Source organism: Shewanella marisflavi (assembly GCF_023283925.1).
GTDB classification, from domain to species: domain Bacteria; phylum Pseudomonadota; class Gammaproteobacteria; order Enterobacterales; family Shewanellaceae; genus Shewanella; species Shewanella marisflavi.
Window position 1 is genome coordinate 115,344 of the sequence record NZ_JAKIKX010000006.1, and the last position, 57,321, is coordinate 172,664.

The 57,321-nt window shown below is 51.7% G+C and carries 54 protein-coding genes (1 of these 54 cut by a window edge); 17 read left to right on the forward strand and 37 right to left on the reverse strand.

What is annotated here, in order from left to right; translation table 11 throughout:
• Positions 1-871 precede the first annotated feature (871 nt).
• The 6 genes from L2712_RS13320 to L2712_RS13345 form a co-directional block, all read right to left on the reverse strand.
• The gene (locus L2712_RS13320; protein ID WP_248978055.1) at positions 872-2,341 is read right to left on the reverse strand and encodes a phospholipase D-like domain-containing protein; all 1,470 of its coding nucleotides are present in this window, start codon (positions 2,339-2,341) and stop codon (positions 872-874) included.
• Positions 2,342-2,418: 77 nt separating this feature from the next.
• Complete coding sequence (locus L2712_RS13325; protein WP_248978056.1) at positions 2,419-4,509, reverse strand: carboxylesterase family protein; 2,091 nt, start codon at positions 4,507-4,509, stop codon at positions 2,419-2,421.
• Positions 4,510-4,803: 294 nt separating this feature from the next.
• Positions 4,804-6,492 carry a porin family protein gene (locus L2712_RS13330; protein WP_248978057.1) on the reverse strand — a complete coding sequence of 563 codons (1,689 nt, stop codon included), beginning with the start codon at positions 6,490-6,492 and terminating at the stop codon, positions 4,804-4,806.
• A 450-nt stretch (positions 6,493-6,942) separates the two neighbouring features.
• Positions 6,943-8,382: an FUSC family protein gene (locus L2712_RS13335; RefSeq protein ID WP_248978058.1), complete on the reverse strand. Its 1,440-nt coding sequence runs from the start codon at positions 8,380-8,382 to the stop codon at positions 6,943-6,945.
• 12 nt (positions 8,383-8,394) lie between these two features.
• The gene (locus L2712_RS13340; protein ID WP_088905630.1) at positions 8,395-9,258 is read right to left on the reverse strand and encodes an HlyD family secretion protein; all 864 of its coding nucleotides are present in this window, start codon (positions 9,256-9,258) and stop codon (positions 8,395-8,397) included.
• 12 nt (positions 9,259-9,270) lie between these two features.
• Positions 9,271-9,483 (reverse strand): DUF1656 domain-containing protein, encoded by a 213-nt coding sequence (locus L2712_RS13345; protein ID WP_033539287.1) that lies wholly within the window; start codon positions 9,481-9,483, stop codon positions 9,271-9,273.
• A gap of 238 nt (positions 9,484-9,721) precedes the next feature.
• Here L2712_RS13345 and L2712_RS13350 point away from each other — a divergent pair, with 238 nt between their 5' ends.
• The 3 genes from L2712_RS13350 (at position 9,722) to L2712_RS13360 (ending at position 13,878) form a co-directional block, all read left to right on the forward strand.
• Positions 9,722-10,627: a LysR family transcriptional regulator gene (locus L2712_RS13350; RefSeq protein WP_248978059.1), complete on the forward strand. Its 906-nt coding sequence runs from the start codon at positions 9,722-9,724 to the stop codon at positions 10,625-10,627.
• Positions 10,628-10,945: 318 nt separating this feature from the next.
• Positions 10,946-12,634 (forward strand): aspartate-alanine antiporter-like transporter, encoded by a 1,689-nt coding sequence (locus L2712_RS13355; RefSeq protein WP_248978060.1) that lies wholly within the window; start codon positions 10,946-10,948, stop codon positions 12,632-12,634.
• Between the two features lie 74 nt (positions 12,635-12,708).
• A complete protein-coding gene (locus L2712_RS13360) occupies positions 12,709-13,878 on the forward strand; it encodes a BamA/TamA family outer membrane protein (protein ID WP_088905627.1) in 1,170 nt (389 codons plus the stop codon).
• On the opposite strand, the gene L2712_RS13365 is transcribed toward L2712_RS13360, so the two are convergent.
• Entirely contained in the window at positions 13,847-14,998 is a 1,152-nt protein-coding gene (locus L2712_RS13365) for an MFS transporter (protein WP_248978061.1), read from the reverse strand. The two genes, L2712_RS13360 and L2712_RS13365, sit on opposite strands and share 32 nt — an antisense overlap.
• 99 nt (positions 14,999-15,097) lie before the next feature.
• Here L2712_RS13365 and L2712_RS13370 point away from each other — a divergent pair, with 99 nt between their 5' ends.
• Positions 15,098-15,874 (forward strand): AraC family transcriptional regulator, encoded by a 777-nt coding sequence (locus L2712_RS13370; RefSeq protein ID WP_248978062.1) that lies wholly within the window; start codon positions 15,098-15,100, stop codon positions 15,872-15,874.
• Positions 15,875-17,139: 1,265 nt separating this feature from the next.
• Here L2712_RS13370 and L2712_RS13375 read toward each other — a convergent pair.
• From L2712_RS13375 to L2712_RS13385, 3 genes are all read right to left on the reverse strand, one after another.
• On the reverse strand, positions 17,140-18,354 hold the full coding sequence (locus L2712_RS13375; protein ID WP_248978063.1) for a 4Fe-4S binding protein: 1,215 nt from the start codon (positions 18,352-18,354) through the stop codon (positions 17,140-17,142).
• Positions 18,355-18,537: 183 nt separating this feature from the next.
• Positions 18,538-19,188, reverse strand: coding sequence for a DUF2959 domain-containing protein (locus L2712_RS13380; RefSeq protein WP_033539293.1), 651 nt, complete (start codon positions 19,186-19,188; stop codon positions 18,538-18,540).
• Between the two features lie 13 nt (positions 19,189-19,201).
• Entirely contained in the window at positions 19,202-19,432 is a 231-nt protein-coding gene (locus L2712_RS13385; protein WP_088905623.1) for a hypothetical protein, read from the reverse strand.
• Positions 19,433-19,587: 155 nt separating this feature from the next.
• On the opposite strand from L2712_RS13385, the gene L2712_RS13390 reads away from it, so the two are divergent.
• From L2712_RS13390 to L2712_RS13410, 5 genes are all read left to right on the forward strand, one after another.
• A complete protein-coding gene (locus L2712_RS13390; protein ID WP_052125620.1) occupies positions 19,588-20,442 on the forward strand; it encodes a virulence factor BrkB family protein in 855 nt (284 codons plus the stop codon).
• A complete protein-coding gene (locus L2712_RS13395; protein WP_033539295.1) occupies positions 20,439-21,389 on the forward strand; it encodes an alpha/beta fold hydrolase in 951 nt (316 codons plus the stop codon). Before L2712_RS13390 ends, L2712_RS13395 begins: the two co-directional genes overlap by 4 nt.
• Before the next feature lie 62 nt (positions 21,390-21,451).
• Positions 21,452-21,991, forward strand: coding sequence for a type III secretion system chaperone family protein (locus L2712_RS13400; RefSeq protein ID WP_248978065.1), 540 nt, complete (start codon positions 21,452-21,454; stop codon positions 21,989-21,991).
• A 30-nt stretch (positions 21,992-22,021) separates the two neighbouring features.
• Complete coding sequence (gene dtd / locus L2712_RS13405; protein WP_033539297.1) at positions 22,022-22,459, forward strand: D-aminoacyl-tRNA deacylase; 438 nt, start codon at positions 22,022-22,024, stop codon at positions 22,457-22,459.
• A 14-nt stretch (positions 22,460-22,473) separates the two neighbouring features.
• A complete protein-coding gene (locus tag L2712_RS13410) occupies positions 22,474-22,914 on the forward strand; it encodes a thioesterase domain-containing protein (RefSeq protein ID WP_248978066.1) in 441 nt (146 codons plus the stop codon).
• A 473-nt stretch (positions 22,915-23,387) separates the two neighbouring features.
• Here the strand turns inward: L2712_RS13410 and L2712_RS13415 are convergent, their stop codons facing one another.
• Positions 23,388-23,951 carry a NapC/NirT family cytochrome c gene (locus L2712_RS13415; RefSeq protein WP_248978067.1) on the reverse strand — a complete coding sequence of 188 codons (564 nt, stop codon included), beginning with the start codon at positions 23,949-23,951 and terminating at the stop codon, positions 23,388-23,390.
• Positions 23,952-24,305: 354 nt separating this feature from the next.
• On the opposite strand from L2712_RS13415, the gene L2712_RS13420 reads away from it, so the two are divergent.
• From L2712_RS13420 to L2712_RS13445, 6 genes are all read left to right on the forward strand, one after another.
• A complete protein-coding gene (locus L2712_RS13420; protein WP_248978068.1) occupies positions 24,306-24,761 on the forward strand; it encodes a hypothetical protein in 456 nt (151 codons plus the stop codon).
• Between the two features lie 117 nt (positions 24,762-24,878).
• Complete coding sequence (locus tag L2712_RS13425; RefSeq protein ID WP_248978069.1) at positions 24,879-25,316, forward strand: DUF2057 family protein; 438 nt, start codon at positions 24,879-24,881, stop codon at positions 25,314-25,316.
• 105 nt (positions 25,317-25,421) lie between these two features.
• Positions 25,422-25,829, forward strand: coding sequence for a hypothetical protein (locus L2712_RS13430; protein WP_248978070.1), 408 nt, complete (start codon positions 25,422-25,424; stop codon positions 25,827-25,829).
• A 261-nt stretch (positions 25,830-26,090) separates the two neighbouring features.
• On the forward strand, positions 26,091-26,624 hold the full coding sequence (locus tag L2712_RS13435) for a heavy metal-binding domain-containing protein (RefSeq protein WP_248978071.1): 534 nt from the start codon (positions 26,091-26,093) through the stop codon (positions 26,622-26,624).
• A 23-nt stretch (positions 26,625-26,647) separates the two neighbouring features.
• Positions 26,648-28,348, forward strand: coding sequence for an efflux RND transporter periplasmic adaptor subunit (locus tag L2712_RS13440; RefSeq protein ID WP_248978072.1), 1,701 nt, complete (start codon positions 26,648-26,650; stop codon positions 28,346-28,348).
• Positions 28,349-28,356: 8 nt separating this feature from the next.
• Entirely contained in the window at positions 28,357-31,500 is a 3,144-nt protein-coding gene (locus L2712_RS13445; RefSeq protein WP_088905615.1) for an efflux RND transporter permease subunit, read from the forward strand.
• Positions 31,501-31,570: 70 nt separating this feature from the next.
• Here L2712_RS13445 and L2712_RS13450 read toward each other — a convergent pair whose 3' ends face one another.
• Positions 31,571-31,741 (reverse strand): hypothetical protein, encoded by a 171-nt coding sequence (locus L2712_RS13450; protein WP_181404194.1) that lies wholly within the window; start codon positions 31,739-31,741, stop codon positions 31,571-31,573.
• A gap of 136 nt (positions 31,742-31,877) precedes the next feature.
• Positions 31,878-32,657, reverse strand: a complete 780-nt coding sequence (locus tag L2712_RS13455) for a VOC family protein (RefSeq protein ID WP_248978073.1) — start codon at positions 32,655-32,657, stop codon at positions 31,878-31,880.
• A 106-nt stretch (positions 32,658-32,763) separates the two neighbouring features.
• Here L2712_RS13455 and L2712_RS13460 point away from each other — a divergent pair, with 106 nt between their 5' ends.
• Complete coding sequence (locus L2712_RS13460; RefSeq protein WP_248978074.1) at positions 32,764-33,177, forward strand: globin family protein; 414 nt, start codon at positions 32,764-32,766, stop codon at positions 33,175-33,177.
• Positions 33,178-33,265: 88 nt separating this feature from the next.
• On the opposite strand, the gene mtr is transcribed toward L2712_RS13460, so the two are convergent.
• The 3 genes from mtr to L2712_RS13475 form a co-directional block, all read right to left on the reverse strand.
• The gene (gene mtr / locus L2712_RS13465; RefSeq protein ID WP_248978075.1) at positions 33,266-34,525 is read right to left on the reverse strand and encodes a tryptophan permease; all 1,260 of its coding nucleotides are present in this window, start codon (positions 34,523-34,525) and stop codon (positions 33,266-33,268) included.
• Positions 34,525-36,948: a glycerol-3-phosphate 1-O-acyltransferase PlsB gene (gene plsB / locus L2712_RS13470; protein WP_248978076.1), complete on the reverse strand. Its 2,424-nt coding sequence runs from the start codon at positions 36,946-36,948 to the stop codon at positions 34,525-34,527. Before plsB ends, mtr begins: the two co-directional genes overlap by 1 nt.
• Positions 36,949-37,137: 189 nt before the next feature.
• Complete coding sequence (locus L2712_RS13475; protein ID WP_248978077.1) at positions 37,138-38,511, reverse strand: DUF4397 domain-containing protein; 1,374 nt, start codon at positions 38,509-38,511, stop codon at positions 37,138-37,140.
• 305 nt (positions 38,512-38,816) lie between these two features.
• On the opposite strand from L2712_RS13475, the gene L2712_RS13480 reads away from it, so the two are divergent.
• Positions 38,817-39,410 carry an FMN-dependent NADH-azoreductase gene (locus tag L2712_RS13480; protein WP_248978078.1) on the forward strand — a complete coding sequence of 198 codons (594 nt, stop codon included), beginning with the start codon at positions 38,817-38,819 and terminating at the stop codon, positions 39,408-39,410.
• A 106-nt stretch (positions 39,411-39,516) separates the two neighbouring features.
• On the opposite strand, the gene L2712_RS13485 is transcribed toward L2712_RS13480, so the two are convergent.
• From L2712_RS13485 to L2712_RS13585, 21 genes are all read right to left on the reverse strand, one after another.
• Positions 39,517-39,687, reverse strand: a complete 171-nt coding sequence (locus L2712_RS13485) for a hypothetical protein (protein WP_157705016.1) — start codon at positions 39,685-39,687, stop codon at positions 39,517-39,519.
• Positions 39,688-39,695: 8 nt separating this feature from the next.
• Entirely contained in the window at positions 39,696-40,034 is a 339-nt protein-coding gene (locus L2712_RS13490) for a rhodanese-like domain-containing protein (protein ID WP_033539309.1), read from the reverse strand.
• Positions 40,035-40,141: 107 nt separating this feature from the next.
• Positions 40,142-40,600 (reverse strand): GNAT family N-acetyltransferase, encoded by a 459-nt coding sequence (locus L2712_RS13495; protein WP_088905610.1) that lies wholly within the window; start codon positions 40,598-40,600, stop codon positions 40,142-40,144.
• Positions 40,601-40,705: 105 nt separating this feature from the next.
• Entirely contained in the window at positions 40,706-41,947 is a 1,242-nt protein-coding gene (locus L2712_RS13500; protein ID WP_088905609.1) for a beta-ketoacyl-ACP synthase, read from the reverse strand.
• Positions 41,947-42,672, reverse strand: coding sequence for a 3-ketoacyl-ACP reductase FabG2 (locus L2712_RS13505; protein WP_033539312.1), 726 nt, complete (start codon positions 42,670-42,672; stop codon positions 41,947-41,949). The genes L2712_RS13500 and L2712_RS13505 overlap by 1 nt, the downstream gene beginning before the upstream one ends.
• Positions 42,669-43,169, reverse strand: coding sequence for a hotdog family protein (locus L2712_RS13510; RefSeq protein ID WP_033539313.1), 501 nt, complete (start codon positions 43,167-43,169; stop codon positions 42,669-42,671). The genes L2712_RS13505 and L2712_RS13510 overlap by 4 nt, the downstream gene beginning before the upstream one ends.
• 3 nt (positions 43,170-43,172) lie before the next feature.
• On the reverse strand, positions 43,173-44,360 hold the full coding sequence (locus L2712_RS13515) for a beta-ketoacyl-[acyl-carrier-protein] synthase family protein (protein WP_248978079.1): 1,188 nt from the start codon (positions 44,358-44,360) through the stop codon (positions 43,173-43,175).
• A gap of 32 nt (positions 44,361-44,392) precedes the next feature.
• Complete coding sequence (locus L2712_RS13520; protein ID WP_248978080.1) at positions 44,393-44,965, reverse strand: DUF3261 domain-containing protein; 573 nt, start codon at positions 44,963-44,965, stop codon at positions 44,393-44,395.
• Complete coding sequence (locus L2712_RS13525; protein WP_248978081.1) at positions 44,956-46,212, reverse strand: NAD(P)/FAD-dependent oxidoreductase; 1,257 nt, start codon at positions 46,210-46,212, stop codon at positions 44,956-44,958. The genes L2712_RS13520 and L2712_RS13525 overlap by 10 nt, the downstream gene beginning before the upstream one ends.
• The gene (locus tag L2712_RS13530) at positions 46,212-48,620 is read right to left on the reverse strand and encodes an MMPL family transporter (RefSeq protein WP_248978082.1); all 2,409 of its coding nucleotides are present in this window, start codon (positions 48,618-48,620) and stop codon (positions 46,212-46,214) included. Before L2712_RS13530 ends, L2712_RS13525 begins: the two co-directional genes overlap by 1 nt.
• The gene (locus tag L2712_RS13535) at positions 48,617-49,345 is read right to left on the reverse strand and encodes an outer membrane lipoprotein carrier protein LolA (RefSeq protein ID WP_248978083.1); all 729 of its coding nucleotides are present in this window, start codon (positions 49,343-49,345) and stop codon (positions 48,617-48,619) included. Before L2712_RS13535 ends, L2712_RS13530 begins: the two co-directional genes overlap by 4 nt.
• The gene (locus L2712_RS13540; RefSeq protein WP_248978084.1) at positions 49,342-49,782 is read right to left on the reverse strand and encodes an acyl-CoA thioesterase; all 441 of its coding nucleotides are present in this window, start codon (positions 49,780-49,782) and stop codon (positions 49,342-49,344) included. The genes L2712_RS13535 and L2712_RS13540 overlap by 4 nt, the downstream gene beginning before the upstream one ends.
• A 10-nt stretch (positions 49,783-49,792) precedes the next feature.
• Entirely contained in the window at positions 49,793-51,355 is a 1,563-nt protein-coding gene (locus L2712_RS13545) for an HAL/PAL/TAL family ammonia-lyase (protein WP_248978085.1), read from the reverse strand.
• Positions 51,356-53,074 (reverse strand): glycosyltransferase family 2 protein, encoded by a 1,719-nt coding sequence (locus L2712_RS13550; RefSeq protein WP_248978086.1) that lies wholly within the window; start codon positions 53,072-53,074, stop codon positions 51,356-51,358.
• The gene (locus L2712_RS13555) at positions 53,074-53,448 is read right to left on the reverse strand and encodes a 3-hydroxyacyl-ACP dehydratase FabZ family protein (RefSeq protein WP_033539321.1); all 375 of its coding nucleotides are present in this window, start codon (positions 53,446-53,448) and stop codon (positions 53,074-53,076) included. Before L2712_RS13555 ends, L2712_RS13550 begins: the two co-directional genes overlap by 1 nt.
• Positions 53,441-54,802: an AMP-binding protein gene (locus L2712_RS13560; RefSeq protein ID WP_248978087.1), complete on the reverse strand. Its 1,362-nt coding sequence runs from the start codon at positions 54,800-54,802 to the stop codon at positions 53,441-53,443. Before L2712_RS13560 ends, L2712_RS13555 begins: the two co-directional genes overlap by 8 nt.
• Positions 54,799-55,347 carry a COG4648 family protein gene (locus L2712_RS13565; RefSeq protein WP_033539323.1) on the reverse strand — a complete coding sequence of 183 codons (549 nt, stop codon included), beginning with the start codon at positions 55,345-55,347 and terminating at the stop codon, positions 54,799-54,801. Before L2712_RS13565 ends, L2712_RS13560 begins: the two co-directional genes overlap by 4 nt.
• On the reverse strand, positions 55,347-55,595 hold the full coding sequence (locus L2712_RS13570; protein ID WP_033539324.1) for an acyl carrier protein: 249 nt from the start codon (positions 55,593-55,595) through the stop codon (positions 55,347-55,349). The genes L2712_RS13565 and L2712_RS13570 overlap by 1 nt, the downstream gene beginning before the upstream one ends.
• An 8-nt stretch (positions 55,596-55,603) precedes the next feature.
• A complete protein-coding gene (locus tag L2712_RS13575; RefSeq protein WP_033539325.1) occupies positions 55,604-55,858 on the reverse strand; it encodes a phosphopantetheine-binding protein in 255 nt (84 codons plus the stop codon).
• Positions 55,836-56,657 carry a lysophospholipid acyltransferase family protein gene (locus tag L2712_RS13580; RefSeq protein WP_033539326.1) on the reverse strand — a complete coding sequence of 274 codons (822 nt, stop codon included), beginning with the start codon at positions 56,655-56,657 and terminating at the stop codon, positions 55,836-55,838. Before L2712_RS13580 ends, L2712_RS13575 begins: the two co-directional genes overlap by 23 nt.
• On the reverse strand, positions 56,650-57,321 hold the 3' portion of the coding sequence (locus L2712_RS13585; RefSeq protein WP_248978088.1) for a beta-ketoacyl synthase chain length factor. 63 nt of this gene lie beyond the right edge of the window; 672 of the gene's 735 nt are visible here — the last part of the coding sequence; its start codon lies off the right edge, out of view; its stop codon occupies positions 56,650-56,652. Before L2712_RS13585 ends, L2712_RS13580 begins: the two co-directional genes overlap by 8 nt.

Sequence of the window (57,321 nt, forward strand, 5' to 3'; positions counted from 1 at the left end):
CACCAAAAGGCTATACGCACTGCCAACCAGGCTATGGCGCCTCGTGGACAAGGTGACCAGGCTTTGCCTGGGGTAATGACTAGCAGGTTACAGACCTAGCCTTTACCCGCTTTGCCGTGCTGGACGTTTCTTGGGAAGGGGGGTCTTTAATTAGCGGCATTACTCATTGGGCGCCTCACTTGGAGGTGGCAGGCCTTGATTGTCACCGACTTGCCTGTTGGCGATCCCGAGTGAGTTGTTTGGCGTTAGCTTACTAGAATTTGCTGTGGGGAATGAGTTAGTTGGCATTAGCTGTTTGAATTAGCCATATGGAGTGGGTGACTTAGCCCGTTAGAGCCGTTACTGGCGGTCATAGTTGCACTGCTGTGGTTAGCTTACTTCTCATCTTGGGTGATGCTGATGGTCATATGCCCAGGCTTATTGAGAGTCATCAAGATGATCATCAGTATAGCCATCAAGATGATCATCAACACAGCCATTAACATAGCCATCAACATAGTCGTGGCCAAGCCTGAATTTTAGGTTTCAACCTTGATATAGCATCACAGGAGTGAGGGCCAAAAGAGCGCGTTAGGTGAGGCATGACAGAGTCACCTGTTTTAGTACGGTGCTATGCATTTTTAGACAATAGTGTGCCAATGGTAGGAGAGGGAACCTGGCTCTCGAATCCCTTTTAGGGACCAGTGTAAGACGTTTGGAAATCAAGGGCATTCACAGCAGAGTGTGGACGACTAGCAGAAAAGCCAGATTATGGATAAGCGAGCGGTTTGAAGAGGCGAGCAGACGGTGTTTAAGGCGCTAAGGTTGGCATTTTCCGGGCAACGACCTGTATTCAGTCGTCACCCGGCACGGCGATTAATGATGAATAGGCTTATAGCTCGAATTCGGTATCGAGCAGCCTGATAAACCAATCAGGCAGCTTGTGCCAGTCACCATAGTTTGGTGAGGCATCGTGAACCTCTTCACCCGAATGCCAACGTATGGTGCCGTCTTCGGCTTGAGATACGTGCCAATAGAGCTGTTCCTTCTTGCCCAGCAGATAGTCTGTCAACTTGGCTGCAAAGGCTGGGCTATCGATCACCACGCCAAACTCAATATTAAGAAAGTCTGAGCGTGGGTCGAAATTTGACGAACCTATATAAGAGAGTTTGTCGTCAAATATAAATGTCTTATTGTGATAGTAGGTTGCACCATGATAGAGATGATCATCATTGATGGCGCTATCCTTAAATTCATACAGCTCTACCCCCATCTCCAATAATTGGGGACGATATTGCTCAAAGTAGGCAGGGACGAAAGCTGAGTCGTTCGATGCCGACGAGTTGGTGATGAGAGTCACCGCCGCGTTATGTTGAGTCAGACTCTCAATAATTTTGAACTTAGTTTGAGTCGGCAGCAAATAAGGTGTTGAGATAACGGCTTTATTTGCATTGTTTATAGGTTCTTCCATCAGGCGTTCAACCCGAGTTCTAAAATAAGGCTTATTGTCTTTTACTTTCTCTAGCGAGTCGAAGACAGGCGTGACCTTGGCATCAATAAAGCTCATGGCAGGTAGTGAGGTTAGCGAGCTAGCAATCGCCTCAACGACTTGAGTATCTTCTGCTTGAGCATGTTCCAATGCCTGATTAAATTGGTGGTAGCTGCCAGCTTCTTTGGTCTTAATCAGCATCGTAACAGGGGTCACAAGATCACTATTCCACAGTTGTTTGTAGTTAGCCATAAATGGCTGAATAATATCGCCTTTAAAGACTACATCTAAATCGAAAAAGTTAGCGTCCTGGCTGTAACCAAAATAGTCATCACCGATATTGCGCCCGCCCAAGATCATCAGCTGACCATCGACATTGAAATATTTTTCATGCAGTCGATTATCCAGCTGCCCCCTATGGCGTTGAAAGTCGATGCTACGACCTAACCAACCCGCCTTACGAGAATTGAAGTGGTTAAAGATGCGGATCTCCATCTGTTCATGATGGCCCAGCTCTGCCAACCAAGTTTCATTGAACACCAGTAGATCATCTAAGACGATGCGAACCTTTACTCCCCTATCAGCCGCCTGCTTCAACTCGCTGAGTAGCGACAGACCTGAGAGATCCTTGTTCCAGGAAAAATAGGTGATATCGATACTGTGCTGTGCATGGCGAATCGCCTCTATGCGTCGCGCAAGCGCTTCACTTGCCTTAGGGATCAGATACACCTGTGCCTGATGGGGCTGAGACTGCCAATCTGACTCGAATGTGGGCTCCACCTCTGGGAAGGAGCTGGCGCATCCCGTGAGTACCAGGGCGCATAATGACAGCAAAAGTGTGCTTGCTGTGCGGTATAAAGATTTGTTTATCATCGGCTTTCTAGTCCTAATTCGGCTTTTAAGGCTAACTGGCGATTTGCCAGTCAGCCTTAAGAAAGGGGAGTTAAGGCTTACTTGTCGAAATAGCTCATGATTAGACCGAGCTGCTCTAGACCGGTTAGGCGGCCTTTTCTAAGCTCTGGATCTACGCCAACATTTTGTTGGGCATCCCAGTCGGTGATCGTTGAGATCTCACCGTCCTTATTGATGCTGAGCACATTGTCAGTCGCAGTATCATATTGATAGTCGGCGAATAGCTCGTCACTAAACCAGATACGTGACATCTTGTTCATCAGTAGCGTGTCTTTAACACTTGGCTTCACCTGGCTACCGGCCAAGTTGTAAGGCTTATTAAAGGTGAACGGCAGCTCTGCACCCGTACATATTTTGCCTAAGCAGCTAGTTGATCTGAACATATCACCTGGGTGAATGGCTTCCCCTTCGTTATATACAGTCCAGCTATTGAAGCTTGGCTTATAGTCAAATTGATACAAGCTAGTGGCCACCTGTCCCTTGTCGCTGCTCTGCTTTGCCTTAATGCGAGCCGGGCCACTGAAGAGTAAGTCGTTAGTCAGTTGACCAAACTGTGCCATGTTTGCCACAGCGCCCGAGAGGTTACTCTCGTTGTTAGGGGCGTAATCGGTTAATGCAAACAACTGGTTAGCCAACTCACCATTGCCCAGGCCAAAGAAGAATTTCACTATGGCCTCGTAGGCGCTGCCTGGCAGGATATCGCCAAGCTCTACCTGCGTGGCAACCTGCTCTGGTGTTAGCTGCATCAAGCGCTGCTCCAGTTGGTCAAGGTTGTCTTGAGAAGCAAGCCAGGTTTGAATGGCCTGCGCCGATGGCTCTGTGCCCTCAGGGGCATTATTCATCTCTTTGATCAACTCAATGAGCGTTGGGATCAACGAGGTTAGGCTTGGCAAAAAGCTGGTTGTTGCGCCATCGTTACTGTTAAAACCAACCACAGTAGGTACTGTATATTCGGTTTGTGCCGGCTGAGTGGTGAGGTGGTGGCCGCTGATTTCAGGCTTCAAGAACCCCTTAGCACGATACTCTACGTAGGGCGCAAATGGCTTCAAATGATGCTGAGGTGTCATTTCGCTGTCTAGCTTACCGGCGAAACATAGGCCGCTGCCAACCAGATCGTCAGTATCAATACAGTCGATGCCAGACCAGGCGCCAACTGTGTGTAACAGTCCAGTGGCTTTGGTTTGAACCTGCATCAGCTGCTCCAGAGTCAGCTCTGCCAACTCGGTATCATTTTGATGCAGCGCTTCGCTATATTGTGCTAGCTTCTGGCTAAATGTTTGTGCCTGACCATAGGATTTGTAATCAAATCCATAGGCGTTACTTTGCATAATGGCGCGTTGAAAGTAGGTGCCTGCAATGTTTTCTTGGGTCTGGCTTTGCTGCAAAATGCCCACAGACATAGCGCCCGCTTCCTGACCGATAAGTGTGACGTTATCAGGATCGCCGCCAAATAGGTCGATGTTTTCGTTCACCCACTGCAGTGCTCGCTTCTGATCGCCTAAGCCAAAGTTTCCGCCTTCTGGCATTTTGGTACCATCAAGCCAGTAGCTACCTAGAATACCGAGACGATAGTTGATGGTCACAGCAATAAAAGGTTTGCCATCGAGTGCGCCTTGGGCAACGACATTGTCAGCCTGAACCAGAGGATCGGCACCTGAGCCGACTTCAAAATCACCGCCGTGAATGAAGACATAGACAGGTAGAGCAGCAGATGCATCGGTATCTTCAGGACGCCAGATGTTGAGGTTTAAGCAATCCTCTGACTGAGCCTGGATGGTGTCGCGGTTTTGCGGGCAGGCGTTGCCGAACTCAGTGGCATCCGTCACTGTGTCTAGGGCATTGAGCTGACTGTGTTCAAATCGAGCAGCATTGGCATAAGGGATGCCTTTAAAGGCTTCAAGCTCGACCCGTGCAGCTTCGCCTTCGATATCGTCGACGACAACAGATTCTTTCATGGCAGTAAGGCTGTGATCGCCAATCTGTACAGTGATCTGCTGAGGTGGCAGCGGCTCGACAGCTGGCACTTCAGGAACTGGCTGGTTGCCACCTGATTTATCATCATCGCCACCACAAGCGGCTAACGATAGCGAAATAAGTACGGCTAAGGCTGAGCGTGAAAACATTGTCATTTTTGACTCCAAATATCTGCATAGGATGAGCAGTGGCTCATTTGATGGGGCTATAGTAGTACGCTTTATGACCAGGCAATAATCGTGTATGAAGGATTGAACCCTCTCTAAATTGATTGTGATAAGTACTAGCAGGTGAGAGGTTTACGCGACCTTGTCACTTAGCAAATCGCTGGTTCTTGTGGATCACGAGCGAAGTAGAGGGTTAGCTTCGCGAGAGTTGCAAAGTGTGGACAACAAATAAAAAAAACGACTCAACCGGATAGATTGAGTCGTTGATAGTTTGTTGACTGTTTAGAAGCGGTAGCCCAGGTTTAGGGTGAAGGCGCTTCTGGTTTCACCTTTGTTGTATAGGGCGGTAAAATTTAAGTTTTTACCAATCTGCTTGTTAAAACCGATTAAGTAGGCCCACTTATCTATCTCAACACCTACGTTGTAGTTAAACTCCTGGCCGCCAATATCGATGCCTAAAGTGCCTTCCATGTTAGGCTTGAGACCTTGATATTCGGCGCCGACGAAGACCTGCGCGCGGTAGTCAAGGAACTGATAACCCAGCATAGGTTGAACGGTTAAGATGCCATCGCCCCATTTGCCTGTACCTTGCATACGCGTCTTACTATAGCTCGCGGTGACCGAGGCAAAGAACTCTTTGTAACCTACCGACAAGGTAGTACCCACGCCGACCAAGTCATATTCAAGATGCAGCGGGACGTTCAACTCACCAGGTGAGCAGATATCTACCCCTTGACTCTCGACAGCGGCACAAGCCAGCTTGCCACCGACGACGCCCAGTTTGTCTTCGAACACATCCTTCATCTTGCCTGTATAGTGGGCATCCACCACGGCATCAACATTCACCTTGCCGATATAGCCGAACACGTTCCAGAAGGGCAGAATGTTGATGTCAGCTCGTAATGAGTAGCTTTCAGCATTTACTGTACCGATTGAGCTTTCTGGGTCGAAGAACTCATCTAGGTTAACGCCCATGATGTCAAAACTGTTGAAGCCGACATCCATATCCTGGTTGCGGTAGGCTACCGAGACACCGAATGGCAGCGGTACATCTATGCCGCGTTGACGTACGAAGTCACCCAAGATTGGGAAGAGTCTGTCCAGATCTACCTTCTCTTCGCGGATGCGGGGATCCGAGACGATTGACAGGAGATCCTGGTCCATGACCATTACACCCAGCACATCATCATAAAAGGCGACAGGCTCGAGTTTTGCCTCGTAGTTAACTGGCTTCTTACCTTTTTGCCCCTTGGCCTTAATGTTTTTCTCCTTCACGATGATCTTGCCATTAGGCAGAGTATCGAAGGCAATTTCCTGTGCATACTCGGTCACACGATAGTCGTCATACTCGAAAGACCTACCGTTGTTAGTGATCTCCATAGTGCTAGCCTTGCCGTCGAGCACAGTCAGTTTGACCTGCATAAAACGGAAGTAGGCAATATCTTGCGGCAAACCATACTTAGAGTAGTTGAAGTGAATTTCAACATGGTCTGGGCCGATCTCATTGACGACTAATGAAGACTTGTCATAGCTCTCCATGTAATCTTTTAAGCGGTATTCCAGTTTAGTGATCTCTTCAATTTTAGTGATCACATCTTCATCGGCATCGAGCTTGCTTTGGTCATACTTGATGCGCAGATCTATGTTGCCGCGGTTGTCTGTGCTTTGTACTAAAAACACATCTGACTCATGCTTCTCGCCAGCAATTTCAATTGTGCGTTTAACGTGCTCAACTTGCTGGTCGCCATAGCTCAGTGAGCTTAGGCCCAGTTTCAGTAGCTCATCGGTAATGCCGTAACGCTCTAGCACAGATTCTTCTGCACTTTTTACTGCAGCAGGTGCCCCTTGCAGTGCATCGTCACCTGCATAGGCTAAGTTGCCAAAAGATAAGGCTAGCGCCAAAGGAATCGCTTTAAGCATGGCTACTTTACCCGAAGTCATTTTGATAGTGCGAAATTGAAGCTTTTGCATGTAGGTTACCCTTTCCGTTTGCCTAGTCTTTTACTGGCCGAACCCAGAATCTGGATTCACTGTTTATTGTTGAAGCGTTGCGAAACTGCCTGACACCTGATTTGAAGTAGTCACTCGGTTTCGATTTCTTCATTCGATGAGGGTATTTTATGAGCAGGTGTGACAATTAAGTAATCGCCTATGAAGGATGAAACCCTTCAATTGCAGTAGGATGGTAAAATCGGTTATTCTCTATCTAGTTTGTTGTTTTTAAATGGCTTTTATGTGTGATGGGGTTCGTTGAGTGTTAACGGGGAGCGATGTTTTACTCTGTGTAGGGCTTTAAACAGACCCATTGGGAGTTATTTTTTTTGTTAAAAGTGAAAAAATATTTTGGGTTGTCGCCCGAATAAGGCTGCAACCCAAAATAGTAAATATATCCACAATGATCTAAGCCGAGTTGGCGGCGTTCTACAATGGCTCGGCCTTAAATAAGCGAATGTAAAATCGCGCCACAGTTAAAGAAAGCAACATTATGATCAGCATTAGCAGTGGTGTGATGATCTCGTATTTTGGCGTGCCATGTAGCGCATTCATGGTCATGATCAGTAGCATGTTACCGCCCAGGATTCGAATGACAACATGGGATGGCTTATTGAAAACAGTGAAAATCAATAGCGTGTTCAAGCTATAGAAGGCCACAAGCTGCCACAATTCAGTGATGTTAGTTAACACCAGGCAATACTCAACCAGAAACAGTGCGCCCCAGGCGAGACATGCCAATTTGGCTTGTCTTATCAGGCTCACAGGCATATGCACACTGGCGTTAGCCAAGGCCGCGCCCAGAAGCGGAAAAATGGGACCACCCGGTATGGCAAAGTAGATCCATAGGGCGAAGCAGGTTAACGAGCTGGCGACCGCAGTGATGGCGTTGGTTAAACGCTGTCGCTGCAACCTACGCTTTGCTCCTACTCCTGCAACAGCTCTTGCTTCTGCGGCATCAATCTTGGCATCGACTTTAGCATCAAGCTTGCTATCGCGCTTCGTCCAGTGCTGAATCAACTCGGCGTCTTTGGATTGTTCATTGGTGATGGTTGCATTAAGTAGCCTGAGCTCATGACCAAGTTGGGTGAGGCCATTGTCGAGATCGTTAGGATCCATCTCATGCTGTATCCCTTTAGCGAGCTTCAGTAGGTGCGCCTGTATGCCATCGCAAGCCAGGGCAACGCTCTGCCACTTGGCTTTTTCATAGCGCAATCGGTAGGTGCTGGCCAAAGGAAGTGCCAACAGTTCCATGAGCTTATCGATATGTTGCTGATTGGCAAAGAGATCAGATTTAGCATCTAGTATGTGCTTATCCGTCTTGGCTTCAACCAGAGCTTTTCTGGCTAAGGTAAACTGTTTAGTCACTGTCTTAAGGGTATCGAAAAACAGTGACTCTGTTGTGACAGGCCATATAAAGCGATAGACAGCAGAGTACACCACCACACCTAGCATGGTTTCTTGAATTCTTAAGATCGCGATATCAAATGAGGCGGTACCATTGGTGCCGCCAAGCATGGCGATAATAGCAAAGGCAGTAAATGCCATGGTGAAGGCATAACCGTTGCGCTTATGGCTGCTAAAGAAGACACACACACCTAAAAATAGGTGGAAACATGCGATGAACATCATGCGGTCCTGGCTAAACAGGCTGATCAGCACTAGCGCAAAGAAAATACCTGTGAGGGTACCCACGATGCGCAGCTTGCCCTGCAATATGCCGTGACCGAAGGATTCATTAGCTGAAATCGCAATCACTGTGATGGCGGCCCAATAGGGTTTGTCCCATTGAAAAAATAGCGCCAATGCTATGGTGAGCCCGACAGCGAGTGAGATCTTAATCGCTTCTTTTAATGATGAACTGAGCATGTGAGTCTCACTTTAGTGCTTCAGAATTTTAACCGATGCCGTCATGCCTATTCTTAGTTGCATATCTTCAGGCAGATGATCGAGCTTAATTTTTACTGGAATACGCTGAGCCAGACGTATCCATTGAAAGCTAGGGTTAACATTGGGGAGCAGGGCATTGCCTGTACTGCCGTCAGATTTGGCAATACCATAGCCAATACTCTGAACCTGACCCTTAAGCATTGCATGGTCGCGCATCATCAGGGTGACCTGTGCTTTATCCTGGACATCGACATCCATAAGATCAGTCTCTTTGAAGAAGCCTTCAATCCAAAAACTTGAGGCGTCGATCAAGGCAACCACAGGGTTGTTGGCAATCACTTGAGAGCCGACTCGGTAGTTGAGGTTGGTGATATAACCGTCCGTAGGGGCCGTTACCTTGGTGTACTGCAGGTTTAATCTGGCTTCCTCGACCTGTGCTTTGGCCATCAATAGGTTGGCCTCTGCCGTATCAATGGCATTTTGCAGGTTATTAAGGGTTAATTCTGATTGTGCACCTGGTGTCAGTTTTTCAAGGTTCACCGCGCGATGGGCCTCGTTTTTTGCCTTATCCACTAGTGTGGCCGCCTGTTTCTCATTGGCGATCGCCTTATTCAGGCTGGCCTGGTAAATACTTGGATCGATTTCAAACAAGAGATCACCGCGTTTAACTTGTGAGTTGTCTTCGATCTGCATATTGATGATCTGGCCAGTGACTCTTGGCGTGATTTGAATAATATGGGCACGCACCTGGCCATCTCTGGTCCAAGGGTTTTCAAGGTAAGTCTGATACTGGCTGTATAGGGTCGCAATGGCCGCTATAGCGATTATCGCCGTGATAAAATATTTTCTTAACATCTTGTTACCTAATTAGAAAATTGAAATAAACTGACTAATCACACCAACGAAGATGATGGTGATTGAGAGCTCTGCTATAGCTGGTACTGCAATATACCTGTGCCAGCCAAGTCGGGTTCCGATAGCGGTAACCATGGCCGCGAGAAGGTAAGCCAGTATTCCAACAAGCAATAAGGGGGGGAAATAGACATCACCTAATGCTATTTCATGGGGCATGATGTTCATCTGTATTTAACCTTATGTATGTGAAAATGGCGCATCTCGAGGTTTGATGGCACCGTATTTTTGATAGGGTAGCGATGTTAGTGGCTTGGCAAATAAAGTCACAATCACATATGACGGATCAAACCCATCAAAACAGATAAACAAACACTTACGAATATGCTAGTTTAGGGCTTCAACATATCCTTTCGAATGGCTGGCGAATTAGTGCGGCATGTAAGATTTTTCAGGGAGTGGAATAATGAACTTTAGCTTAGAACAACTGCTTGCTTTTGTTACTGTTTATGATCTTAAGTCTTTCAGTAAGGCAGCCGTCAAGCTAGATAAGCATCGCACGACGATTGGCCAGGTGATCACTAACTTAGAAGATCAGTTGGCTATCACCTTGTTTGAGCGTATTGGCCGCTCTGTTGAGCCTACTCAAGATGCCGATTTACTCTATCACTACGCTAAGCAAGCCATAGAACAAACCCGTACCTTCGATCGCGTCGCGTTAAGTCTGTCTTATGGCACGTTAGAGTCGGTGACGATTGCCTATCCGAGTTTTATTCCCCAGCATGTGCTCACTGTGATACGTCATGCACTCATAGAAGAATTTCCCTATATGAGGGTTAATCTATTGGTGCGTTCGAAAGCCGAAATTAAGAAGGGGATTCAAGACGGGTCTATTCATTTTGGCCTGGTCAACGTGTTCGAAAGTAAGGTGATAAGTAGTATCGATGCGGTGTTGATGCGTAGCATCGCCTTTGTACCTTTTACCAGCGAAAATAGTGAGCTGGCGCGAATGCCGTCGAATGAAACTTACACCGCAATGAAATCGACCCGCCAATTTGTACTCAAATCTATGCTTGACGATGATATGGAAAGTCGGGTGATCCTCTCCTCTCAGTATGAAGTGGTGGACCAGCAGACACTTATTATCAGAATGGTACAAGAGGGATTGGGCTGGGCATTGCTGCCACGAACCATAGTCCAATCTGAATATTATTCAGACGATATTGTTGAGATTGAGCTCGATCAGCTTAAAGAAGCCGTCCATGTCCCCGTGTCACTCTGGTGTCAGCATTCAAAGCAGGTGATGATTGTTAAGAAAGTCATTTACAAGAGTATTATGGATTACCTTAAGGTGCTCGATTCACCAAGTTAACAATACATTGGTTGGCCTCTGCAACGTCAGAGGCCTATCCTCATACCTTACTTTTTCTAAAGTAATTCAAATTCTTACCTATTCTTCTAGCATGACTTAAGTCATGTGTCGGCTTTTATGAAGGGTTTCATCCTTCATAGACGATTATCTAAGTTTCATTGTCGCGCATAAAATTCATCTGAAATCGAGGTCTATACGCTTAGCTTTTGCACTACTTGAGTGGTTCGCAAAAGGGGATTGCGATGGCCACGATAAATAGAATTTAACTAGACATGACTGAACACCAAGGCATGTCTATAACATTCAAGTGGTCAGGCGATGGAAACACTACAAAATATTTTCAATTTTTCTCCTTACTTCCCCATTTTGATCACTTTGGTCTTGGGGTTCTTGGTCGGAAAGATCTCGGTAGGGCGTTTTAGCTTAGGCAGCATAGTGGGCACCTTATTGGTGGGCATGCTGGTTGGTTTAAATGGTGTCGAAATCACGCCAAGCGTTAGGTGGGTATTCTTTGGCTTTTTCATGTATGTGGTGGGCTACCAAGGGGGCTATCACCTTATTAGCACACTGAAATTGCGCAAGAAGTCTATACTTCTAGCGAGTGTATTGATGAGTCTCGTTGCCGTGTCGACCCTTGCTATTGCTAGCTGGCTATTCGAGCTGGATCTCTATATGGCAATTGGCATGACGGCTGGCAGCTTTGTTCATCCTGAAATCATTAGTGCCGCCATTGACGCTATTGGTGATTTTTCTGGTGTGAGTGAAGCCGCTAAAAATCTGGCCCAAAGTGAAATTATCTTAGGCTATATGCTCACGGTTATTTTTGGTGTGCTAGGCCCGGTGATCATGATGTCTTGGTTTTTCCCCAAGGTTATGCCAAAGGTGATGGGGTTTCAGACGGAGAGCAGCGATCTGCTCGATGCCACACCATCGGCCATGCGTAAGCCTATCAACAGCGCGCATAGCATAGTCAGGCGTGTTTTTGAGGTGAACCAGGAGAGCACTGTGGTGGGTAAGACCCTGCAGCAGCTGACGGCACCATCTATCGATATTATTTTTGAGTTATCACGTGCCAGTAATAGTGACCAGGGGCTTAAGGATGGGGATCCAATCGCGATAGGCGATATCATCACCATTACAGGTCGCCACAATGCCTTGTTTTACTTCGACGATAATTTGTTAGGAACAGAGCTTCCCTGTGATAGCCAGACCAATGTTAGCGAAGAGAGCTATCTGATGCAGGTCAACACGCCTGAACTCGTGGGTCAGTCATTGCAGCAGGTAAAAACCGCTTTAAATCAGAGTACACACAGAGGTGTTTGTATCACCGAGTTACTTCGAGATGAGCAGGCACTGGAGATCACTCCCGATTTGGTGGTGAAACGCCATGACATATTGCAGATCACCGGCAGTTCTTGCGATGTGCAGCTGGTTAAAAATGACTTTAGTCAGCGCTCGCCAAACAGCGGTGTGAATCAGGCCTTATTTGGCGCTGGTTTGGTACTGGCTTATATGATCAGCATGTGGCATCTCAATATAGGCGGTATTTACCTCTATTTCAGTATGGGTCTGAGCAGCTTGGTTTCGGGCATTGCAGTGGGCTGGGCATGTCACAAGATCAACCCGCTAGATATGCTGCCTGTAGATACCAGTAATGCTGTACGCAACGTGTCACTGCTGGTGTTTACCGCGATCACGGGGTTGTATTTTGGCCCTAAGATGTTTTATGCCATGAATGCCAGTGGAATTAAGGTCGCCTTAGTTGGTAGTGCTGTGGTGCTGATATCACAGCTGCTTTCATTTGCTATCGCTTATCGGATTTTCAAGATTAAGAGTCCGAGCGACTTAATCGGCTGCGTCAGTGGTAGTCAGCATTCAGGTCTCGGCATGCCTGCCATTTATAAGCAGGATGGATTTAAAAGCACCATTCATGCCTTGGCGGTTTCATATATTACATCAAGCTTCTTGATGTTGATTGTCGTCTCAATTGTTTTAAATTTGATGTGACCTGAGTGTCACATCAAATAGTTAGACTCATTAGCTAATTTTATTTTTAAAACAGATTTACAGGTGATTAAGCAATGATTAAAAAAACTCTCTTGTGCGCCTTGCTCATGGCTTCATCACAGGCCCTCGCAGATGCATCTGATTTTTTCGATGAGCAAGATGGCCAGTTAGATCTGGGTCATTATTTAGCTGAAAACGCCTACGGTTTTCTGCCGATCCCCATGTTAATCACCGAACCCGCTGTCGGCGTAGGTGGGGGCTTGGTGGGCCTGTTTCTGCATGAAACCGAAGAGGAAAAAGTTCGTCGTATGCAAAAGGCCCGTGAATCTATCGACGGTGGTGCCCAGCTTATGCCTGCGGCCATGACCTTAGTGGGTGCGGCGGGTACCGAAAATGGTACCTGGCTTGCGTTTGCTGGTCATCGTCATTCCTGGCTGCAAGATACTATTCGGTATACGGGCATTGCCGGTGTCGCCAATGCGAACCTGGATATCTACTCTCGCCTGGGTGGCCTGTTGCCCCCCGAGCATGCGATTCAATTTGATACTGAGACCCAAGCCGTGTTTGCCTTGCAAAAGGCGCAGTTTAGGGTAGCCAAAACACCCTTGATGTTAGGGGTTAAACAGATCTGGAGCCAGTCGAGCGTTTCCTCTTCTGATGCCTTAGTGGATTGGATTCTAAAAAATCGCTTAGGTGATAGCAGTACAACTTCGGGTCTGGGACTTGTCGCCGAGTATGATACTCGCGACAACATGTTCTTCCCCAAGAAGGGTTTCACCGTATCGAGTGAATATATGGTGTTCGATGAGGCTATCGGCTCTGACATTAATTACCAAACCTTGAATGTCAGTGGTGAGGTTTACGTGCCGATCACTGAGCATTGGACCTTCGCCGCCGCGGCCAGCTATGACGCCATCTACGGTGATGACAATGAGCTGACACCAACGGCGAAACCCTTTGTGAACCTACGTGGTGTGTCGGCGTTTCGTTACCAAGGCGATCAGGTCGCCACTGTGCAGTCTCAGTTGATGTATCACTTTGACCACAGATGGACGGTCTCTGGCTTCTACGGTTATGGCCAAACGGCTAATGACAGCAATTATGAAAACCAAGACTCGGTAAATGCCTATGGCGTGGGTTTCCGTTATCAGATTGCCCGTCGTTATGGTATCCACATGGGTGTCGATTTGGCGAGAAGCGGCGACGACAACGCTATCTACTTCCAAGTGGGATCAGGCTTCTAAGCTTTCCCAACAAAGTGGCCAGGGTAAGCAGCGGGGCGGTGATCACTAACGAGCCGCCCAATTGCCCAGTTAGGCTCACTAACGCGAGTCCCAAGGCGATTAGCAGATAGTAGAGCAGACCAAACAGGGCTCCTGCGGTGCCAGCCTGGTCGCGATAGTCGACTAAGGCTTGGCTAAGCAGGTTAGGAATTGCGATGCCAAAGGCGGCCACTATGATGGCCATGGGCAACAAAAAGCCCAGGTGCGTCTCGGTGAAATACACCCCAATGGCACCCATAAGGGCCAGCAGGCAAGCCAGTTGCAGCAAGCGCTGTGACATCATGCCTCGCTGTAATAGGCCTTTGTTGACGGCACTGCCAATCAGCGTACCTAGCGCCAACACCACGCCGCTATAACCAAATGCCTGCATACTCAGCCCTAGGCGCTCAAACAGGAAGGGCCCCTGCAGGTAGTAGCTAAACAGCAATACATTAAAACCCGCCACCAATGTCGCATAGTGCCAAATATGGCCATCTTTAGCCATACGCTTGCTCAGTGACCAGATTGACCCGGGCAGCTGCCCAGCCGGGCGTGTCTCAGGCAGGCGTTGCAGGCAGATACCAAAAAGCAGCACGGCCAAGAGGCACAGGGTGAGAAATATCGCCCGGTATCCGCCCAAGTCAGCCAGCAAGCCACCAACGGACATGCCGATGACCGGACCAATGGCAATCCCTATCCCCATGTAAGCGAACACCTTAGCCAGGGCGATGCCGTCGAAACTGTCTCTGAGCATGGTCTGAGTGACCACAGAACCCACGGCCGCGCCGAAGGCGCTGAGGGCTCGCATTGTCAGTAGCCAGTCAAAGCTGGGCACCCAAAGGGCGGCAAACGCCGCGATACCATAGAGCAACAGACCGAGTAACAGAGTGGTACGCCTGCCCAGATGGTCACACAATATGCCCCAACACACTACGCCTAGGGCGAAGGCCAGGAAATAGATAGACAGGGTCTGGCCCGCCATGGCCTGTGGCACCTCAAAACCTGCGGCAATGTGAGGCAGCGCCGGGCTGTAGAGGGTTTCCACTATCTGGGGAAACATCATCAGGATCACCATCAAGGGGATCGAAGGAGTCGCTTTCATGGTTAATGATTCGCCGTTGTCAAAAGAGTGTGCAGTCTAACGGCCTTTGCTATAGTCCAAATAATATGATTGAGACAAAAAATATCGAAATAAGGACTTATGGCATTTATCGATGAGTCGAGCCTAATAAACCTTGAAGCGCTGGAAGCCGAGGTGGTGGGTATCGCCGCCCGTCTCGGTCAGCACGATTCAGGTATGCATAGCCACACCAAGGCGCAGCTGCTCTATGCTCCTCAGGGGTGTATGACCATCACGCTGGAGGGCCTTCATTGTGTATTGCCGCCCACCCGTGCCGCCTGGATCCCGCCTGAGTGCCGCCACAGTGTGGTGATGGAACGGGTGGTCGATTACCGCTCTGTCTACTTTGCCCCGCATCTGACCCAGACTATTGCTAATCGTATTCAAATTCTTGAGGTGACCCCCTTGTTAAAGGCGCTGGTGGAGCGCATGGCCTTTTGGCCCTGGGACAAACCGGCGGCAGCTATGGTGAACACCTATCAGCTATTCTTTGAGGAGTTGGCACAGGCCAAGGAGAGTTACCAGGCGTTACCTTTGCCAAGCGACAGACGCCTGCAAGCCTGGCTGGAAGATTTGCAGCGTGCCCCTTGTGATGTGCCGACCCTTAAGGATCTGGGGCAGCAGTTAGGCGCCAGTAGCAAGACCATAAGTCGCATTTTTACCCGGCAGACGGGCATGGCGTATCAGAGCTGGCGCCAGCAGTGGCGGCTACAACAGGCGATCGCCTTGCTGGCCACCGACCATCAGGTCAATGATGTCGCCTATCGTCTGGGCTTCTCCAGTGACAGCGCCTTTATCGCCTTCTTTAAGCAGCATACCGGGACCACGCCGCTGCAGTATTTGCAGCCAAAATACTGAGGGGTTGGCCACTAGAAATGACAATATTTCAATATCTTATATTTTAGTTTCTGGTTGAGACGGTTATCTAGCGGAACGATTTAACACCATGGCCGCATGGTTAACCTATCGCCTGCCCGGCGAGGGATGTGCAAGCACTCTTTTGGCCCGCCACAAGCACATCCATGTGGGCTTCACGGCGGCGTCCATGCCGCCGAGAGCCAAAAGCGTGCTTACACCCCTATCTAAACATCTCTTCGATTAAACGTTACCTGTTGCCGTTCAAGGTGGTGGCTTCTTTCGCTTTGGAGAATGCGAGGAAGTCTTAGCCCTCTTATGAAATAAGCAAAATTTCGCTGTATCTTGGCGGAGGTTACTTTTGTATTGAAAAGAACTGCATGCATTGATATAAAATTCAAGGCGTTACATTTAGTATAGCGGAATGCATTAGGTACTATCGATTCGCCTATTCGGCAATCTCGCTAACATGTATCATAAAACAAGGAAGTATCTTAAATGCAGGAAGGCCATTCAGTATATTTAAACTTTTTTATTAGTTGGTTTCCTATTCTATTAGTATTAATAGTTTGGCTAATCCCTTTGATTGTTATTGGAAAATCAAAAAGAGTAGGAAGGAAAGAAAAAGCCATTTGGTTATTTGCCACATTTTTTGTTAGTTGGGTCAGCTTTATGCTCTATTTAATTATTGCCCCAGTAATGCAAAACGACGACTGACATGCCTGATAACAAACTGATGAAGTCATGTGCCATGCACTTTTTCTAAGAGAAGTTTGCACATGGGCACATTGCAGGTGTGAGGTTACAGCGAAGGTAAGGTCTTCAAACATATATCATAAATTCAAAATGATCCAAAAAGTTAAGCCTCTCAGCCTTATAAACAAAGCTAAATCGAAGAAACGTTAGATACTGGTGTAAACACGGCTGCGACCTTCGCCAGTATGGATGCTGGCGTAGAGCCCACAGGGAGGTGCTCAAACAACATCCCTGTTTAACAGCCAGCTCGGCATCCATGCCTCTCGTTCGTGAGCTAGAAGCTGGGCTTCACTCACCGTGTCGCAGAAGTGTTTGCACATAAAGCCTGCGGCAGGCAATGGGTAGCGATGAAGGTGCGAGCTTCAACCTGACTCAATAAATGTCGAATACGTTCCGCTTACCCACATCACAAGTGATAGATGGCAATGAAGGTACGACCTTCAATTTCTGCTCAGATAACCATTCCCTTATGGGGCATCCCAACCAAAAAGGTACCCCTTACCCAAAGGGCATTAATGCCCAATTGCCCCCAAATGTTGTATCAAATAGATCCTCATCTCGGTTGGCGTCTGGCTGACCCAGAACCCTCCAACAAAGGCGATAAGCGGGATCATAAACAGCAGCAGTAACAGCATGATGGTCAGGCCGCGGCCCGACAGCGTAACGCCATTGCGGCTGCTTAGCTGCAATGCCTGTTTCTTGGGACAGGCGGAGACGCAGCGCATACAGGCCTGGCATTCGTCCGAGCGCACCGTATGTATCTCATGCACCTTGATGTTGGCCGGGCAGGCGCGGGTGCACTTGTCGCAGTTCATCCCCTTGGTCTCGATAAGGCAGTGTTGGGTGCTGCGGCGGATCTTAAAGGGGCTTAAGAAGCTGGTTAGGCCGAGCAGGGCGCCATAGGGACAGATATAACGGCAAAAGCCCTGACGACGCCAGGCTGCCAGCAGTAAAATCACACCGAAACAGGCCAGAGTGATAAGGCCTGGGGTGATAAAGAAGAGTGCCATCTTAAGATCGGCAATCTTGTGATAATTCCCCTCCAGGTAGTGGGGAATACTCTGTGTCGGCATGCCGAGCACGATATAGAGCAGGCCGCCAAGCAGCAGATATTTGAGCATGCGCAGCGGCCAGTCGAGCCAGGCGGGCGGCAATAGTTCACGCTTGATGAAACGTTTTCTTAGTTTATAAAGGTACTCTCCGGCGAGTCCTAACGGGCAGGCCCAGCCGCAAAAAGCGCGTTTACATAGCACACCTGTGAGTATCACCACTGTCAGCATCACGGCTGCGGCTGGGTGGTTTTGATCCCATATGCCAAGGCTGATGATCGCCTTGAGTTCAATCGCGCCTGCTATGGGCAGAAAGGCGTCGCCCACGTCGGGTCGCATCAGGTAGGGAGTGACGCCAAGCTTTAGCATCACGGCGTTGGCGGTAAATTGAATGCCAACCAACAGCATGGAAAGCGCCAACAGGTGCTGCACCATCTGGCGAGTCTCATTGACCCGGGTCTCGCCTTTGGTCAGTGCAGGCCGAAACCGATAGGCAAGGGCTAACAGGCCGGCAGCGATTGCCAAGGCGATAAACAGCGGCCAATAGAGGGTTGATAGCCCGGCGCCCAGTAAGGCTGCACCGCTGATGACAGCGCCCCAGCGTTTGCCGCTCCAGTAGAGCAGACTGCAGGTATAGAGAAGGGCCAAGGTTAACGTCAGAGATTCAATAAAGCTCATAGCCAAAAGCCAGTAAAAGTTGCGATAACCATGAGAGTCTGGGTCGGGCTAAAGAGTTCTGACAAGCTGTCACATGTGTGCGCTGCTTCGCTAAAAAACGTTAATTTTGTTGAATTTAGGTGATCTTTGTCGCGACGGGACGAGGATAGTAAAAGCCCTAATCAAGGTTAGGGCTATCAATGATTACTGGTTGCCTTCCATCGATTGGATAAAGCGGTTGGACTCGGCAATCGATTTGTTCATCTCTTTGATCAGGCTTGAGATATCAGTTTGCAGGCTGGCAAACTCGCCCTTGATGGCGCCTATGGCCTGGGCGTTGAGGTTATGCTTGAGATAGAGCATGTTGTCTTTCATAGCCGTCAGGATAGGTGGCATCTTGCTTTCGGCGCGGCGCATGGTGCGGATCAATTGCTCGTAAGAGCGGCGGGTGTCACGCAGCTTGGTTTCGCTGTTGCGGCGCAGACTGGCCTTGCTGATCTCACCGATTTCTGCCTGCCATTCGTCAAACAATGCCTCGGCAACATCTTCGACCTTGTCGATACGGCTGCTGACTTCGTCGGCGGCTTCCTGGGAAGACTCATACTCGTCTCTGGCCTTCTCGTAGGCGCTCTGTAGATCGCCACCATCGTGGTTCAGCAGTGCCTGCATCTCTTCCAGCGCCGAGCTAAATTGCTGCTGAGCCTCTTCCTGGGATTCTTTGGCATCATTTACGCGATCCACCATGATGTCGCGCTTATGGTAGCCCACCTTTTCCATGGCGCCATAGTAGGCGCTCTGGCAACCGCTAAGCATGATGATGGCGCCGAGGGCCGTTGCTGATAGTAGATTTCTCATCCTGACATTTCCTTTAATAGGGTTGATCGGCCTTAAATTTCGCGGCGTCTATAATGCTCCACAGGTGAGCAATACCGCCTATGATGGCCGGGACGATCAACCACCACAGGGCATAGCCCACTATGGTCACGACACAAAACAGGAGTGCCGCCAGGATGCGTCCTTGTACTAATTGGCCCAGGCCAGGGAAAAAGAAACTTGCGATGGCGGCAATCACATTGCCTGCCGAACCTTGTTGGGACATCTATTTCTTCCTTACACTTGTATCTAGTGTCTTTAAACTTGTAATCTTATTGTACCAAGATACGCAGTTAACCCTACTTGAATCAAGAGAATAACGTGATAAATAGAATAGATGTGAGCTTGCTTCGTTCGATTGTGCTGGGTATCTGGCAATTCATGATACATCTAAAACAGCGTGTCGCGGAAGATCAGATAAATATGCGGGCGGGCCACCTGGCCTATGTCACGCTGTTGTCTCTGGTGCCCATGGTGGCGGTGACCATGTCTATGTTGTCGGCGTTTCCTGTCTTCAAAGGAATTCGGGTCCATATCGAGACCTTTATCTACGAAAATTTTATCCCCTCTGCCGGCGACAGCGTGCAGATGTATATCAATGAGTTTGTCGCTAACGCCTCTAAGGGCACGGCCGTGGGTATCGGTGCTCTGGTGGTGGTGGCGATTCTGTTGATCTCCAATATCGACAAGTCCCTCAATGGCATCTGGCGCACCACAGAGCAGCGCTCTTTTGTGGTCTCCTTCTCTATGTATTGGATGGTGTTGACCTTGGGGCCTGTGTTGATGGGGGCCAGCCTGGTGGCCACCTCCTATGTGGTCTCACTTAAGGTGTTTAATGGCACAGATCTCAGCGGTGTGGTGCCTATCTTGGTGGAGCGCCTGCCCATGTTCTTCTCGGTCGCCACCTTCCTATTGATCTACATGGTGGTACCCAATACCAAGGTGAAGTTCTTCCATGCACTGCTGGGTGCCATAGTGGCGGCCTTGTTATTTGAACTCGGCAAGAAGGGCTTCGCTCTGTATCTCACCGAGTTTCCAGCCTATGAGGCTATCTACGGCGCCCTGGCGACCATTCCTATCTTATTTGTCTGGGTTTATCTCTCCTGGCTCATCGTTTTGATCGGCGCCGAGATCACTGCCGCCATGCCAGAGTATCTGGATAAGCGCCTGATGGATTTGGTGAACAAGGAGCTGACAGATGAGTCTGACGATCACTTCGACGAGCAGAAAAGGTGAGTCCGGCGAAGTCACATCCGCTGATCCGTCAGGATTGGCTCGATGTTGGCGAGGGGCACCAGCTGTTTCTGGCGCAATATGGTGATCCTCAGGGGATCCCTGTGCTCTATCTTCACGGTGGTCCGGGGGCGGGCTGCAATCCTCAAGAGCTTAAGCTGTTTATCGACCGGGGCTTTCATATCTATCTGCTGGATCAGCGTGCGGCGGGGCGCTCTAAGCCCTGCGGCGAAGTGGCCAATAATGATTTTCCCAGCCTGGTCAAAGATATCGAGCGTGTGCGTCACTGGGCCGGCGTCGAAGCCTGGTGTCTGCTCGGTGGTTCCTTTGGTGCGACCCTAGGCTACCTCTATAGCTGTGTCTATCCCCACCGGGTGCTGTCGCAGATCTATTGGGGCATGTTTATTCCCTCTGCCGAGGGGATGGAGTGGCTCTACGGACGGGGGGGCGCGGCGCAGATCTTCTCGACTCAATATCAGCAGTTTTCGGCTGGACAGGGGGAGTCTCTCCAGCAGCTATTTAACCATTTTGAGGAGGGCCTGAATCAGGTCGATGCCGAAGTTCGCCGCGCCTTTGTGCGCCGTTGGTTGAGCTGGGAACTGTCGCTGGCGATACCTGGCTTAGAGTTGAGTGAGGCCTTGGTGGAGCAGGGCAGTGTGCTGGCCCGCCTGGAGCTACATTTTGCCCGCCACGACTATTTTGGCGGGTATCAGTTGATGAAACGGGTCGGCGCCGACCTGATCTGTCCGACCATCATTTTGCAGGGGGAACTTGACTGGGTTTGCCCTCAGCGTCTGGTGGATGAATATTTACAGGCCTATGGCCCTAAATTATTAAGGTCTCGCCTGGTGAAAGGGGGTTATCATACTCTGGCCGACACGCGCATGTGCCAGGCGGTTGCCGAGGCGGTGACACAGATGGGGCGTTATCTGGCGAGCGGCCGTTCGTAAGGGAAGTATGTCGATACAGCTAGCTAATCACAATAATATTAAGAGTCTAAGGAAGTAGAATAATGAAAAAAACCGTAGTCGCCATCATGGCGCTTTTGATGTGTGGCACTGGATTGGCAAATGAACGCACGCCACAACCCGTGCCAGAGCGCGTCTATTTTAGTGGCATGAGCAATGATCTGGCGGCCGACGCTTTGTTGGTATCACTGATCAATAAGAACTATCTGGCGAAAAAGGTTGGCCCTAACCGCATTGGGGTGCAGTTGGGGGAGCATCAGTTTGTATTGCAGCCTAGTTTAAATCCTGAGGGAATAGACCGTATTCTTGCTAGTCGCTTCTATGCGGTTAGTCCTAAGTTAATCGGCACCAAAGAGTTGATGCTGCTCATTGGCACCTTGAACGATAAGCTCAATTTCGCCAAGTTCACCCTGAGGGAAGAGGGCAAGGTGATTCAGGTGCAGGGCGCGGCGACCTTTGTCGATACCCTAGAGCTGGAAGAGCTGCGTCGTTTTCTGATCTGGATTGACGATGCCTTGGTGCGCGTGGGTGAGGCGCTGCCCAATACCACGGAACATATGATTAAACCTATCCCAGTGATGTAACCAGAATAAGTAACAGGAGTCGGTAAGGGAGTGATAGCGTTAATTCAACGGGTCAAGCAGGCCAGTGTCGATGTGGATGGCCATACCATAGGCGCCATAGACAAGGGCCTATTGGTATTGCTGGGCGTCGAGCGGGAAGACGATCTGGTGAAGATGGAAAAATTAGCCAACAAGGTAATGAGCTACCGCGTGTTTAGCGATGAAGCTGGCAAGATGAATCTTAACCTTAAGCAGGTACAGGGCAGTTTGTTAGTGGTGTCTCAGTTTACTTTGGCAGCCGATACCGGCCGAGGTCTTCGTCCCAGCTTTTCGGGGGCCGGAACGCCTGAGCAGGCGAGGCAGCTTTATCAGGCCTTCGTCGATTACTGCGCCGCCCAAGGCGTGCCTGTGCAAACCGGGGAATTTGCCGCCGACATGCAGGTTAGCCTGGTCAATGATGGCCCGGTCACCTTTAATCTGCAGGTATGAGCATGGCGCCGCAGATGGAGGATTTACTTAGGGAACTTGGAAGCACCTGGCATAAGACGATTCCGGTGAGCGCGTTTATGCAGATAGCCCCAGAGAATTATCAAGCTCAGACGCTGACAGTCAGTGCCCCCTTGGCACCTAACATCAACCTGCATCACACCATGTTTGCCGGTAGCATCTACACCCTGATGACACTGACAGGCTGGGGCATGGTATGGCTGCAGCAGAGATTGGCCGGTGTTGAGGGTGACATAGTATTAGGTAAGGCGGATATTCGTTATCTCGCCCCCGTGGGGCAAGCACCTCAGGCCAGAGTCAGTTGGCCTGGTGGCGACCTCTCTGCGCTGGGGTCGGGTAAGCGTGCTAAGGTCACCTTGAGTGTGGAGCTCTACTGCGACGAGCAGTGCTGCGCTCAGTTTGAAGGCACCTATGTGAGCCTGCCGAAAGCGGATTAGAGCCTAAGCGGTTCTGTTAATCAGCTTCTTCTCTCGAGCCCTTTTAGACCCTCTTTGGTTTGTGGGATGGGTCTCTGGGGTAAATACGCTGATTGCCATGGAGGGGGGGAATGCCGAAAAATGTCGGGAACATTTTTGGCCCTGTACAAATCCCCTCTTAGACCCTCTTTGGTTTGTGGTATGGGTCTCCGGGGTAAATACGCTGACTGCCATGGAGGGGGGAATGCCAAAAAATGCCGGGAACATTTTTGGCCCTGTATAAATCCCCTCTTAGGCCATCTTGGGGTTGTGGGATAAATACGCTGACTGCCATGGAGGGTTGGAATGCCGAAAAATGTCGGGAATATTTTTGGCCCTGTATAAATCCCCTCTTAGGCCATTCATGGCCTCCGGGGATAAATACATCCCTGTACAAAAAAAGCCTCACACTGTGAGGCTTTTTCTTTAAGAGTCACCCAAGGGTGAGCTGATTCTTATCCCTTAGGATAAGGGTGTGCAACGCCTTTGTGGCAGTCAACACAGGTCTTACGCTTATCAGCTTCTTTCTTGAAGTTGTTAGCGTGCATTCTCTTAGCCATCTTCTTCATGGTTTCAGGCTGGTTCTCGTAGATACGAGTATGACAGTGTTGGCAGTTAGCGCTGTCGTTAGCACGGAAATATTTAAGTGCCAGGTCAGCTTGCTCTTTACGGTTCTCATCCAACCACTCTTGCGTGTTGAAGCCGTCGATAGTGAGGAAACCATAGAGATCTTTAGATACGATGATCTTCTTGATCAGGTAGTCAACAGGACCGTGTGGTAAGTGACAGTCTTGACACTGAACGGTAACACCAGCACTTCCGCCGCCGTGAGCCGACGCCAACACTTCATCTTTCAGAGAGTGATTGCTGTGGCAAGACATACAGAATTCATCTGTACTGGTTGCATGTAAAGTTTGTTGTGTTGCAAAGTAGCCCACAACGCCGACAACAATACCTACCACAAGCAGGGCAAATATTGAGTATTTCGCGCTAGGTTTGAATAGTGCACGCCAGTTCATCACTCTATCTCCAAAATAATACGTATATTTATATCTATTATATTTGATGCATCTCTGTAGCTGAGAGTATAACCAGAAGAAGGCTATTGATCTGGCTTTAAAACCGTAAAATGAGAGCTAGCTCTAACTCTATCTTACATAAGCAAGATTTTCTCAAATTGCTCATAATATATGCGCAATGACTAAAGTTATAGTAAAGGGTGTTAGATGACAAGTTTGTCATCACTTTTGCTACTGGGTAATGATTTTGTTGATATTTTCAGCATATTATTCAGGGCTAATATGACAACTGTTCGCACTAATTAAAAATATTTTGCATTGAAAGGAACCTTTTTCTCTGTCGCCCGGTCTATCATGGTAACTATCACTTATTTGGTTTCCCTTTTTATCTCTATGACACGCATCTTAGGCAAGTTGGTTTTGATCATAGCGCTTCTGGGTCAGTTTATTCTGACGCCAGCGATGGCTATGCCCAGTGCCTTGGTTGCTACTATGCACAGTGGTCAAATGAGCGGTCATATGCAGATGACACAGACAGAGATGCCATCTCAAAACGAGTTAGGCAGGGTGATGTCTCATCAGGGGGAGCCCTGTCAAATGAGTGGTGTTAGTCAACTGGTGGATTGTGAAGCCCTGTGCGCCGCCATCGGTCCCGGTGATTGCGTGTCACACTGCACCTCGATACTGGGAGCGCTGGACGCCTCGGTACCATCTCTGGCGGTACCAGATCATTCTGGTCCTATTGTTACCTCTGCTTGGTCGCTACAGACGGCCGAGCTTACCCCCTTATCACCCCCTCCCATAGGCTAATGCTTCGTTCTTAACTCGCGTAATACGTACGAACATTAATCCGCCGCGCCGCTAAAGAGCCTTGCGTGGCCAAGCATTCAGCTAAATTGTCAGGTGAACACCTGATGGGAGTTAATCATGAAAACACGTCATTTTGTTAGCAGCCTTTTTGCCTCGGCCTTGACCCTTTTTGTCGCCAATGTTGCCAGTGCGGCCACTCTTACCTTGCCTAGTGAGTTAGAGGTGCAAGGCAGCGAAGTGAAACTGGTTCAGCAACATAAGGTATTATCCTTAGATTCCGGTAAGCAACTTGTCGAGGTAGTCTATCGCGACCTGTTTGCCGATAACGCCGATGATTCCGGTGCCTGGATCACCTCAGCACCTCTCTATTTAACCTTAGATGTCCGTAGAGACGATGCTTATCGACTGGTGCTGCCTGAGATAGTCACTCAGCAGGACGCCGAAACCTTTATCCGCATGCCCAAGGCGCTTCTGACGTCCGAAGGTGGGCAGCAACAGCAGCTTACCCTGATGAATCATCAGCAGCTGATGGAAAAGATCTTGCTGGAGAAGTAGTCGCGTCGAGGAAAGGCAGCCTTGAAATGTTGGAAATGTGAGTTTTATCAAGGCCAAATTTCGAGATCGTGATAGACTTGGAACATCTCATTATAGGGTTACACCATGCGTCGTACGCTTAGACATCACACTTTAGTCGTTTTTACACTGCTCGCATTGCTGGGCCAAGTGTTGATGGCTAATGGTGTGTCTATGGTGTCTCATGCGCAGGCGGATGAGCTGCCCATGATGCAGATGAATGAGAGGTCTGGCTGTAATGATGACAGCGCAAAGATGCAGTCTCACTGCTGCGATGATGAGCAAAATGTGCTTCCCGCTGCTCAGCATTGTTGTGAAGGCAAAGGATTTTGCAAGGGAGATTGTAATCACTGCGTGGTGATCTCTGTGACAGGCACCTTGTTTACCGTTACGCCCTGGCCTGGTGTAGCGGGTTCCGAGTCTATTCTGGCCACTCAAGTGCCTCATTTCCACTCTATTTCTTTAGGCTCAGCCTTCAGACCTCCGATCGTCTGATCTTATCTGGCGTCTCGTTGTCGAGTTGCCTGAGTCTAAATCGATATACCCCTTTAGTTTCGATTGACGTTATTGCTCGGTGTATTGGCGTAATTTATTCCTGTTGATTTTGGAGAAGATCCATCCTCAGGAGCGCCTCAATATTTACTTCACTGATGTTTAACGAAAAATGAATTATATTAGCCGCATATTAAATATGGTGTGTTTGAGTATTAAGCAACTCGGCATCCCGCTGCGGTCATCATTTGATGGAGTCCATAAATGAAAACCCTTATCAGTCTGATTTTAACTGCTTTTATATTTGTAACTTCCGCCCCGCAGGCGTTTGCCGAGCAGCACCATGGCGCGGTAGCCGAGCAAGGTTATGACTGCCCCATGCATCCTGAAGTAAAAGGCGCCAAGGGCGATACTTGCCCTAAATGTGGCATGAACCTGGAGCCAGCGGCTCACCATGGCATGGCCAAGCATGACGGCAAAAATTGCGACAAATGCCCTCATCATCAACATGCTAAAGGTGACAAAGCTGGTGGTTACGAATGCCCTATGCATCCAGAAGTGAAAGGTGCCAAAGGTGACACCTGCCCTAAGTGCGGTATGAACCTGGAGCAAGCTAAGGCGAAGCAGGCAGGCAAGGCTTGTGATAACTGCCCTAAGCATAAACATCAGATGGCCAAGCAAAGCCATCACTGCCCTATGCACCCAGAAGTGAAGGGGGCGAAAGGGGATTCATGTCCTAAGTGTGGCATGTTCCTTGAGCCTGTGGCGAGCGCAGATAGCGCCCACAAGCATCACTAGTTCATGAGTGGAGATGAGGCATTATGAGTCAGGTAAATTCGAAAAACAGAGGCCAAAAGCTTGCTTATCTTTTGAGCCTATTTCTGGTGGCGACACCTCAATTAGGCTATACCCAGGCCAGCGACACTCATGCACATGAGAATCATCAGCATCAGTCTGGCCTGAAAACATATGCCTGCCCAATGCACCCCGAGGAAACCAGCCACGAGCCAGGTAGCCGCTGCCCTAAGTGCAATATGTTCCTGGTGGAGCAGGAGACTCAGGCCGAGCCCATTAGCGAGCAGGGAGTGAAGACCTATGCTTGCCCTATGCACCCAGAGGAAACCAGCCATGAGGCGGGCAGCCGCTGTCCTAAGTGCAATATGTTCCTGGTGGAGCAGGAGACTCAGGCCGACCCTATTAACGAGCAGGCGGCGAAGACCTATGTCTGCCCAATGCACCCTGAAGAGACCAGCCATGAGCCTGGTAGCCGCTGCCCTAAGTGTAATATGTTCCTGGTGGCCGAAGAGGAAGAGGAATCGCCCAGCACTAAGTCGCAAGCTGAGATGGATCACAGTCAACATGATCCCTTATCTCAGGCGAAACCTGCACCGCTCACCGGCGAACCATCGATTAAATATGTTTGCCCCATGCATGCCCACATTGTCAGCGACGTGCCCGGTACTTGCCCTATTTGTGGCATGAACCTGGAGAAAGTTGAAGTGGGTGGTAACCAGCAGCAGATAGAGATAGATGTGTCGGGTGGTATGCAGCAGGCCTTAGCGCTCAAGGTCGCTAAGGCAGAAAGAGATACGCTGTGGAAGTTTGTGCAAACCGTGGGGCAGATTGGCTACGACGAGAGCCAGATCAACCATATTCACGCTAGGGTTAATGGCTGGATTGAAAAATTAGCCATCAATGCCGTAGGCGATAAGATCACTAAAGGGCAGCTCTTGTATGAGATCTACTCACCGGATCTGATTAACGCCCAGGATGATTATCTTTTAGCGCTTAGTAGCCTCAATAGCTCTAGGGATAGCGGTAACTATCAGGACTTGGTGCGTAAGGCAGGCCTGCGTCTCGAGCTGTTGGGGATGAATAAGGCACAGATCAAGCAACTGGCGAAGACCAAGCAGACCCAGTATCGGGTGCCTTTCTACGCCAAGGCTGACGGTATAGTGAAAGAGCTGTCGGTTCGTGATGGCATGTATATTCAGCCCGCCACCGAGGTGATGTCAGTGGTGGATCTGTCTAAGGTGTGGGTCATTGCCGATGTATTCGAGAATGAGCAGAGTTGGCTGGCTATCGGCCAACCCACAGAGGTATCTGTGCCTGCCATGGGACTTAAGGATATCGAGGGAGAGATAGATTATATCTACCCAGAGCTTGACCCTGTGACTCGCAGCTTGCGAGTGCGTATTGTGCTGCCAAACAACGAGGTGGAGCTACGTCCGAACACTCTGGCTAAGATAGAGATCTACGGCGGCCCGAACGAGGACGCCTTAGTGATACCGCAAGAAGCTTTGATCCAGACAGGTAAAGAAAACCGGGTGATCGTCAAGCAAGATGATGGCGGCTTCGTCGCTCGTCAGGTGACCGTGGGCATGATGTCCCAAGGTAAAGCGGAGATCTTAAGCGGCATTAGCCAAGGTGAGCAGGTGGTGATTTCGGGTCAATTCCTGCTGGATTCTGAGGCGAGCCTTAAGGGTAGTTTGATGCGCCTTAGCAGCGGCCATCAACACTAGGGGGCACCATGCTAAAGAAAATTATTGAAGCCTCTATCAACCAGAGATTGATGGTGTTGATCATCGCCTTGATGATCACCGTCTGGGGTGTGCAGGAGCTGAGAAATACGCCGCTCGATGCCCTACCGGATCTCTCGGATGTACAGGTGATCATTAAGACCCCTTATGCGGGGCAGGCGCCTCAGCTGGTGGAGGAGCAGGTCACTTACCCTCTGTCTACCGCTATGTTGTCGGTTCCCGGCGCCAAGACGGTTAGGGGTTACTCCTTCTTCGGCGATTCTTATGTTTATGTGATCTTTGAAGATGGTACGGATATCTACTGGGCGCGTTCACGGGTGCTGGAATACCTGAGTCAGGTTAGCAGTCGTTTGCCACAAGGGTTACAACCTTCGCTGGGGCCAGATGCCTCGGGCGTGGGCTGGATCTATGAGTATGCCTTGGTGGATCGCTCCGGTAGCCTAGATCTGTCTCAGCTTAAGAGTTTGCAAGACTGGTACCTGAAACTCGAGCTACAGAGTGTGGCCGGGGTGTCTGAGGTTGCCACCGTCGGCGGTATGGAGCAGACCTATCAGGTGGTGATTGAACCCGATAAGCTGGTCACCTATAAGCTGGATATCGCAGCGGTGAAGAGTGCTATCACCAAATCTAATACCGAAGCTGGTGGCTCTGTGATTGAGATGGCCGAGGCTGAGTATATGGTGCGCGCCAAGGGTTATCGTCAGACGCTGGAGGATTTCAGAGAGATCCCGCTAGGGGTAACCAGTCCTTCAGGTACACCCTTGCTGTTAAAAGATGTGGCCACAGTGCGCAAGGGGCCGGCCTCTCGACGCGGTATCGCTGAACTTGACGGTGAAGGTGAGGTCGTTGGTGGCATTATCGTGATGCGTTATGGCGAAAATGCCCTGGCAACCATAGACGCGGTCAAGGCAAAGCTTGAACAGCTAAAGGCGGGTCTGCCCAAAGGGGTTGAGATTATTCCGACCTACGACAGATCTGAGCTAATCAACGAGTCGGTGGAAAACCTGTTTCACAAGGTGATCGAGGAGATGTTGGTGGTGGGCTTTGTCTGTCTGCTTTTCCTGCTCCATGCGCGCTCAACACTGGTTGCGGTGATCACCCTGCCATTGTCGATTCTGATCGCCTTTATTGTGATGAATAAGATGGGGGTGAATGCCAACATCATGAGCCTTGGCGGTATCGCCATCGCCATCGGCGCCGTGGTGGATGGCGCGATCGTGATGATCGAAAACATGCACAAGCACCTTGAGCACTTCAAGGATGAATATCAGCGTGATCCTGACAACAAGGAGCATTGGCATATTGTTGCTAAGGCGTCTATTGAAGTGGGGCCTGCGCTATTTTTCTCATTACTTATCATTACGTTAAGTTTTGTGCCTGTATTCGCCCTCGAGGCCCAGGAGGGACGTTTATTCAGCCCGCTGGCCTATACCAAGACCTTTGCCATGGCGGCTGCGGCGATCCTGTCGATCACCTTAGTGCCTATTCTGATGGGCTACTTTATTCGCGGTAAGATCCCTAAAGAGACCAGTAACCCCCTCAGCCGGGTGTTGATCGCCCTCTACAAGCCGTCTCTTAATCTGGTACTGCGTTTCCCTAAGATCACCTTGATCTTGGCGGTTATGGCTCTGGGTAGCGCCTGGTATCCTGTCACCAACATGGGTAGCGAGTTTATGCCTGAGTTGGAGGAGGGAGATCTTCTCTATATGCCAACGGCACTGCCGGGAATCAGCGCCAGTAAGGCGGCCGAGGTGTTGCAGCAGACCGATAGGTTAATCAAGACTGTACCTGAGGTGAAACGTGTCTTTGGTAAGGTGGGTCGCGCCGAGACGGCGACCGATCCTGCGCCGCTGACCATGCTGGAAACCACCATCATGCTTAAGCCGAGAGAGGAGTGGCGTGAAGGAGTCGAGCTACAGGATGTGATAGACCAGCTGCAGAAAACGGTAAAAGTGCCAGGCCTGACAAACGCCTGGGTACAACCCATTAAGACTCGTATCGACATGCTCTCTACCGGTATCAAGACTCCTGTGGGGATTAAGATCACCGGCGCCGATGTGAATGAGCTGCAGAAGGTGGGTGCCGATATCGAGGCGATTCTGAGTCAGCTGCCCAATACCAAGTCGGCCTACGCCGAACGTGTGGGTGGTGGTCGCTATATCGATATTACGCCTAAGCTGGATGTCGCCTCGCGCTACGGCATGACGTTGAGTGATATTCAAGATGTGGTGCGTTACGCCATAGGCGGTATGGATATTGGTGAGTCGATTCAGGGGGCGGAGCGTTATCCGATCAACCTGCGTTACCCTCGGGCGCTGCGAGATAATATCGAGAAGCTCAGAGAGCTGCCAGTGATCACTAAGTCGGGTCATTATCTGCCGCTGCGTAATCTGGCGGATATCGAGATCACCGATGGGGCTCCTATGCTCAAGAGTGAAAACGGCCGCCTGATCTCCTGGGTATTCGTAGACATTCAGGGCACCTCGATTGGTGAGTATATCGATGAGGCCAAGGCAGCCTTAGGGCAGCAGCTGAATGTACCGCCAAGGTACAGCTACAGCTTTGCTGGCCAGTATGAATATATGCAGCGGGTCGATGCCAAGCTGAAGAAGGTGATCCCCATGGCGCTTGGCGTGATCTTCATTCTGCTGATGATGACCTTTGGCTCGACGATGCAGGCTTCTATTATCATGCTGAGTCTACCGTTTGCTTTGGTGGGGAGTACCTGGCTGCTTTATATGCTCGACTACAACATGTCGGTCGCCGTAGCGGTGGGGATGATCGCCCTGGCGGGTGTGGCTGCCGAGTTTGGCGTGGTGATGCTGGTCTATCTCAATAATGCCATTAAGCATCGTAAAGAGACTGGCGGCTATGAGTATGTAACGGATCTCAAGGAGGCGCTGATAGAAGGTGCTGTGATGCGTATTCGCCCTAAGGCGATGACGGTAGCCACCATCTTCTTTGGTCTGCTGCCCATCATGTGGGGTGCAGGTTCAGGTAACGATGTGATGCAGAAGATTGCCGCACCTATGGTGGGTGGTATGGTCACTGCGCCCCTGTTGTCGCTATTCGTCCTCCCAGCCCTCTACTTGCTTATCTATGGCCGTCGCTTGAAGCGCTCAGCCGAGGCATGATGAAGCTGTTTGAATCATAAAGATAAAAAAGCACTGCCTAGGCAGTGCTTTTTTTATCAGTCAAAGGCAGCTATTTACAGCGGCCGATATTGGAGCCTGTTGAGCGTACCCTTTTGCACTCTTTAGTCGCTTTGTTGCTGGTGTTGTCAGCCGTTTCTGTGTCTGACTCTTGGGTCGATGCACAGCCGCTAAGGCCGATTAAGAGTGTCGTCGCCATGATAGGCATCCATTTTTTAAGCATGTTATTACATCCCTGATTAGTGGTTAACAAGATTGCCCAAGTCAATGTGCAAGGTTATGAACCTAACTAAAACAAAGAGTTAAAACAATGCCTCTTCCATTTTAAGCCTTAAGATTAGTGCTTTTTTACTAAGGATTTACGCTGTAGTGAGTCGTATGACTGACAAGGTACCGCCCTGAGGATCATTGATCACCGAAAAGCGTCCTACTTCGGGAATATCCGTTGGCGGTACGCAGACTCTGCCGCCAATCTCTGTGGCTTTGGCGACGGTGGCATCACAGTTGTCTACCATAATGTAGGGCATCCAATGGGGAGGCATGTCGCCCCATTCAGCGGTCATGGCCATCATGCCGCCGATAGCGCGTTCACCCTGCATCCATTCGTAGTAGATGAAATCCTCCATTTGAGATTCACGTACTTGCCAACCCAGAACCTGGCTGTAAAAGGCTGTGGCTCTGGCGGTGTCGCGGCAACATAGCTCGACCCAGCAGAGTGTATTGGGCTCGCCCATGCGCATAGAGCCTATATGATTGCCCGCTTGCCAAAGGGAGAAGCCAGCGCCTTCTGGATCTAGGCATTGCGCCATCTTACCTGCATCTCCTACGCTGTGAGGGCCTAAGAGTACCTGGCCGCCGTGCGCGAGCACTGCCTCTAGGCTGTTTTCCAGGTTGTCGACGGCGAAATAGATGCTCCAGTGAGTCGGTACCTTGTCATCTATCATGTTTTGCGGCAGCTGATACATGGCGCCTATATCATCATCTTCTGTGGCAAACATGGTGTAGACACCGTCAGGGATGGGCATATCCTTTAGCTGCCAATTGAACAGTTCGCTGTAGAAGTGCTTACCCGAGGCGGCCTCATGACTGGCCAGCTCAATCCAGCAGGGATCGCCATGTTGATAGCTTGCAATCTTCATCTTGGAGTCCTATACAGAAAAATCTTTTGTGATATCAATTTAGTTAAGCCTGTTTTGCCATTTATGTCTATGCTGAGAGGAGACTAATTCAGAAGAGGGAGTTTCGATGAGCCTGACATCCACCCAAATCGATCTTGTACAAACATCTTTCAAACAAGTAGAGCCCATTAGCGAGCAGGCAGCGGCGATATTCTATGATGCCCTGTTTCAGATAGACCCAAATTTAAAGCCGCTATTTAAGCAGGATTTGCGTCATCAGGGGCGTAAGCTGATGGCCATGTTAAAGGCGGCCGTGGAGGGGCTCAATGATCTTGATGCCTTAGTGCCTCAGTTGCAGGAGCTCGCCCACAGACACAATGCTTATGGCGTTAAGCGTGAGCATTTTACTCCGGTGGGTAATGCACTCTTGTATACACTGAAGACGGGACTGGGCGAGGCTTATTCTCGGGACGTTCGCGAAGCATGGGTAGCCTTGCTTCATCTGGTCGCCGATACCATGAAGCCGAAATTGCATCACTAATGCCCATATAGCAAAAAGGCGCTCCTAGAGCGCCTTTGCCGTGTAAGCCAAGCGGTGAAAACTGGCTTAGCTCAATGCTTCCTTGACCTTATGAGCCATACAAGGGCAATAGATCGGCCATGGCCAGCAGGTGACAGGCCGCCGTCAGCACACCAAAAAAGATCACTATGGCAATCACTGCGGTGCCGCCCGGTACCTTAAAGCCCTGGCTGTCGGGAAACAGTTGTCTTGCCTTATAGGCCATGAGTGCGGGCACTATGGCGGCCCATACCGTGGCAGCCAAAGCCGCAAAGCCGATGGCGATCAAGAAGCCGTTAGGGAAGAGCAACCCTAGCAGAGTGGGCGGCAAGAAGGTGACTGCCGCCGTCTTAAGGCGTCCGCTAGATGACTCATCGAAACCAAACAGATCTGCCAGATAGTCGAACAGACCAAGGGTGACCCCCAGGAATGAAGAGGCTACCGCCAGGTTAGCAAACAGAGTCAGCATAGTGGTTAGCCAGTCGCTGGCCATCACATCAGAAAGTGCAGCCACTAACACGCCCATGTTACCGCCCTGGGCAATAATATCGACGAAGGCACTACGGCTGATGTTGCCCATAGTGGCGATTAACCAGCACAGATAGATGATAAAGGCGATCAGGGTGCCGAGCGTAATGGCCTTGGCTATGGTGCTGGCATCTTTGCCATAGTATTTCACTAGGCTGGGTACGTTACCGTGATAGCCAAAGCTCACCAATCCAAAGGGGATCGCCGCCAGCATGTAAGGCAGATAGCTGGCCTCACCATCGGGCACAAACAGCTTACTGGGTTCTATCTCGATCAGTAGATTACCGATTGCGAGAAAGAAGGTGATGATCATTCCGCCCAGCATGATGGTGGTAATGCGATCCACCGCCTTAGTGCTGATAAAGACGACAATTGCCAGTCCCAGCGCAAAGATGAGCCCGGCGATGCTTTGGTGGAGTTCGACCCCTAGGCTATTGAGGCTGTGATTGACGATAGAGCCGCCGCCACTGATATAGGCATAGGCCAGGATATAGAGCACGAAGGCGATAGAGAGGCCATTAACGATACGCCAAAAGTTACCTAGGGTATCCCGGGTGAGAGTATCGAAGCTGGCACCGGGTTCATAGTGCAGGTTAGTTTCCAGTAGCAGTAGGCCTGAGACCAGCATGCAGAACCAGACGCCAAGCATCATCAGTACCGAATAGCTGAACCACATGCCAGCGCCCACCACGGGCAGGGAAAACATACCTGCACCGACAGCGGTACCAGCGATGATCATGGCGCCGCCGAGCAGCGATTTACTAGAGGCCTTATGCTTGGCCGCATTCATATGATTTGCCATTAGGCTTTATGCTCCGCGGCTACGCTGTCAACTATGGTCTGTCTTACCGAGGTACGCAGCAGGCTGTTGGCCCGATTGCGAATACGCAGGACTTCTTGGCTATGGCTGTCATCGGCCAGATAACCCAGCTCCTTGAGCTTGACACTTAGGGTGCCGTAGAGCTTCTTATCGTAGAACTCAGGCGCAGTGATGCCGTGTAGCGCCCCCAGGCGCTGAGCCAACTGATGGCTGTCGCTCTCAAGCTCTGCACGCTCAATCTTAGGTGAGTTGGCCAGAATGTTGAAAATAATGGCGTAGCGCTGCATGGTCTCGCTAATGGTACCTGCCAGCAGCAGCAGTTGATTAAGGCCATGTGGCTTAACGCTGAAGTGCTGCTTTTCGCTGATCAGATCTTCCGCCAGCAGCTGATCCAGTAGCTGATTGACGTGAGATTCGAGATCGTCGATCCCCATAAACAGCTCGGCCTGTAGCAATGGATAGAAATCCTTCACCGTGGCAATGATATCCGCCCTGGTGCAGTAGTCCTGACGGGTCAGGCAGCTGGCAATCAGAGATGGGATCACCATTAAGTGAATGATGTTGTTGCGGTAGTAGGTCATGGCAACGGCCAGGCTTTCATCGATAGAGATGATATCCCCAAGCGGATCGCTGTCCAGCTTCAACTTCTTCAGCTCGAGACCTTGGGCGACCAGCTTGGCGCCATCGCCTTCGACCACAGAGGTGTAATCCGTGTAAGGTATGCTCTTGAGTAGCGACAGATAGAGATCCAGCTGCTTCTCCAGCTGACTACGCTGCAGGGCATTTTGCTCTGACGCCAAGAGTACCAGGCTCGTCAGGGTGATAGAGCTCACCGCTGCGGCGTCGTTGATTCGTGTCATGACGCGGTTTGCCAGGGTATTGACCACAGGGGTTAACCAGCTTGGTTTCTGCTCAGGATCTTGCGCCAGTTCTTCGCGCCACTGAGGTACCTGCTCGTTGAGGTAATTATGTAAGGTGATTGGCTCGCCGAAATTAACATAGCCCTGACCGAAGTTACCCAGCTTGCGGATAGCGCCAAACACCTGCCAAACAGATTCTTTCTGTTTCTTCTTGCCGCTCAGCTCTTTGTGGTAGGTGGCAACCTCCATTACATGGTCATAACCCAGGTAGACAGGCACTAGGGTGACCGGGCGCTCGACACCGCGCAGCACACTGTTGAGGGTCATGGCGATCATGCCCGTCTTAGGTGCCAGCAGGCGGCCGGTACGAGAGCGGCCCCCTTCGGTGAAGTACTCGACCGAATAGCCCTTTGCAAACAGCTGATCCAGATACTCACGGAATACCGCGGTATAGAGCTTGTTGCCGCGGAAGCTACGGCGAATAAAGAAGGCGCCGCCACGACGGAACATGGGACCGGCCGGCCAGAAGTTAAGATTGATCCCGGCGGCGATATGAGGCGGAACCATGCCTTGATAGTAGAGGATATAAGAGAGTAGCAGGTAGTCCATATGGCTGCGGTGACAAGGCACATAGACGATCTCATGGCCGTCGTGATGCAGCTGACGGATCTGCTCGGCGCCCTTGATGTTGATCCCCTTGTAGAGCTTGTTCCACAGCCAGGTGAGGAAGCGCTCGGCGATACGCACCAGGTTGTCAGAGTAGTCGGCAGCGATCTCATCGAGGTATTCCATGGCCGTCTCGCGCGCCTTGGACTCTGAGATCTTCTTGCTTTGTGCCTCTTCCTGAATCGCCTTCTTCATCGACTCGGATTTCAGCAGGGCGTGAAATAAGTTTTGACGATTTGGCAATACAGGTCCTGTCATCACCTTACGTTGGCGACTGAAATGAACCCTGGCGACTCGTGCCAGCTTTTGGGCAATGCGTTTGTCGGTGCCGTGTTCGTCGGCCATATACCTTAGGGACATGGCATTAGAGAATTGCACAAAGTTGTGGCGGCCCAGGAAGAGGATCATCAGGCATTTGCGCAGCCAGGTGGGATTCTCGCGCTCGAGGACGGCTGCCTTCATGGTGTCGTCTTCTTTGCCCGGCGTACGGCCCCAGTAGAGGCTGACGGGCACCAGTTGAATATCCAGATCTGGGTGACGTTTATGGGCACTCAGCAGGCGAGAGAAGCTGTCGAGGTAAAACTCATTGCCTTCCCTTTGACCAAACAGGGGTTTGGCGCCTTCGACACAGACCACGCGTGGGGCTTCTTCGCCCTCGACATTCAGCGGCTGATAAGGGCTGGGGAGGCCGAGTTTGTCGGTCACTTCGCTCAGGGCGGCAATATCACTGATGGATTCGGTTTTCATGACGTAGACCAGAGGCCTGTCTGAATCCAGGTTAAGATCGGCAAAGGGATCCTGAGGCACGACTATGGTGTGCACGAGTTTCTTCTGGATCCAACGTAAGGATTTAAACCAAAGAGAGTCTTGTTTGGGCATTATTCTTTATGCATAGGAGTCATGTTTAATAACGCCATAGAATACCAGAAAATGAACAGTAATCCCTAATTTGTCTGCTTTGGTGCGACAGTTGGTGGTAGGGGATCACTCTTGTTTGACTAAGCAGTAAAAAGCGCCCACAAAAAGGGGCGCTTGGCTTAACTTGGGTACATGGTATTAGCGTTTACACTACATGGCGGTGACAAAATCATCCAAGAGGATCACACCCAGTGGCGCGCCGCCGCCCGTAGCATCAACAGCCACCACACCATAGAGTCCGCCCGCGGCCAGACTAATATCGAGAGGGCCGATTGCGACTGTCTTGCTGCCCGTTGGTGTCACGCTGACGACATAGTTTCCGGGGGCTACCGACAAACTGCCTGACGCCGCTAAGAAGGGAATATCGCTCAATACTGGGGTTGCCGACGAGATATCGCTATCTGGGGTGAGGTAGATATCCACATTGCCAGCGGAATAACTTGCATGAGCAATGTTTATCTTAGCCTCGGTGGCAACACGTCGACCCTCTTCCATCACTACCCAAGGATTAATATCCATATCGCCTAGTGACCCAGTTGCCAATACGCTGTAGCTTTGACCCTTTTCCAGGGAAAGGGCGGCTTCATCGATAACCACCACGCTGTTGTCAGCATCGGCTGCAACTGTGACTGTGTGCGCGCCATCTGCGAGATTGAGATAGTCGGTCACAGACCCGAAGCTAAACATGTCGACTGCGGGCGTCGTGGCTCCATCGACAAATATATCGACCGCCGGAGCGTCTGCTACCGCATGAATTACCCGCACATCGCTGCCGCTCATCTCATCAAGGAGTAACGCCTGCTGATCCGCCAGGGCGACTAGTAAGGCAACGGGTGAGTCGCCGCTCCAGGCATTGGCAATCGCAGTGATGAAATAATCAGTATCTGCCATCAGGGGGACGGTTCCGGAATCGAAAACCGGTGTCTTCTGTCCCGATGCTGTGATACGGATCTGATAGTCACTGGCGGGGACTTCTATCTGGGTGCTGGTATCGAGGAAGTTAGCCGATAACGTGGGCGCTGTGTCTCTAATGTCAGCCCCGGGTGCGGTGACGTACACATCGACTAGGCCGACGTCAGAGGCGCCGTGCAATACCTGCACACGAGCATAATCAGCGGCAATATCGGCGCTGGGGTTGGCCACAAGCTTAAGTTGTAATGTATCGTCGCTCACCTTACCAAGCGCTACAGCCGTGTACTCCATATCGGCGGATAGATCCAGGTCTGCGGTAAGCACCTTAAGTAAAGAACCGTCGGCGATTTGTGCATTGACCTCTACGTCATACATGCCAACAGGGACGGTTAAGAAACCACTCGATATGCCGTAGTCAACATCGGCAAGCAGTTCGTTATCATTAGCCGTCACGTTGACCTTGGGGGCGTCGACGCCAGCATGAATGATACGAACATGTGCTTCAGCAACGGGCGCAGGAACCATGTTGACTACTTCATCTGAGTCATCACTGTCACAGGCCGTAATACCCATCATGGCACTTAGCATTAGCGCCGGATAGATCCTTTTCATCAGCTTCTCCTTAACAAGGGTTGAGTTCCTAGAGCGTTACGACTAGATGTGCCCAAGGGATCATAATGACAGCTCAATATTTAATGATTATTTTTTGCACTAAAGATAACTTGATATTAATCAGTCGGTTATTTATTGAATTGTCTGAGGCTGATTGCTGCTGAAGCTGGCGGTTAGCATTTGCCTTGCTTTTTCTTTCGTTTATTTAGAATGTTTTGGCGCATTTTATGCGCTTATCTTTCAATTAAATGCTCGATAAACTGGCCTCAATTGGTTGTTACAGAGATTCTGAATTGGAGCACGTTATGGCAAAAGTATTGGTATTGAAATCGAGCATATTAGGGGATTATTCACAGTCGGCTAAGCTGATCGACCACCTGCAACAGCACTGGCAGGGCCAGGGCGCCGAGGTGACGGTGAGAGATTTAGCGGCGCAGCCTCTGCCCGTGTTAGACGGTGAGATCGCCATGGGACTACGTGGCGGCGAAGAACTGACTGCGCGTCAACAAGAGGTGCTGGCACTGTCTGATGAGTTAGTGGCTGAACTTAAGGCTCACGACACGATTGTGATTGCCGCGCCTATGTACAACTTCAGTATTCCTACCCAGCTGAAAAATTGGATCGATTTAATAGCCCGTGCGGGCGTGACCTTTACCTACACAGAGACTGGCCCTAAAGGTTTGATCGACGGTAAACGTGCGGTATTGGTGACCACTCGTGGTGGCGTGCACAAAAATGGCGACAGCGATCATGTGGTGCCTTACCTGAAAACTGTACTTGGCTTTATCGGTATCACTGACGTTGAAACTGTTTACGGCGAAGCCCTTAACATGGGACCTGAAGCAAGCGAGCAGGGGATCAGTGAGGCGAAGCAGAGCATAGAGCAGCTGGTTGCTTAATTTAGCCTAGGCTCTGTCTTGTATTGAGTCTTGATACTTTTCATCATCTTTTTAACCCATTTCTAGGTTAGGGCGCTCAAGTTGAGCGCCTTTTTTTACTGCGCCATTATTTTTGTGTCAGCTCGCACAGGGTGCACTCTTCACTCTGTTGACTCGTCTCCACATATCGCACCCTGTGGCACCCTTGGCTGCGATTGGCACTAAAGCGATATCTTGGGCGCGCAGGACTAGCTGGCGTATTGGCCTTCTCTGCTGGGGTGTGGGGCACTTGTTTCATATGAGTTGTTAGCCTTCCAGCGCCTTTTGCGGTTGGTAACAGAGCAGATCTTTGAGGGCACCACCATTGATGGCGCATTCAAATCCATTGGCTTTAAGGATCTCACAGCCTTTTTGCGCGCGGATCCCCGCCCCGCAATAGAGGACAAAAGGAGTCTGTTTATCGCTGTGCTCAGCCAGCCACTGGGAAAGCTGGTCTAATGGCACATTGGTCGCCATGGGGAGATGACCACTGGCATATTCTTGTGGTGTGCGTACGTCGAGCACCTGCACGCCCTGCTCGATCAGTTGCCAGCACTGCTCTGCCGGATGACTACCCGATAGCTTGGATAAGAGTGATTGAAACATGGTCTACCCCAATGATTAGAAAAACTTCAATAAGATTATTCTAATCTATTAAGGAGTGCAAGTCTGATTTAGCAGTGCAAGTCTGATTTAGCTGTGCAAGCCAGATTTCACGACAACTGTTTCGTCATAAATACGCTATTGGGATCCGGGCGATACTGACCGAAGGGGGCGCACTCTACGAAGCCAAATTTTTGGTACAGGCGACGCGCTGGCAGAAAGAACCCCATGCTGCCGGTCTCCAGGCTGAGACGAGTGATCCCAATTTGTGCTGCATCTGCCTGAAGATGGTGCAATATTTTGGCTCCCATACCACGCTGACGATAGTAGTTGGCTACCCGCATCGACTTGAGTTCCCCATGGTTTGAGGAGAGGCGCTTAATAGCACCACAGCCACAGAGTCGGTCGCTTTCCCATAGGGTCCAAAATCGAATATCGTCTTGTTTTAACTCGCTTAAATCTAAAGCGTGCACACTCTCTGCGGGGGAAGTGGCGTACATATCTTCCAGGTGCTGCTCAAGCATCTTGACCACACTGGCGTTGGTGACCACACCGAGTACAAACTGCATCTTAAGCTCCATCTTGTATTTAGGGACCTAAGGTCTCAGCAAGGCCTGTGCCAGTGAGGCATTGACCGCCACAGGTTTGTGACCCAGTGGCGATCAGTAACCTATTTAGCCGCGCCAGCGCTTGAAGATCAGCGAGGTATTAATGCCACCAAAGGCAAAATTGTTGCTCATCACATAGTCGGTGTCGAGCTGGCGCATTTCATCTTTGATGTAGTCGAGTTGGCCACAGGCGGGATCGATATTGTTCAGGTTGAGGGTGGGAGCAAACCAACCTGCGTTCATCATCTCTATGGTGAGCCAGGCCTCTAGGGCACCGCAGGCGCCTAAGGTGTGGCCTGTGTAGCTCTTTAGGGAAGAGATAGGCATACGCTCGCCAAAGACGGCGTGAGTCGCTTGGGTTTCGGCGATATCCCCTCTGTCGGTCGCTGTGCCGTGGGCATTGACATAACCGACTTTGTCGGCGGCCAGATCGGCATCTTTGAGTGCCTGTCGAATAGCCACTTCCATGGTCTCGGCGTTGGGCTGGGTCACATGCAGTCCGTCCGAGTTTGTACCAAAACCAATCAGCTCGGCGTAGATCTTAGCGCCGCGCGCCTTGGCGTGCTCAAGTTCTTCCAGAACCAGGGTACAGGCGCCTTCGCCAATCACTAAGCCATCTCTGTCACGATCGAAGGGACTAGGTGTCTCGCTGGGGTTATCGTTCTTGGTACTGGTGGCAAATAGGGTGTCGAATACCACGGCTTCGGTGGGGCAGAGCTCTTCGGCGCCACCGGCCAGCATAAGATCCTGCTGACCATATTTGATCGCCTCATAGGCATAGCCTATGCCTTGGCTGCCCGAGGTACAGGCGCTGCTGGTAGTGTGCACCCGTCCCTTGAGACCGAAGAAGACGCCGACGTTAACCGCCGTAGTATGGGCCATCATGCGGATATAACTGGTGGCGGTGACTCCCGACATGTCGCCGTGCTTCAGCATGTCGCCAAAGGCGACGATAGGATCTGTACTGCCGGTGGAGGAGCCGTAGGCGATACCCATAGCGCCTGAGGTGACTATGGGGTCATCCAATAGGCCTGCGTCAGCCAGTGCTTTTTCGCTGGCCCAGGCAGCCATAACAGAGACCCGGCCCATGGCGCGGATCTTCTTACGTGAATAGTGCGCCGGCTTCTCAAAGTCGGTGACAGGAGCGGCCAGACGCGTGTTAAGGCCGTCGAATCTGTCCCACTCCTCCATACGCTGCACGCAGTTTTGCTTTGCTTGCAGGCGCTGGGCGATGCTGGGCCAATCGTGCCCCAGGGCGGTGACGCCGCCGGCGCCAGTGATCACTACGCGTCGAGTCTTGCTATTCATTAGATCATGCCACCATTAACTGAGATCACCTGACGGGTGATATAGGCTGCCTCATCGGACATAAGGAAATTCGCCAGGCCGGCGATCTCTGAGGCCTTGCCCATGCGGCGCATCGGCACCATCTCCTTGACCATCTCTTGAGGGAAGTCGCTGACCATATCTGTCTCGATGAGGCCGGGAGCGATGCAGTTAACCGTGATCTTACGTTTGGCCAGCTCCAGGCTCAGCGCCTTGGTGGCCCCTATGATACCTGCCTTGGAGGCGCTGTAGTTCACCTGACCACGGTTGCCTGCGATGCCTGATACCGAGGCCATGGTGATAATGCGTCCGCCTTGTCTTGCCTGGATCATCGGCATAGTGCAGGGTTGAATAACATTGTAGAAGCCATCCAGGTTGGTATGGATCACCCCATCCCACTCCTCATCTGTCATGGCGGGAAAGGCGGTGTCGCGGGTAATACCGGCATTGAGTACCACGCCGTAATAGGCGCCATGACTGTCGATGTCGGCGGCAATGGCGGCTTTGACGCCGACGCGATCGGCCACGTCGAACTGCAGGCGGCTCACCTTGGCCCCTAGGGCCTCAAGTTCTGCCTGGGTCTCGTCGGCCGCCGCCTGGTTGCTGTGAAAATGCAGGGCAATATCATGGCCCGTCTCGGCCAGCTTAAGGGCAATAGCCTTGCCGATACCGCGACTGGCACCGGTAATTAACACACGTCTGTTCATTTTACTTTCTCTTCTTCTTTCCCTGCTTGACTCTCCAAGATATAGGCTTGGGTATCTTGGGGCTGGAATACATTAACATTGGCCTCTGCTACAAGTTGATTGTTATGGAATATTTTACAATCAAATACCGCCAGGCCGTTGTCTTCCTGATAGAGGCGAGTGACCCGGGTTTGATAACACTCGCCCTGTTCATAGGCGGGGATCGCCAATGATAACTTGCGCGTGCCCAGCAGAAAACCGACCCGAATCGCCTCTCCCCGGGCGCTCGCTTCCAGTCCGGCGAGGGCGGCGATGCTCTGAGCCATATACTCTATGCCCACATAGTTGGGGACAGATTGACTGGCGGCGTCGAAATAGGCGCTTTGCGGTCCAATGCAGACCTCGGTGAGCAAGGTATCGGGAGCATGTTCCAGCAGCCTGTCGATAAGGATCATCGGCGCGCGGTGAGGCAGCACCTGTTCTAATGGGATGTCAGTTAATGGCGTTATTGTCGGCATGGTTTAGCTCTCTCCCCGGCAGAAGATCACGCTAGCATTACTGCCACCGAAGGCAAAGGAGTTACTCATGATGTAGTCGAGTGCCTGGGTTTGACCCGGCGTAACAAAAGGAAGCTCAGGGTTGTCGCCATCCCACTCTTGATCGCCCACCTGAGGCGGCAGTGCTTGCTGATCATTATATTGTGACAGCAAGAGCAGGCAGAAGGCGGCTTCCAAGGCGCCGGCAGCGCCCAGGGCGTGTCCGGTCAGGGGCTTGGTAGAACTCACTGGGGGGATCTGCTCGCCAAAGACCTTAAGTAAAGCTCGGCTCTCCATGGCGTCATTTTTCATGGTTGCCGTCCCATGTAAGTTGACATAGCCCACCTGTGATGGGGCGATACCGGCATCTTGCAGCGCCATCTCGATGGCGGCAACCGCGCCCGTGCCTTCAGGATGGGGCGAGGAGATATGGTGAGCATCGCTGGATTCTCCCACACCGGCCAGCATCAGCTCGGCCTTGCCTAAGGTGAGGGTGAACAGGGCGGCGCCTTCACCGATATTGATGCCGTCGCGGTTGCGGCTAAAAGGTTGGCAATGGGCCTTAGAGACAGACTCCAGCGAGTGAAAACCGTTTAGGGTGAGCTTACACAGGCTATCGGCACCACCGACGATCACCATGTCGCACACGCCAGCCAGTAGCAGGCGCTTGGCGCTGGCGAACACCTTGGCACTGGAGGAGCAGGCGGTCGAAACCGTATAGCAGGGGCCGGTGAGGTCAAAATAGTGCTGCAGAAAGTCGCAACTGTTGCCTAGCTCCTGTTTAGAGTAGAGGTAATCGGCTGGCAGGACACCATGTTCGGCGCGGTAGGCCAGCGCCTTCTCGCCTTTGGCGATGCCCGACGTGCTGGTGCCTAAGACGATACCTATGCGATCGGCGCCGTATTGCTGCTTGGCTTGTTCGACGGCTGAGGCGATCTGTTCGGCGGCGCATTGAAGCAGCTGGTTGTTGCGACAGTCAAATCTCTGTAGCTCAGGTGCTATGCTCGGCAGCGCTGAGTTCACCATGCCCACGAGTACGCGAGTGTCTGGGATCAGGTCGTCACGCCACTGCATGCCCTGGGTATCGCCGTCGAGCAGGTGGCGCAGGACTGTTTGGGGATCATCGCCCAGTGGTGTGGATAATCCTAAGTGGGTGATAGCTATCTGTGTCATTGTGTCCGTTCTTTTGCTATGTCGCGGTTGATTTACTCAAGGGGCCGAATATCAAGCGAAAGCTGCGCCTGCTGAAAATCCAGATTTACCTGTGCTGCCCAAGGTGCTGTCTGACTGTAGCGGATATCCATGATGGTCACGCCGTCGTTAGCATATAATCTTCTGCACCGCGGTGCATCACACTCATAACTGGCGAGTGTCGCCCCTTGTAAATAGCGATTTACATCCTCGGTCGGCCAGTATATCAATTGCAGCAGCCCAAGAAGATACTCGGCCTTAAATTGCTCACCCAATAGTAGACTCTGTTCACTGGTTAGCTGGTCGCCGTCATAGCTGAGGGTAAACAGTGGCTGCCCCAGGGGCGCAAGCCCTACTAAGGTGAGCGTCTGCGGCGAGAGATCCAGTTGGCTCAGCAGTTGATGTCTGGATTGTTTTACCTTGAGCTTCACCAGTTGGCTCTGGCTGATGTTGGTCTCTGTTGGCAGGGGCGCCAGACAATAGTCGACCCCCTGCGCCAGTACCATGCAGGTTTGCCTGTCCAGCGTTTGGGCGCAAGCACTAAGCAGCAAGATGGCTGCAAGCATCAGGCCTCGGGTTAGCGGCATAGTTCCACGACCATATTAAGACGACGCTCAGACTCGGCGACAAATGGGTTGTTCTCATCCCAGGCATAACCCGCCAGAATAGAGCAGATCATCTGCTTAATCTTAGGGTTAGGCTCTTGATAGAAGATCACATCCTGGAAGCGTCCATCATACCAGGCCTGGACATAGGTTCTGAAGGTATCGACACCGCGCATCAGCGGCTGGGCGTATTCGGTTTGCCAGTCGACCGTCTGACCATTGAGCTGTTTCACAACACATTTAGTCGCTATCGAGGCTGATTGCATCGCTATGGTGACACCTGATGAGAAAACAGGATCGAGAAACTCACCGGCATTGCCTAGCAAGGCGAACTTATCCGTGGCCAGAGTGCTGACGTTGGCCGAGTAACCTGCCAATTTGGCGGGTTCGCGAATAATTTCTGCCTGACTGAGCAGTTGTTTGAGTCTGGGCTCTTCGCGCACCAGACGCATCAGGGTCTGTTCCAGATCATCAGCATCGCCGAGAAGGTGAGGTTCCCCTACCACTCCGAGTGAGCAGCGGCCATCGCTAAAGGGGATCAGCCAGTACCAGATGTCGCGGTTGTCCGGGTGAACGCTTATCAATATCTTATTGCGGTCGAAGTGATAATCGCCCATGTCGACGCTGTCGATATTGTCCCTGATATGGGTAAAGATGGCGGTGCGGCTGGGAAGACCAGATGGCCGCTCTAGATCCAAAAGACGCGGCAGGACGCGGCCAAAACCGCTGGCATCGAGCAGGTAATCGGCGCTGAGCTCATAGCGCTGGCTCTGCTCGTCGCTGATGGTGAGCCTGGGTTGATGGGTTAGATCGACGGCCTCGACGCACTGACCATAGCGGATCTCGACCCCTTGGCTTGCGGCCGTATCGGCGAGCAGCTTGTCGAAGTTGCCGCGCTCGACCTGAAACGTGGTGCCCGGACCAGGGGTAAACTTGTCGGTAAAGTCGAAGTAGGTGGAGCGGCCGTTAGCGTTGAAGGCGGCGCCATTTTTGAATTGATAACCCGCCTGGTTGACGGCATCGAGCATATTGGCCTCGGCAATCACCTGCATGCAGCAGGGCAACAGGCTCTCGCCGATGGAGAAACGGGGAAAATGTTGTTTCTCCAGCACAAGCACACGCTTGCCCTCTTGATGTAACAGGCTGGCGGCAACACTCCCTGAGGGACCGGCGCCTATCACTATCACATCATAATGCGCCTTAAGCTCGGGCGTTTGCGCTGATATCATCACTTATCAATCCTTGTTAATGTATGAATAAATGGAGATAACCCAAAGGTCAGGGCTATCCCCAAGAGGAGTGTCAGGCCAAAATAGTGGATGGCGGGGGTCTGGCTGAAGGCCAGCAGACCAAAGGCCATCAGGGTCGAACAGGCCGACATGAATACCGCCATCATCACGCTCTCTCCCTGCTGGCTTTCGGCGAAAAATAGGCTGTAGTCGACGCCGATGCCAAATACCAAGATCAGCGCCAAAGCATGAAACAGGGTCAGTGGTGAGCCTGTTATCCCCAGTAGGGCCAGGGTCAAGAGTGCCGCCAGGGCGGGTACTGAGGTTATCCATAGCGCCATCTTAAGACCGAAGCGCAGGGAGAATATCGTCCCAGCAACTAACAGTGCCAGCGCTAACAGGCCGAGGGTGAGGCTGCGATATTTGGCCATCACATCGGAAATATCCTGCACCTTATCGACCAGACTGACGCCCGTTAGTGGAGCGATTGTCGCCTTAAGAGTCTCTAGGCGTTTGATGCCACCGAGTAAGAGGATAGCAGCGTATTGCTCACCCTTATCCTTAGGGGCTAGCCAGAGCGGCGCAAATAAAGCACCTGCGTCAGAGGCAAGAAAGCTATCTGGAATAATGGTCTTGGCTGCGCTCGCCTCGTAAGCCTGGATTAACGGCGGCGCCAGGCTGTCATCCAGGCCCAGGCGATCGAGCAGAGCGGGTAAGTCTTGATAGATCTGTCCCTGAAGTCGGTATGCGGTTTGCTGACTTGCTTGGCTCGGCAGGTAATTAGCCAGATTGACAAAATTGCCCAGTGCCTGCTGCGTTTGCAGTGATGCCAATATGGGCGTTAGCCCCTCAAGCCGTGTTAGCAGGGCTTCGGGGGTGTCTGCGCGCACCAGAATAAATTGATTGTCGGTACCGCCACTCATCACCTGACGTAACTGCTGCTCGCTCTGGGTGACTCGCTCTGGGCTTTGCTGCAGCGCGCGAATATCATCGTTGACGCCAAGGCGTGACAATCCCCATGTGGTCATTATTGCTAGAGCTAGCAGCGCTACAAGGCCTTTTCCTCTGAATTGGCGAGCGAGACGCTGCATGAGCTGTAAGTAGTTGCTGGAATAGCCTAAGGCCTTTGGAGCTGGCTTCATGGCGCTGTTGGCAAGCTTGGGGTAGGCGAAGATCAGCGTCAAATAGGCGCCCAAGAGTCCGGCGGCGCAGAAAACGGCCACCTGCTGCATACCAGGAAAGGGCGTTAGTCCGATGGCGAGATAGGCGATCACAGTCGTTAGCAGCGCTAGGCTGGCGGCGGGAAACACCTTGGTCACCGCCTTGCTGGCGGCCTGGTTATCATGGGTGACGCCCTGGGCCTGCAAACGCTCGCAATAGAAATGAAAACTATAGTCGATGGCGATACCGATAAGGCTAGTGCCGAAGACCAGGGTGAGCAGATGTACCTGGGTAAAGAGCCAGAGCGTGGTGCTCATGGCAAATAACAGGCTGGTACCAATTGTTATGGCCGCTATGGTGAGCGGCATGACAGAGCGAAATGCCAGCCACACCAGAATAATCACACCAACTAGCGAGGCCAGTCCCAGGCTGGAAACTTCTTGCTTGGCCTGTTGGGTCGCCGCCGCCGCATGAAATAGTGCGCCGCCGCGCAGCACACTGACCGCTTGTTCAGCCCCTATGGTTTGCTGCATCTGGGTTATCGCGCTTTCTAGCGTGTTTAACTGGCGCTCTTGCGCCTTGGGATTGAAGGCACTGCCGACACCCTTAGCCATGATGATGGCGACACTGGCCGCCGGCTGATCTGCGGTATTGGTTTGCCCAACCAAGACGCCATCGACTACCTTGAGTCGTTGTTGTGGCGATAGCTGTTTAAGTACCTCAGGGTAGAGCAGCAGGGGATCTTGGCTGAGTAGCTGGCTATTGGCGTAACCAAAGGCATTGTACAGCTGGGCTAATGTATTAGCCTCTAACTCCGCTAATTGTCCATTTTCTAACCTGAGCTTCTGCTGAGGGGTAAGCAGGTGGAATCGATAGGGAAAATAGAAGCGGTTGAGGGCCTGGACGCCGCGTAGATCTGCGCTCTGCACTTGGGTAAAGGCCTCCGGGGTCGCACCGAGCGTGGCCATCAGCTGTTGGGCAGCTTGCACTGCTACGCGCTCATCTTGGCTGACGACGCCAAGGTAGATGCGATCCGCCAGTTGCTGCTCAACCCTGTCTATCGCCCTTTGGGTCAGGGGATCTTCCTGGATCTTGGGTAACATGGCCAGAATATCGCTCTGTACGCCGGCGCCGCGATTCAATGCCTGCAGGGCTAGCAGTGCCATGACAGCCAGCAACACTAGCCAGATGGCGAGTCTGGTGTTGGCGGAGAGACGACTTAGCCAGTCGCTGAGCTTGAGAATCATCTTGTCTCTTGCGCGGGCTGAGCCTGAGGCGGACTCAGGTCGAAATAGGTTTGTTCCTGAGGTGTCAGCGGGCGTTTTTGTAGCGCTTTAAAGGTGATCACGCTGCGATCGCCGCGGCTGTCTAACAGGGTTAGCGAGTCTAGTGATTCGGCGCCTTGCAGTACGATGCGCGGCATCGCCTGCTTGATAAGGGGCTCTTTGGGTTCAAGTCCCAGCTGCCAGCTGCCAGCTTGTTGGATAAGATGCGGCGTAAACTGGGTCTCTAGTGGGACGAGATCGCCACTTAACAAGGCGCTCATCAGCTTAGGCATCATCTGCGCCATGGCGCCTGCCTGAGGGTTTTCATCGGCGTGGCTTACCTGCTTGTTACCGTCGGCGTCTATCTGCACCAAGGTGTTCTGGGTCAGAATCAGGCCACTGTAGAATGGCGCAGTTTGCAGCCAGGCGATCCCCAGTTTGTCCTGAAACAGAAATTCTCCCTGACTCACTAGCGGTTTCTTCAGTACCTTGAGATAGCGGGATTGGCTAAACTCGCCCTTTGCGGCGTCACCACCACCGAGACGCTCAGCTAAGGCGCTTAAGGCTGCTTTGTCCGCTGGCGCTTTAAAAAGTGCCTCATAATCGGTTGATTGATCTGCATGAGTGCTCAAGCTAATGAAACTCAGGCAAAGCAGCAGTGCGCTTAGCCCTAGCTTGATGTGACTGGTGACGAGTCTGGCCATCATAGGGATTCACGCTCCTCTGCGCTCAGCAGGTGGGCTATCTTGTCGCGAAAGCAAGTGGGCGTGACCAGGCAAAGCTCCTTGCTGTCGATCTCGACCGCGGCCTGCACAGTATACCCCTTGGTCAGGCGTTGATTGGTCTGGGGATCACGCACCTGATAGGTGATCTTGAGACGGTTTTCCCACTCCACTAATGAGGCGATCACCTTGATCTTCTGCTCGAAGGTGCTGGCCTGCACATACTTGATCTGTAGATCGATAATGGGCCAGGCATAGCCCGAGGCCTGCATCTTGCGGTAGCCGTAATCGATCTCGTCCAGCAACTGGCAGCGAACGATCTCGAAATACCTTAGGTAGTTGCCGTGCCAGGTGATCCCCATCGAATCGACATCGTGAAAGGGGATGACCATCTCCATCTCTGTGGTGAGCAGTGCCTTCATCTGATACCTCCTAGTGACACACTTCCCACTGTCCCTGCTGGATCTTGTCCACCGTCTGTCTGAGCACGCTTTCCAGTGGTCTGTCTTCGGTGAGTAGCTCAAAGTCGGCGCTGACCTGATCTAGGGTCTTGGCTACTGAGGTGGCCAGCGAGGCGTGACACAATTCGCCCTGGGCGATGCGCAGATGAATACCTTGGGTCATGGCTAACAGTGCGGCTGCGGCGACCTGTTCGGTAAGCTGCAACACACGCATACAGTCGCGGGCGGCGATAGTGCCCATGCTCACCTTGTCCTGGTTGTGACATTCGGTGGAGCGAGAGAAGACGCTGGCAGGCATAGTGTTTTTAAGTGCCTCGGCGGTCCAGGCCGAGACGCCGATTTGCACCGCCTTGAAGCCGTGGTTGATCGCTTTACGGTTACCCTGAGCGCCCGAGAGGTTGGCGGGCAGGCCGTTATTAAATTTAGGGTCCATCACCAGTGCCATTTGACGGTCTATAAGGTCGGCGATATTGGCGATGGCGTTCTTCATCGAGTCCATCACGAAGGCGATATGGCCGCCATAGAAGTGACCGCCGTGGAGCACGTGTTCACCCTCACCATCGACGATAGGGTTGTCGTTGGCGCTATTGAGCTCGGTCTCGATAAACTGACGCATGAAGGGCAGGGCATCTTGCAGCACCCCTATGATGTGCGGCGCGCAGCGGATCGAGTATCTGTCCTGTAATCTGTCTGAGTTACGAGGATGCTCATGGTGATTAAGATCGTCACGTATCCAGGCGGCAATCTGGTTCTGGCCAGGATGAGGCTTGGCCGCAAACAGGATATCGTCGAAATGGTTCGAGTTACCCTTGAGGGTCAATGACGCCATGGCGGTGATACGACTGGCCAGGCGATTGAGATATTGGGCTCTGTCGTAGGCTAGACAGGCTAGCGCCGTCATCACGGCTGTGCCGTTCATCAAGGCGAGACCCTCTTTGGGGCGCAGGGTCAGCGGCGTGATATTGAGCTCGCGGTAAACCTCAGCAGTGTCGCGACGCTCACCTTGGTAAAACACTTCGCGCTCACCAATCAGTACCGCAGCCAGATAGGATAGCGGCGTGAGATCGCCACTGGCGCCAACCGAGCCCTCTTCGGGGATCACCGGGGTGATGCCAAGATTTAGCAGAGTTTCGATGCGTTGAAGCAGCTCATAACTGACCCCGGACTTACCGACTGCAAGAGAGCTGAGGCGACAGGCCATCACGGCCCTAGCTTGGGTGACACTGAGAATATTGCCTAGGCCGCAGCCGTGAAAACGTGACAGATGCAGTGGCAGTTCATGGACCAGATCTAATCCAACTGTGACTGTGCAGGAGTCGCCATAGCCTGTTGTTACCCCATAGACCACGCCCTCTTCGGCCAGCAGGCTATCGATAAAGCGAGCCCCCTTTTGGATATACTCCTGATAGTCGGCGCTGTCATCGAGCTTGGCCTGAGCACCTTTGGCAATGGCAACGACCTCCTCGAGGGAGAGGTTACGTTGGCCAAACTTGACCTGTGCGCTGGATGCAGGGTTATGGGTTGTCTGTGTCATCTATTTCTCTGTCCTGTTGAGCGTTTGAGGCTTGGCCTCGCGCAGGAGTTCATCATCCTTGCGCCAAAAATCAAAAAAGTTAAACCATTGCAGCGGTGCACGGCGGGCATAGTGTTCCAGTCGCTCGGCGTAACGGTTTACCGCCTGTTGTAATCGTTCCATACGGCCGGCGCGCGGCCCCTTGAGTGTGTCGGCAAAGTGTTCTACATGGACACGGTAGCGGCCATTTTCTCTGAGGCAGAACATCAGGTAGACAGGGCAGTCCAGCAGGCTGGCCAGAATAAACGGGCCTTGGGGGAAGGGGGCCTCTTTGCCCATGAAAGGAGCATAGAGCACCCGGCCTTCGCTGCTGGTGGAAGTACGATCGCCAGCGATCACCACAAGTTCTCCCTGCTCTATCTTTTGCTGTAGCAACATAGAGGTGCTGGGGCCCAGTTCGGTGACCTGGATAAGGTTAAGGGCGCTATCTGGGTTGAGTTGTTTCAGCACCCGATTGAAGTTCTCCGCGTTCTGGGTCAGCACCATCACATTGACCTTCACCTTGCGCTGGTGAATTGAGATGGCGCGGCATAGCTCCAGATTCCCCAGGTGAGAGACCAGCAGTACGGCGCCCTGGCCCTGAGCCAGTGGCTTAGCCAATAGTTCGCGGTCGGGAAAATCGACCTGGCTGAGCTTGATGCGATCGCACCAGGCATCGATACGATCCAGCGCTGCGTTACCGAAGGCGAAAAAGTGTTTCAGGCTATGGCGCCAGCCTATTTCGCCCTGAAGGTCGGGATGTTTGGGTTCTAGCGTTTGTACCTGACGTAAAAACCCCTGGCTAGCACGGCGCGCCGCAGAGCCAGTGGCAAAGAAGTAGCAGATCACCGGATACATGATGGCGCGGCATAACCAATGCCCGCCCAGTTTGTAGCTCTCGGCCAGCAACTTGATCCCCCAGTAGCTGCCTCGCTCGCCGATGCGCGACCAATGTTGCACTTTCTGTGGTCGGCGGCGTTTATGGCGTAGCAGCTTAGGGGCACGTTTTAGCATGCCGAAGAAAAGCTTAGTGTGCATAACGGAGATACGCACATTGTCCTTGACCCCTTGAAAGTGGCTGGTGCCATCTTCGGGGTAGATCACCCGTGTCGGCAGGTGTTTGACCTCAACGCCTTGCCAGTAGAGTTTGACCAACACCTCGATGTCGAAATCCATCCGCTCGCCCAGTTGTTCACTGAGAAACAGTTGTTCGGTGGCGGCTAAGGGGTAAACGCGAAAGCCGCACATGGAATCTTGGATCTCCAGGCTCAGGGTTTCAACCCAGACCCAGAAGTGGGTGAGGTAGCGCCCATAGAGGCGTCCCTTGGGAACGGATTCGTCATATTGAGGCAGTCCGGAGATCAGCGCCTGGGGTTGAGCCTGTGCCGTTTCGATCATCTTAGGAATATCGTCGAGGTCGTGTTGACCGTCGGCGTCCACCTGCAGCGCATGGCTAAAACCATCGGCGTAAGCCGTCCTAAGCCCCGTCATTACCGCCGCGCCTTTGCCACGATTGAACGGGTGATGTAACAATCGCACCCAGTCGTATTGCGCCGCCAATTGGCACAAGAGATGGCGGGTTTCGTCATCGCTGCCATCGTTGACCAGGTAGCAGGTCATTCCCAGAGGCTCCAGGCGCGCGAGCGTTGCCTTGATCGCCTGGCGATGGTTGTAGTTTGGAATGACTAACGCCAGTTGCATCAGCAAGCCTCCTGGTTGCTTTGCAGCGGGGCAAGGCAAATACGGCCTGAACCGTAGCGCTGATCGTCCTGAAAGTAGGCGAAGGTCAGCTTATGTTTAGCACGGTTGAGGCTGATCTTGAGACGGACTTGGCTGCCCGGCAAGATCAACTGTTGAAACTTGAGCACCTCAAGGGTCTGCACCTCGGGACGATAGCCAAATTCGGCCGCGCCCAGCTGCACTGCCCAATCCAGTTGCGTCACCCCAGGTAGCACGGCTTGCTCGGGAAAGTGGCCGTTAAAGTAGGGCAGCTCGGCGTCGATGCGCAGTTGCCACTCGACGCCATCTTCCAGCACCTGTTTGCTGATAATGGGGGGTAAACTTGACTTAATCATGATTAAACAATTCTAACAGTTCGGCGTGAATACGCTTACCCTGAGTGTTTATTGGCAAGGCATCAGGATAGCGCCAGCGCCTTGGCAGGGTGACACGTTCAAACTGACTGAGAAGATGTTGCTTGAGGGCATTATTGACCGCCAACTTGCCTTGAGCTTGCAGCAGTTGTTTGCCCTCGCTTGACAGCATTATGGCTGCGCCCAGTATTACCCTGGGTTGTTCCAATACGGCTAAGGCGGCTTGCTCGACCAGTGGATGACTCTCCAGCAGGGCTTCCATCTGCACGAGTGACAGACGTTTCTCCTCTATCTTGACGATGCGATCCAGACGGCCCTGCAGCACAAATTCGTTGGGGCTGAGTAGCTCTATCTTGTCGTCACATTTGAGCCAATCGTTGTCTGGTAGATAGGGGGATTTTAACCAGAGCGCACCATCTTGGGGATCTTGTTTGATCACGTGACTGGCAAAGGCTCTCCAGTTCTGCTGGTGAGCGTGCTGGCGACGATAGGCAATACCACCGGTTTCTGTGCTGCCAAAGACCTCGATGGGCGGCTTGCCGTAACAGTGGGCAATGGCATTAGCAGCTTCCAGGCTCAAGGGGCCACCAGAGCTGAAGATAAGGCTAGGCGCGCGCATCTGTGGCTGATGGTCTAGGGCATCGGGCAGGCGTGACAACTGCGCCGGGCTGCTGATCAGGCAGAGATTAGGAAACAGGTTGGCGTAATAAGTTAAGGTTTCGGGGTATTCCACCAGATCGCTTAGGAAAGGGCGGCTGGCGGCTAGTGGCCAAAGCACCTTAAACAGCAGACCATAGATATGCTGATGAGAGACTGTTGAGATCACACTGCACTGGGGCAGGTGATTGGCAAAAGTCTGTTCTAGCACAGTGACTTCGGCATCGAGCTGATCAAGTGTCTTAGTGATCGCCTTGGGTTGACCGCTAGAGCCCGAGGTAAACAAGATCAATTCGCCAAAACCCTGACTGACTGGCCAGGGGCCAGCATGCTTCAGATCTTTACTCAGGGCGATATGGTCTTTGGCCTCGCACAGAGGATGGTCTGACAGCACGCCGTCAAATTCCAGAGCGAGTTCGCTCAGGGTGCCGCTCTGGGTATTGGCCGGTAAGATGAGCTGTTTACCTGCTAAGAGCCCGGCGCAGAGGCCGACCGCGAAGAGGTCGCTGCTATCACAGGCTAGCAACCAGCGTTTGGCTTGATGTTGGCTAAGGCTCTCAAAGACTGCTGCGACCTGAGCGGTAAAGGCGGCACCGTTCACTATATCGTGGTGATTGAAGCTTATTAGCTGCTGACTCGCAGGGCCGTGTTTGAGCCAATGTTTGAGTAGGGCTGTCATGACTTTTTTAACCAGAATGTTCGATATAGCCATTCTCCGCCGAGTAGCAAACCAATCAGCAGGTAGGCAATAAATCCATTATAGAGTGTCCAAGTGGCTAGGCTGGTGGCGCTAGCCGTGTACAGCGCCATGGCACCGTTAAAGATAAACAGGCCACACCACAGCATGGTGACCTTACGCAGATAAGGAATCGCTTCCTCAGGCAGGTCTGGTTCCTTGAGTCTGGCAAGGCGCTCTATCATGGTAGGGCCGTGGTTGAGCGAGTAGGCAAACAGCGCCAGCATGCTCAGGTTGATCACTACAGGATAGTAGAGTAGCCAAGCGTTCTGTTTTGCCAGGTAACTTCCGGCGGTCAGAAAAATGCCCACTATGATGGGCAACATCATGGCTCTCACCTGCTGTCTCTGCAGTGCCAGTCGCAATAACAGCAGGCTACAGAGTGCGAGCGCAATCACGCCCGGCGGCAAATAGTTTAGGCCAAAGTAGACGGCGAGGGGGTACCCCAGCAGCACCAGGCCAGTGACTAATTGCAGAAACAGACGCATTACTGCTTCACTAGCCCTTCGATAGCCGTCACGACATCGTTGACGGTGCGAACGGCTTTAAACTCGTCGGGTTGAATCTTCTTACCCGTGAGTTGTTGCAGTTTAATGACCAGATCAACCGCGTCTATGCTGTCCAGATCAAGGTCTTGGTACAGTGACGCCTCTGGCGCGATATCGTCGGCATCGATTTCAAACTCATCGACCAGGATCTGAGTCAGCATCTGTAGAATTTGTTCACGATTTTGCATGCTGCCTCCTAACCGCGTTGAGATTCGATAAAGCTTGCCAGACTGGCAACGCTATAGAAGTGAGCCTTGGTGGCTTCTGAGTTGGCTTCGATTTTGACATCGAACTGTTTCTTAATTGCCAAGCCCAGCTCAAGCGCATCGATAGAATCTAGCCCTAAACCGTCGCCAAAGAGGGGCGCATCGGTTTCAATATCGTCGATGCTGACATCTTCTAGATCGAGGCAATCTATGATGAGTTGTTTAATTTCGTTTTGTAAGCTCATAATTAATATCAAGTTGTTGTTTATAATATTCTTCGAGATCCCGCGTCAATTGCCGCGCCATTTTGGCATCACCGCCAGCTTGAGCATGATACCTGATATGTTCAATAGTTTCGCCTACTTCGACATTCATGCCTATGGTTTGGCGAGGTATCTGATACCAGGATTCCTGCTTAGTCAGTCCAACGGCATTGGTCCTTAATACAACAGGGATCAGATCTGTGTTAGTGCGTAGTGCAATATTGGCGGCACCACGGGCAAAATCGTTAATTATCTCTCCTTTGCGGGTGCGGGTACCTTCGGGAAAGATAATCATATTAGTGCCTTGGGCCAGTACCTGACTACAGTCATTGAGCAGCAGATCGGCGCCGCGGTTGGGGATATACCCGGCACAAGAAACCACGCCCCGCATAAACGGATTGCGCCACAGCCCCTGTTTGACGATACAGCCAACATTGGGCATTAAGCTTATTAGCACCACCACATCCACTAGGGTGGGATGATTGGCAATGATCACCTTGCCCTTGGCCTGTTGCAATCGATGAAGATCTTGGGTGGTTACCCGAATGACGCCCGCCCAGGTGAGCATATGTACGAAGCCACGAAACATCAGGTGCACAGCCCGTTGCACTCGGGCGACGCGTGCCGCTTGCGTGCCCGGCCATAATCTCAGTACCGGCAGTATAGTGAGCGAACTGAGTAAGCCGCCTAGGCCAAAGGCGATATAGCAGCTTACACCGCCTAGCCAACGGGGGATATAGGCGATGCCGGTCAGGCGTTTGGCAACGACCTGGCTAGTCATGGTTTATCCGGTAAAGGTATTGGTTAAGACGGCCTTCGAGTGGCTGTAAGCTGGCAATGGCATGTAGTAGTTGGCCAAAGCCGATCTCCGGGACCGCAGCCAATTCGGTCGCTGAGGGGGCCGTATCCAGTGTCAGCGTCAGACCTTTTTGCTCTGGCGCGGGCAGAGAGAGTTGTAAGGCGAGGGCGATGGGGAGCTCAGGCTCTTGGGTAAACTCTTTATAGATGTCTGATACGGGCTCATCGCCAAAGACCAATAAAATTGGACTGTTATCTTCGGCCAGTTGGCCGTATGCCTCAATTATCGCCTGGGATAAAGTATTTTCACTGGCGGCGATCGATGTCGATGGTGAGCGGTTATCGGTCAGAATGCTGAAGATACCACTGGCGGTATTGTGCACCGACTGACTGAACCCTATGGGTGAGATAGGTTGCTGACGCACTATGTCCTGCAGCAGATCCACAGTGCGATTAAGTTCACCATGGCGCGAGGCAAATATGGTGCGGCACTGAGACGGCGCCTCGCACTGAAAGGCAACCTCTAACAGCATCTTAGTGAGCTTGCTAAAGCGGCGCCTTTGCATGGCGGGCACTTGCTTGAGAGCGGGTACAGTCTGCGCTGATGTTTCTGTCTCGTTGGCAATAGAGGGCCACTGTTGCCAGTC

Excerpts from the sequence above, each read along its gene's own strand:
- plsB (WP_248978076.1), bottom strand. The coding sequence starts at position 36,948 with ATGCCCAAACAAGACTCTCTTTGGTTTAAATCCTTACGTTGGATCCAG.
- L2712_RS13475 (WP_248978077.1), bottom strand. The coding sequence starts at position 38,511 with ATGAAAAGGATCTATCCGGCGCTAATGCTAAGTGCCATGATGGGTATT.
- L2712_RS13540 (WP_248978084.1), bottom strand. The coding sequence starts at position 49,782 with ATGAAGGCACTGCTCACCACAGAGATGGAGATGGTCATCCCCTTTCAC.
- L2712_RS13335 (WP_248978058.1), bottom strand. The coding sequence starts at position 8,382 with ATGCTCAGTTCATCATTAAAAGAAGCGATTAAGATCTCACTCGCTGTC.
- L2712_RS13565 (WP_033539323.1), bottom strand. The coding sequence starts at position 55,347 with ATGCGTCTGTTTCTGCAATTAGTCACTGGCCTGGTGCTGCTGGGGTAC.
- L2712_RS13525 (WP_248978081.1), bottom strand. The coding sequence starts at position 46,212 with ATGATATCAGCGCAAACGCCCGAGCTTAAGGCGCATTATGATGTGATA.
- L2712_RS13500 (WP_088905609.1), bottom strand. The coding sequence starts at position 41,947 with ATGAATAGCAAGACTCGACGCGTAGTGATCACTGGCGCCGGCGGCGTC.
- L2712_RS13390 (WP_052125620.1), top strand. The coding sequence starts at position 19,588 with ATGATACATCTAAAACAGCGTGTCGCGGAAGATCAGATAAATATGCGG.
- L2712_RS13575 (WP_033539325.1), bottom strand. The coding sequence starts at position 55,858 with ATGAGCTTACAAAACGAAATTAAACAACTCATCATAGATTGCCTCGAT.
- L2712_RS13355 (WP_248978060.1), top strand. The coding sequence starts at position 10,946 with ATGGAAACACTACAAAATATTTTCAATTTTTCTCCTTACTTCCCCATT.
- L2712_RS13325 (WP_248978056.1), bottom strand. The coding sequence starts at position 4,509 with ATGACAATGTTTTCACGCTCAGCCTTAGCCGTACTTATTTCGCTATCG.
- L2712_RS13400 (WP_248978065.1), top strand. The coding sequence starts at position 21,452 with ATGAAAAAAACCGTAGTCGCCATCATGGCGCTTTTGATGTGTGGCACT.
- L2712_RS13320 (WP_248978055.1), bottom strand. The coding sequence starts at position 2,341 with ATGATAAACAAATCTTTATACCGCACAGCAAGCACACTTTTGCTGTCA.
- L2712_RS13445 (WP_088905615.1), top strand. The coding sequence starts at position 28,357 with ATGCTAAAGAAAATTATTGAAGCCTCTATCAACCAGAGATTGATGGTG.
- L2712_RS13505 (WP_033539312.1), bottom strand. The coding sequence starts at position 42,672 with ATGAACAGACGTGTGTTAATTACCGGTGCCAGTCGCGGTATCGGCAAG.
- L2712_RS13570 (WP_033539324.1), bottom strand. The coding sequence starts at position 55,595 with ATGCAAAATCGTGAACAAATTCTACAGATGCTGACTCAGATCCTGGTC.
- L2712_RS13480 (WP_248978078.1), top strand. The coding sequence starts at position 38,817 with ATGGCAAAAGTATTGGTATTGAAATCGAGCATATTAGGGGATTATTCA.
- L2712_RS13340 (WP_088905630.1), bottom strand. The coding sequence starts at position 9,258 with ATGTTAAGAAAATATTTTATCACGGCGATAATCGCTATAGCGGCCATT.
- L2712_RS13495 (WP_088905610.1), bottom strand. The coding sequence starts at position 40,600 with ATGCAGTTTGTACTCGGTGTGGTCACCAACGCCAGTGTGGTCAAGATG.
- L2712_RS13410 (WP_248978066.1), top strand. The coding sequence starts at position 22,474 with ATGGAGGATTTACTTAGGGAACTTGGAAGCACCTGGCATAAGACGATT.
- L2712_RS13515 (WP_248978079.1), bottom strand. The coding sequence starts at position 44,360 with ATGACACAGATAGCTATCACCCACTTAGGATTATCCACACCACTGGGC.
- L2712_RS13545 (WP_248978085.1), bottom strand. The coding sequence starts at position 51,355 with ATGACACAGACAACCCATAACCCTGCATCCAGCGCACAGGTCAAGTTT.
- L2712_RS13440 (WP_248978072.1), top strand. The coding sequence starts at position 26,648 with ATGAGTCAGGTAAATTCGAAAAACAGAGGCCAAAAGCTTGCTTATCTT.
- L2712_RS13375 (WP_248978063.1), bottom strand. The coding sequence starts at position 18,354 with ATGAGCTTTATTGAATCTCTGACGTTAACCTTGGCCCTTCTCTATACC.
- L2712_RS13560 (WP_248978087.1), bottom strand. The coding sequence starts at position 54,802 with ATGACAGCCCTACTCAAACATTGGCTCAAACACGGCCCTGCGAGTCAG.
- L2712_RS13370 (WP_248978062.1), top strand. The coding sequence starts at position 15,098 with ATGGCATTTATCGATGAGTCGAGCCTAATAAACCTTGAAGCGCTGGAA.
- L2712_RS13360 (WP_088905627.1), top strand. The coding sequence starts at position 12,709 with ATGATTAAAAAAACTCTCTTGTGCGCCTTGCTCATGGCTTCATCACAG.
- mtr (WP_248978075.1), bottom strand. The coding sequence starts at position 34,525 with ATGGCAAATCATATGAATGCGGCCAAGCATAAGGCCTCTAGTAAATCG.
- L2712_RS13535 (WP_248978083.1), bottom strand. The coding sequence starts at position 49,345 with ATGATGGCCAGACTCGTCACCAGTCACATCAAGCTAGGGCTAAGCGCA.
- L2712_RS13485 (WP_157705016.1), bottom strand. The coding sequence starts at position 39,687 with ATGAAACAAGTGCCCCACACCCCAGCAGAGAAGGCCAATACGCCAGCT.
- L2712_RS13380 (WP_033539293.1), bottom strand. The coding sequence starts at position 19,188 with ATGAGAAATCTACTATCAGCAACGGCCCTCGGCGCCATCATCATGCTT.
- L2712_RS13450 (WP_181404194.1), bottom strand. The coding sequence starts at position 31,741 with ATGCTTAAAAAATGGATGCCTATCATGGCGACGACACTCTTAATCGGC.
- L2712_RS13490 (WP_033539309.1), bottom strand. The coding sequence starts at position 40,034 with ATGTTTCAATCACTCTTATCCAAGCTATCGGGTAGTCATCCGGCAGAG.
- L2712_RS13350 (WP_248978059.1), top strand. The coding sequence starts at position 9,722 with ATGAACTTTAGCTTAGAACAACTGCTTGCTTTTGTTACTGTTTATGAT.
- L2712_RS13420 (WP_248978068.1), top strand. The coding sequence starts at position 24,306 with ATGGTAACTATCACTTATTTGGTTTCCCTTTTTATCTCTATGACACGC.
- L2712_RS13460 (WP_248978074.1), top strand. The coding sequence starts at position 32,764 with ATGAGCCTGACATCCACCCAAATCGATCTTGTACAAACATCTTTCAAA.
- L2712_RS13580 (WP_033539326.1), bottom strand. The coding sequence starts at position 56,657 with ATGACTAGCCAGGTCGTTGCCAAACGCCTGACCGGCATCGCCTATATC.
- L2712_RS13345 (WP_033539287.1), bottom strand. The coding sequence starts at position 9,483 with ATGAACATCATGCCCCATGAAATAGCATTAGGTGATGTCTATTTCCCC.
- L2712_RS13415 (WP_248978067.1), bottom strand. The coding sequence starts at position 23,951 with ATGAACTGGCGTGCACTATTCAAACCTAGCGCGAAATACTCAATATTT.
- L2712_RS13510 (WP_033539313.1), bottom strand. The coding sequence starts at position 43,169 with ATGCCGACAATAACGCCATTAACTGACATCCCATTAGAACAGGTGCTG.
- L2712_RS13555 (WP_033539321.1), bottom strand. The coding sequence starts at position 53,448 with ATGATTAAGTCAAGTTTACCCCCCATTATCAGCAAACAGGTGCTGGAA.
- L2712_RS13455 (WP_248978073.1), bottom strand. The coding sequence starts at position 32,657 with ATGAAGATTGCAAGCTATCAACATGGCGATCCCTGCTGGATTGAGCTG.
- L2712_RS13530 (WP_248978082.1), bottom strand. The coding sequence starts at position 48,620 with ATGATTCTCAAGCTCAGCGACTGGCTAAGTCGTCTCTCCGCCAACACC.
- L2712_RS13550 (WP_248978086.1), bottom strand. The coding sequence starts at position 53,074 with ATGCAACTGGCGTTAGTCATTCCAAACTACAACCATCGCCAGGCGATC.
- L2712_RS13330 (WP_248978057.1), bottom strand. The coding sequence starts at position 6,492 with ATGCAAAAGCTTCAATTTCGCACTATCAAAATGACTTCGGGTAAAGTA.
- L2712_RS13385 (WP_088905623.1), bottom strand. The coding sequence starts at position 19,432 with ATGTCCCAACAAGGTTCGGCAGGCAATGTGATTGCCGCCATCGCAAGT.
- L2712_RS13435 (WP_248978071.1), top strand. The coding sequence starts at position 26,091 with ATGAAAACCCTTATCAGTCTGATTTTAACTGCTTTTATATTTGTAACT.
- L2712_RS13365 (WP_248978061.1), bottom strand. The coding sequence starts at position 14,998 with ATGAAAGCGACTCCTTCGATCCCCTTGATGGTGATCCTGATGATGTTT.
- L2712_RS13430 (WP_248978070.1), top strand. The coding sequence starts at position 25,422 with ATGCGTCGTACGCTTAGACATCACACTTTAGTCGTTTTTACACTGCTC.
- L2712_RS13520 (WP_248978080.1), bottom strand. The coding sequence starts at position 44,965 with ATGCCGCTAACCCGAGGCCTGATGCTTGCAGCCATCTTGCTGCTTAGT.
- L2712_RS13425 (WP_248978069.1), top strand. The coding sequence starts at position 24,879 with ATGAAAACACGTCATTTTGTTAGCAGCCTTTTTGCCTCGGCCTTGACC.